We start from the raw sequence: 57671 nt of genomic DNA, 5'->3' as shown, positions 1-57671 counted from the left end.
CCATTATTAATGACCTCCCTTCTCCAAATCCACTATTAATAAAATTGCTTATCTCAAATTTCGAGAAGCTAACTTGAGTTCTAAATCCTCACTATTCAAGAATGTCGAAATATTTGAATATTAATTCCTTTAAGAAAGCAGAGAAGCGTGGGTACGGTTCTCAATTGAGTCAAGTTTTTCAAAATACCTGTTACCCAAACTTTCAGGTATTAATTTCGACATACAATCCCTTCCTACAACGTATTTCTACATAATGGAAGGATTTCCTTCCAACAACACAAAAAGAAATCCAAGTATACACGGTTCTCTAAATTACTTCTTGATATTAAGTCAATAACTTATCCAATACCTATTGTTGTTTTTTTATCTTTTAGAGGATACCGTTCCTTCATATTGCAGTCCAGACTGAATGAGGTTTAGGCATGAATACTTAAAGGAATTACCGTAAATACCTTTAAAAAAAAACGTAACTATACGTTATTAAGTTCACGCCAGGTTTTTTATAGCGCAATCAATAATATGTACGATTACTTATATTCAGGAGGCACAAGATGAGGTTTGCAGGTGTAGGATTGGTTATGTTGGCTGCTATATGCTGGGGCATTAGTGGTGGTATTGGCGATATTTTAATGAACAAGGGCTGGGACCCTATTGTGATCTCCTTTTACCGAGGGGCTGTTGCTTTTATCTTCTTTATTGCATGGTTTCTCTTTCGCTATAAACAAAATTGGATCTTCTCTACTCGTTTTTATATATGGTCTCTATTGGCAGGTATTGGAGTTGCCGGGAATTTCACGTTTTATTTTCTCAGTATCGAAGCTTCAAGCATTGCGGTTGCCGCTACTTTAATGTACACCGCACCTGTCTTCGTCCTTTTAATCTCTTTTTTATTTCGAATCGAGCGTTCAACTCTGTTTAAATGGGGCTGCATCGCCGGTGTCATTATGGGGATTATCCTCCTTACAGGAGCCTACAATCCCGATTCGGTTTCAGTGAGTTTTCTGGGAGCGGCAATGGGGCTTGGTGCCGGTCTTTCCTATGCACTGTTTATCTTCGGGTTTAAAAATGCCTCTGCTATCGGAAAGCCGCAAACCATCTTAACCATCGCTTTTTTTTCATTTTGCGTTATCCTTTTTCTTATTGCAGATTTTGAAGAAACCGTAAGTGTGGTGACGTCAAGCGACATAGGATGGTTTGTTCTATTAGGAATCGTGGGTGCTGGAATTTCATTTATCTTTTATGTAATCGGCATTCGCCGGACGACCCCGACAAATGCTTCGATGGTCGCGATGGTAGAACCGGTGACAGCCTCATTATTTGGCGTTCTGCTTCTCGGAGATCATCTGACCCTTATACAAGTTCTTGGAATGGTCATTATTCTGCTTACAATTACCGTACTTAGTGTGAAGCAGGCTGACTGAGGAAGTACTGAAAAACGGGAATGAATCTCCTGATTTTCCGCCAAATCAACAAAACGGTGCCAACGATCGAAAAGCGATCATTGGCACCGTTTTTTACTTCATGAGAGACTGTTTTCTCCAAGCCTCTATTCCGATATCTCCATCGTCTCCTGGATAGCCGGGTTAATTTCAGTGTGAGGGTAGTTGATTCGTTCCTCGAACTCTACCCAATCGAGATTAGCCATCATAAGCAGGTAACGTTTCCCGCTGGCCGGATCGCTGATGATAATATGATCACGGCCTGCCGTTTCCACGCGCCCCTGGTAAACCATCGCATTCCATCTGCTGTTCCCTTGGTAAGTAAAATAGAAGGTACCAACCTTACCTTTATTGTAGCGAAGGATATTTTCGATAAATGATTCTTCCATCACACCGAATTGTAATTGCTGTCCTGTCCCTAATGGAACCACCGGGGTGAGAAAAGACGGTCCGGAAGGCGGGAAGCCACCTTGTTGTTGTTGTGCGGTCTGCCCCTGCATTCTGGAAGTGGGATAATAACTTTGAGAACAATTCGCCGGATAATAATTTGCGTTTCCAAATGTCATGTGAAGCTCAGCTCCTATCTTTATTTAACCGTAAAACTCTGTGCAATAGCCCGGTACACCGACATAGTAGCAATGATTTCTATATGCAAACTCGAACTGTGTCATGGGTGATCTTGGCATTGTGGGAGTACAAGGGTCCCGGTAGGATTGCCCGGGACTTGGGTTAAAAAACCACAAGCTCATTCTGGCCTGGGGGTCCCGGTATCCTTGCAGCAGATCCCTCGCCCTCTGGAGATCACCTTCATCGGGTCGCTGTGTATACAAAGACCCGTTTAAGACGGGCTCGAAATGAGGAATTCCGGTACCAGGGATTACCTGATAAATCGCATGCCTGATATTGCGTAGATTTTTAAAGTCAGGTTCACAGTCGGCCTCCACCCGATTGGCCACAACCGTCCCTACCATGCTCATTCCTGTAGATCCTTCCCCGCGCGCTTCCGACAGCATGATCCTCGCCAACGACTCTACGTCACGGTCTGTATGCTTTATTCGCCTGCCCATCTTCACACCACCTTCAACCTATACAACTAACGTATTGCCCGAAGATCCTTTTCGAAACTTGCCCATGAGCCCAAACTGGGTGGATTCATCAAAGAAAAAATTCTTTTTCTTTTCCTTGGAATTTTTAAGTGTGGGGACGGTTCTGGTGCTTCCTGTTATTTTGCCTCGTCGTTTCCCTCTGCTTTATTTTTCAGATAACGGTGCCAGGGAAGGAAGAATGCTGAACTGGACGACAACACCAACTTGTGGCTGACTGACCCACGGGCAATCCGCTTTAGTGCCCGATTTGTAATAAGAAAATTAACGGTTGACAGACGATTAACTATACGAGTAGAATAGTCGTTAAATTCATAAAATTCTTATCGAGAGCGGTGGAGGAACCTGGTCCTTTGATCCCGCGGCAACCTGTTAAAAACAAGGTGCTCATTCCAGCAGACACTTTCTGTCTGAAAGATAAGAGTCGGGACGTTTAAATCAACCCTTCTATTTTTCTTACAGAAAAGTAGAAGGGTTTATTTATGTTTTAAAAGGGAGGAAAATTAAATGGCAGATCAGCAGACACAGAATAAGCCGGAATTACGTTCCATCGACACACAAAGCAAGCGTACTAACCCGTATCAGAATGAGCACGCGATTCGGGATTTCACGTTTACGATTGATGAACCAGAGAAGCTTGGCGGATTAAATGAAGCATTAACACCTATGGAATATATCATTGGCTCGTTAAACGGCTGTTTCATGATCGTTGTTGAAATGGTGGCGAAGGAAAAAGGGTTAACGATTGTAAAGCTCGATGCTTCTTCGAGCGGAGGCATCGATCGCAGAGGATTGTTTGGGACAGCTGATGTGAACCCGCACTTTCAAACGGTGACGCTTCAGCTAGACGTTACATTTGCAGCGGAAGATGTAGACGAAGAAGAATTTATTCAACGCGTTCAAAAACGCTGTCCCGCATACAACCTGTTTAAGGATGCAGGTGTAGAAATTGAAGTGATCTGGAACATCATCAAGGAGGAACAAACATGAGTTCATATGGATTCTGGGTCATTTCACTTGCCGTATTATACACCCTCGCCCTCATCATCGTCGGTAACGTGGCGAAACGGAAAGCCAACCGTGGTGAGCAGTATTTTGTGGGAGGCCGGACATTCAGATGGTGGACGGTTGCCTTTTGTATTACCGGACTCTTCTCCGGATCGACGTACATATCGATAGTCGAGCTTTCCTACCTGACAGGAATTTCAGCGATTTGGTACGGCGTCGCAGAAACAGTACAAGTCTTACTGATTGCCTTATTATTAATTAAATCATTCCGGGAAAAGTTAATCGTCACGATCACAGGATTAATCGGCGATCAATTCGGCAGACGTGCTAAAGCTTTATCAGGCACGATCACGGCGTTTGCCTTTCCGATGTGGTCCGTAGCTACAGCGATTGCTTTTGCTTCTGCCTTCCATGTGTTTACTGGCGTTTCGTTATCCTTATCCGTGGCTTTTACAGCTCTCTTACTATTTGTTTATTTACAGGCAGGCGGTATGTGGGCTGTAGCATTTACACAAACGATGAACACGTTTGTTTTTGCCATCATGTTTATCATTGGGACCGTGGCATTCTTTATCAACCCAGGCATTTCCGGCTTGCAGCAGCTTGCAGCCGATCAGCCGAACATGTTTGATTGGGGAGGCGCTGGCCTTCAAGTGATCCTTGTATGGTTTGCCACTTTCCTGGTAAACGTGATTTTAGCGCAAGCTGCATTTCAGATGGCCTTATCTTGTAAAACGCCTGAAGAAGGACGCAAAGGCTTAATCGTTGCAGAAGTGATGAGTGTTCCTTTCATTCTATTAGGTATTCTATTTGGCTTGTCTGCCGCTGCGGTCGTTCCAGACGCCAGCCTGGGTCTCGTTGCTCTTCCACAATATTTAATGGAAGTACTGCCCGCTCCATTCGTCGGCCTGTTCTTCTTAGGTATCTGGGCTTGTGCTCTCGGATGGGGAGCGCCTTGTCAGTTCTCTGGGGCCACCAGTCTTGGTAAAGACGTCGGAAGCGCCATTTTCCCTGGCGCTTCTCTAGAACAGCTTGTTAAATATACAAAATGGTCGCTGCTGTTGCTGACAGGACTCATGATCATCTTCGGCTTCCTGCGCACAGAACAAGCCGCCTGGTGGAACGTACTCGCCTGGACAATGAGAAACTCTGCTACCTTCGCACCAGTAGTCGCTGCTCTATTCTGGCCGCTTGTCACAAAGCGAGCCGTCCTCGGCGCATTATTTGGCGGATTCTCAGCAGGCTTAATCTGGTACCACTTAAGCAATTGGCACCCATCTGATTTCTTCCTGAACATCCACCCGGTTTGGGTAGGGATGAGCGTCAACATTCTCACCATGGTGCTGTTTACCGTTGCTTTCAACTATGGAAATTGGAAGATTACCAACAAGCGCTCTGTAAAAGGAGCAGTAGTGTTGACTACCCTTGCAGCGCTGCTTGTCGTTAACGGATTGTTCTATGAATCTCTCCACGCCGCTGGTGTGGTAGGAATGACAATCTTCCTTACTATACTAGCCTTATTTATCGGAAGTATTATTTATATCAAACCGAAAGTGACCAAAGCATCTGCTCAGGAGCAGATGGTTTCTTAAAAGAGGCAGGAACTCCTTTACATGTGAAATGGTTCAGATTTGGGAAAGAAAGTCATAAAAAACGCAACTAAATAGAACGCAAAAAAGCTTAGGGATTATATTGCCCTAAGTTTTTTTGTATTGCGAATCACGCCTATATGAGCTGGCTATTACTCTCTCCTCTATGTCATTAAGAAAAAACTCACTTCTCATTATTGGGTTGAGAATGAACTGGTTTCAACGCTTCTTGAATTCAGTATCCAATTAATACTTTGATATAATTAAGGTATTAAGCCAAGTGAGGTGAATTAAATGAAAGCAACGGAAACTAATCTCTTACAATTTCTTAAAGGGCCAAAGCAATTTGTTATTCCTATTTATCAACGTACATATAGCTGGACTAAGAAACAGTGGGAAAAATCTATACCAAATCGATTTAATTTGTTTTCTTTACTTTTTATATACATATCTAGCCCTGCTCTCTTAAAAGAATATATCGTAATAAAAGGGGGGAAATATTTACTTTTATTATACTCAACTTTCGCACATGATAACCTTGATATAATAGCGGAATCCTGCAATAAAAAAACCGGTACTTTCTGTCCCGTCTCTTCAAGAAGCCTTATGAATTGCTGTATAGAAGTGCCGGGACGGTTTCGACGCTTCTATCTCTATAATTAAAGGTAGCCCTAATAATCCCTGGACACTACCGACCTGGATATTTATTTGAATAAACTAAAAGAACAACATAGAAAATTAGTAAATAGACTATGAAGAACTAAGAAGAACTAAGAAGAAGCACCGAAATCGTGATCTCGGCGCTTCTCAACATTTAAAGAGTTGAAGAAACGCCGGAAAGAATTAAGGTTGTGAATTTAACAGGAAGGCGTTCTCTTGGGATATGGGGGAAAGATTGTATGTAGAAACTCCTTAACCGACCTCTGAGGAGAGATTGGTTAAGGAGCCTTGATAAATCATCACTTAATCCACTTTCACTTTCTTTTTCACTTGGACATCTTCATCTAAAAGCAGCTTTCTCAGCATGCCTCTAATCTTTTCATCTCTCTTTTCCAAAAATGCTTCAAAATTGTCTAAAGAAAGATCCCCTTGTGGAATTAAATTTTTAGTTTTATACTCTCTTTTTTCGTCTTCGGTTTCATAGGTTTCATCTAACCATTCCTCAAACATTTTGTTCGACTTCTCTTGATTAGGGACGCCTTCTAATAATTGAAGGTTGGAAAGGTAATCATAGTTCTCTACACAAAACGCAGCTTGGTCCTCACTTAACCCTCGCTTTAACAGCTTTTTATGAGATCTCAAGATGCTTCTAGGATAGATGTGATCTTGATGGAAGAGGTTTGAATAATCCAGGTTCGGATAAAGCAAGGCCAACACCGAGAAGGTATACCTGTTTCCATACTTACTCCAGAGCAAGTTCTCGATCTCTTCTTCTGAAAATCGAAGACTTTTATTTGTCACCCGTAGGTTATTCCTGATTTCATTAATCGGAAACTCATCATTGTATTGCTTAATCACTTCTCGAATTGGTTTTAACACGTTATCGGGCTGCCCGCCGAAGATCCTTTTCAGTAATGCAATCGTGGTAAATTGCTGTATCTTTTTTCGATCCTCTCTGTAACGAGTAGACTCCACGAAGTTGTGTGGGTTTTCTCTTTTATAAAGGTAATAAGCAATTGGAATAATCACGTAATTTGCCGTTAACGTCTTGTAATTAAACCCAAAGCTCGAGACCAATTGAACAGACAGTCGAATCGCTTGGGAGATTTGATCCCACTCTTCTTCTATTTTCCCCATAGCAACCGTATCGAAATTATCCACTTTAAAGGCGATATCGTTGAAATCACTAAGAACCAAACATGTTTTCAACACTAAATCTTTATTAAAGTCAAAGCCTTCTCCCACGTTATTAATTTCATCCACCAAGGAAGTAATGGCTTTCCTTGCATCTTTTCTTTCCCATTGAGCCGTAGCAATCGATAAAAGCAAGTCGGAATAACTAAGCACAGTACCGCCGCTATTGACCCTTATGAAAATATTCAAGACCTTATCCAGTGTTTGAGACCGCTCAAGATAATAATTTATACTGGGCGTGTCGTGAATCGCTTTATACAGTTCATGAAGCGTTTTATTAGCATACTTCGCCTTTTCTTTTTCAACAACATTCAACTCATTTTCAAAGATGTATTCGTTAATCTCATAAGGCTCACTAAAGTTTAGGACCTCTCCTACCTCGAACCAATAAGAGTCTTCACTACGTTCCGCAGCCTCATTCTCTGTTAAAAACTTAAAATGATACGTCATGTCGTAGGACTCATCATATTTCTTCAAGAGGTTAAGGTACAGCCTTCGGTTAGGGTAAGCCAGGTCATTATCCATCCGTTTCCTAGGAAGCTTATACGAATAACTCCCCTTAAGGCCAATGTATAAGGATGTGAGCCTCTGCTGGCCATCAAGGATGGCGTTAATATCTTCCTCTCCGCGAACATCAGCCTCTACATTATGTGTATTGTCTCTCTCATGATAATCTCTTAAGAACTCATAGAACTTGAATTTATCAATGTTCTCTTTATTCACATACCAAAAAAGAAATGCCCCTACCGGGTACCTGCGAAGCAAAGAATCAAACAGCTTTTCAATCTGTTCTGTGTCCCATACAAACTCCCTTTGAATGGAAGGTAAAAGGTATTTTTTCCTATGTATATCATCGATAACTTCCTTTATTGTTAGTGGTCTTTCAAATGCCATGGTTGTGCCTCCTGTTTTCGTTTGTTGAACCTACTTAATAACTTATTTCGACATCTCTATGACACTTCCTTCAATAAACGATCTAAGAGGTGGGATCGTCCTTAACTTTAAATACGTAAAAAGCACATCCTTATTAACCTCACAAGGATGTGCTTTTTATTTGGGTACAAACAAATTGTCTACATCTACTTCTTTCATTCGGTTCGCTACATATGTGTTACGTGCCGGATTGACTTCTTTTTTACTGAGGAGATGATTGGCTACGGTCACAAAGTATTTTTCCATCTCTTTTGCTTCATAGTACTTTTTCGAGAATTTCATCTAATGTACCATGACGACTTTTCCTTAATGATTATTATATAATCTGAATCGGTAGATTTCAGGGAGTATTAGGAGTATCTCAAATTAAATGAGTTCCTAGATATAGAAGCGTCGGAACCGTCCCGGCGCTTCTCTGGGGCAATGTCTCTTACTTAACAACCACAACCGAGCAGGTCCTTGTCACCTATAATTCTGCATCCCTGGATGGCCCTGTCACCCAGAGATCCAATATTACAATACAGGTTTACTATCCCCTAAGCCCATTAGGCCATCAAGGCTTCATATATGATCCACTTTCCTACAAGTTTATTTTTGATGCACTTGATCATGACAGGCCGGCAAATCCGGTTCGGACAGTAGTAGGCTACTAATGAAAAATTGTAAAAATCAGATCCCACTACTTAAGGAATTATTTAGCATGAGTCATTATTAATATATTTACACTCAATACTCTTTAAAAGAGACTAGTAAGGAGGTTTTTGTAATACGCTTCATTCAAATCTCTGTTTTCCAAACCGCATACCTACCTGATCCAATATATGGCTACCTTGATTATATCCATGTATTCTGTCATCAGAGCCTCCTTTTATCATACTTTCAATAATTTTAATTGTTTATATTGTGTAATCAATAAATATGTGCTAAATTAAGATACGTATCTAACACAAGAACTTACGTTCTATTCTTTTATATTGGAGTTGAAAATATGGAGCGAGTTTTAGAAGTAAACAATAGTTATCAATTATTTTATAGTACTTTATCAAATCTAAGGGAAGAATTTCATCGCAATGGAAGACTTGACGACTCAAATGCAAAGTTAGATGAAATAATAAAGTTAATAGTTTTAAATTATTATGAATCTAAAAACTCTAATAACAGATTTAATTTAGAATATATTATGGAATTAGCAAAGAAACACTTTGATTCTAAACACGAGGTTGCTAAAGCATTGAGGTTTTTGTTTGAAGAAGTAGTACAGAATAAGATGTTCTTTAATAATGACGGAACTAATATCTTTGGCTCTAATCCCACGCTTAGTATACAACCTTCTGAAAACGAGTTTGCTTCCAACTTGATTAATGAAATAAGCAAAATTGATTTTAACCAATTATTAATCAATGGCGAAAGCCAAGACTTTGATATAATAAATGAATTTTTTGGACACTTTGTACGAGACAACTTTAGAAATAACAAAGAAGACGGCCAGTACATGACACCTCAGGAAATTATATACCCCGTTTTAGATATGGTTTTTCATGATATTCTTAAAGATGATGAATTTGAGACAACCATTCTAAATGGAGACTTCAAAATTTTAGACCCTACATGTGGGGTAGGTACGTTAATTATTGAGCCACTGCGCCATATTCAAAATTACGTAAATAAACTCGCTATATCTCATGATGAAAAAGAAATCATCATTCAAAAAATTAAGCAGAATGGATTGATCGGTCAAGATAAAGTAGATAGAATGGTTAGACTTTCCAAAATTAATATGCTGTTATTTGGCGGTAATATAGCAAATATTTTTCACGGAAATAGTATTACAAATGGCTCAGAATTAGATAACTATAATAGTCAAATAGATTTAATTATTACTAACCCTCCATTTGGAGCAGTTCATAAAATTGAGGAATTAGTAGACCAAGAAAGATATTCAATTATAAACAAATTAAATGAGAACTATAATAATATTGATTCAGAATTAATCATGTTGGATAGATGTATTTCACTATTGAAGCCAAATGGAAAATTAGTAATTGTTGTACCTGATAGCGTTGTTTCAGCAAAAGGAATATACGGTGCTTTTAGAGAAGAACTGCTAAGAACTTGTGATATAAAAGCTGTTATTGATATGCCAAGTGTAACATTTGCCCAGGCTGGCACACGTACAAAATGTGTTATTCTGTATTTGGAAAAAAAGAATACAACAGATAATAATATCTTTATTTCAATTTGCAACGATATCGGCTACGATGTTAAAGAGCGCAAGGGCGTACCTGTTAAAATACAAAAGGGCATTAACGCAATGAAAGAAATCTCTCAAACTTATATACAGTCCTCTATGGAGTTAAAAGATTCTAACTCAAAAATAGAATTACTTAAACCATCTTGTGCAGTGATTAACCAAGACAAAGGATTAACTGATAACTTTTTAACTCCTAATTTTTATAAAGCAGATAGAATAAACACTTTAAAAATTCTTGAATCTTTAGATAAGGATAAATTCGAAGTAAAGGAATTAAGGGAAATAGTTGATTTTGATGTTATTAAAAGAAAGCGACTTAACACAACCGAAGACATTAAACACGTTAGTGTATTACACGTGAATCCTGACAGCACAATTAATTTTGAGGATGTTGAAGAATTTGAACCCGTTTCAAAAGGGAAAGAATGTTTTAAAGGAGAAATTTTATTTTCAAAAATTAATCCAAGGATATCAAGGATTGCAGTTGTTCCTGCATACGAAAAGAAGTTAGTATGTTCAAATGAATTTGAAGTACTAGCTCCAAAGCAAAATGTAAATCCACATTTAATAATGCTAATGCTCAATATGGATATTGTAAAAAAACAAATTATTAATTTAACTTCAGGGACCTCTTCTTCTCATAATCGAATTAAAGCTGAACAACTTGGTAGTATCTTACTTCCATTTCCAAAACCAACTGGAGAGATGTTTGAACAGTTTAAAAAACTTGGGGATACAATTGAAGCTACAATAAATAAAAAATATGCGGCAGAGTTCGCCCTCAATATTCATAAAAATGATTTGGACAACCTAATTAAATAGGTTAGCTAAAAGACAACCAATTCTCGGTTGTCTTTTTTTCACTTTTGTAAACTCAAAAAAATATACATTGAAAAATAAGTATTTTACATTTACTATTATTGTATACATTTTTTGCTAATAATTTATTAGAAGTGGTAGGTGACGTTGCGAATTGAATGATATGACGAAAGTACTTACAGCATTAAAATTACATCATGAATCTTTTTTTGGAGCGCATGAATTTGCAGAACAAACTGCACAACCAACACCAGAAGATTCTCGTGCATGGTCTCAGATAATAGTTAGCTTATTAACAGATATTAATGGTCTTGGAAGAAAAAAAGGACCTGATTTAAGAGATGGTTCAGATGTTAAATCTGCTAACATCTGGCAATCTATTGATACACCAAGGTTTAACGGGGTTATTAAATCCGGCACAAAAAGTGTTACCTCTGATAAACTTGAGTCTTTAGACTCTATGCCTTTTTTATTTTTTGTATTGTGGGACAACGAGCCTAATTCCAAAAAAGAACGTGTAAGAATATGGGTAGTTAGAACACAAGAAGATAAGTTATTTAGAGAGACTTGCAAGAAGTGGTATGACTTAAGAATGACTGGAGATATTATCAGTAATAATTTCCAGTTACACCCCCCTAGAAATAAAAACTTAAATGTATTTAGAAACACTTGTGGTAATTTAAACTACCCTCTTCTTTTCAATGCTGTATGGGAACAAGACCACTACGAAATAATTACTTATGATCCGGATGTTCTTACTAATGGCGAATGCTCAACTATTTAAGAAAAAACCACTAAAGCACACCATGCTTTGTTGGTTTTAAAGTATATTGCTATAAAACGGTGACTACCAAATCCTCCCAGTTCAAATCCATTTGGAGGTATTCAAAGGTCACAAAATGCTAGAATTAAAGATTGGTTATGGTATGTAATAAAAAACATCCCACGAATTAATTTAAAGAACGAATGAAAAACTACTTTATACAAAGTTTCATAAAGTAGTTTATTGCTGTGATCGTCTAATTTTAGCTATGAAATTTTACTTGTTTTACAAAAGCCTTTTAACTAATAACATAATAAAAGAAAGCACGAAGAGTCTTTTTTTCGTGCTTTCACAAAAAAATTAATTCAGTTGATTTATCACTTCCTCACTACATTCTTTCAATAAACTATACTCCTCTTTTGTTATTGGCTTCACATGAGCTATTTTGTTTCTCACTTCTGACAATTCATAGAACTTCATAATATAAAACCTTGTAAAACAATTGATTAAAGGAGGATGTTTAACATAAAGATCAATAATTTCATAGTAGGTGAGCCTTTCAATTCCTCTTATTTCTTTAGTTTTTATAGTCCAATCCTTTCCATAGTATTCACATAGGGTTTTCATTGCATGATCTTTAAGGTTACTTTCCATTATATATAGTGCCTCGTATGCTAAAACCATTCTTTTAATTTCCTTTTTGTTTCTACTCATTCAAATCTCCTGCAATACGTTTTAATAACACTATAAGCTTAGAGACAACATCATTAATAAACCTTAATGAAACTTAATGGTGCCTTTTATCCAATTCACTTTTCATTTTTTCAATAAAGACCTCAAGCCAAAAATTTATTGTGTAGAGTTGTTTATACATTTCAACATCCTCTTCATCTACAGTTTCCTTATTAATACCTTCGTTATTGATCTTGTATGGACCAAATAATTGTAATAGTTTTTGTTGATCACTTTTTTGAGAATGCGCAAAATTATTTCTAATTCTAATTAGGTTAATTATTGAGTCACGAAATGAAATTTCTACTCTAGAGTTACTTGTTGGGTCAGGTATGTTGTTATCAATAACTCCATAATCCTCGGAAAATCTAATCAAGTGCATTAGTGACATATCTTTTGTATAATCGGAATTTTCTTTCAATTTAACATTAGAACCATCAATTTCTAATTTATTTTCTGTTATCTTTAATACTTCTAATTTTCTTCGACTAATTAATCCAGCAATAAAGTTCCATCGTTCACGGTAATTTGAAACTTCACTATCGATTCTTTGAAATATATATGCTTTGCACAGTTCCTCAAATTCAATATATATCCCCCAATAATCAAAAAACAATTCCCCGAGAGTATTAGGTACTTTTTCAAGAGTTCGGTACGTGGTCATAGACTACCTTCAACCTTTCATTTACTCTCGAAGTAGTAGATGGAGATTTTTCAAAAGTTTTTAAAAATCTATAATTATTGTACAAATAATCCAGTATTGTTTCAATTTCACCAACCGTATATTTATTATAAACAGCAATCATGCTGTCAATCGTATATTCGGAAGTATTTGGAAGCTCATTGTTTTGTTCAATGTCTCGATATTTCTTTTTATTTAATTCTACTTTCAAAGCATATGTCATATTGCAAATTTCATCAATTTCGTCAATTTTTACAAATGTACTCTTATCATCGTTTTGGAATTTTTGCATCACATTATTAATCATATCTCTAGGTCTTGATTTATAATCTTTAAAGAACTTATTTTCTTCACTTATTTCTTGAGCAGCTCTTAATTGTTCGATATATGCAATACTTTGATACATCCTATTTAAGTCTTTGTTTCTTTTTTTATCATTGCTTGTAAAAGCACTTCCAAAATTTCCTTTTTCCTCAATATTTCTTACTGCTTTAAAAACTTCAGTGGTCATTTCAGATGAAAAAATAGCTTTCCGCAGTTCAGCTTGTGTTAGCTTAATATTTCCTTGATTTAGCCTAGCAAACACATCGTATCTAATCTCGGGATCAGCATTTTGTGCAATTACATACATGTCAATAACCGAAGACAGCACTGGCTCTAATTCCATTCTATAATCTTCTTCAATTTCAGAAAAAGTTTTTCCCGCGAAAATATCACCGTAATATTGAAGGTCATTATCTAGCTTTAAATTATTTGTGAAAAATTTGTAAATGGAGGTCAACCTTTGCTTTCCATCAACCACTTCATATGTGATTGAACCCAGTGATTTTTTTGGCTTTATTTCAGCTAAATAAATTGGAGGTATCATTATTCCAATGAACAAAGACTCAATAAACTGAGATTGAGTTTTTTTGGTCCAGACTTCTTCTCTTTGATAATCAGGTCCTAAATCAATAGTGTTGTTTTTTATTTTTTGATAAATTTCTATTAAGCTCCATGAATGTTTAACTATCTTTAAATCTTTTAATTTTTCTCTTTTTATTTTAAACTCCTCTGTTACTTCACTATCATCAAAATCTACTCCTTGATTTTCTCCCATAAGCAATTCTAGCTTTTCTTGCTCAAAGTTATCAGTTTCACCTCTAGTATCATATTGCCTACTTGACATAAAAAAACCTCATTTCTATAGTTGTTTTAAACAAACCTTATATTTAAATAGGATTCCTCAGTTTATTTCTGAGTCAATGAATGGCCTTAACATACTTTAAGAGGTCTCCCACAGTTCTATTTAATAAAACTTTGACCTATCCACTTCGTATAGTTTGAACAGTAATAGGGATATACATGGCATTTAAATTAATCCTGGTTAAACTCATGCTCATCATAACGAAGAGCCAGTCTTCAATTTTATAATTTGACTTGGTACGCATTTTATTGTAATAAAGGCAAACATATATATTTGTTTTCTTTAAGAATAAAAGGTTTGTTGTTTTTAAAAAATAAATCCCGAAATAACCAAATCCAGGGTTAATTGTAGCCCTACTTTTCTTTTGGATAATTTTGTAAATGCTATATCTCTTGGAAGAATTTATATAGAGAATGAATAACCTTTAGTTATTAAATTGTAGCTTGCATTAAATCGAAATGTGCTAATCAAACCTTCATTTACTCTCACCATCTCTTTCGAAATAATCTCAACCTTCTTTTTTAAACCAAGTATAAGCAACTCCAAACCCCAACCACATTATTACATCTTTGTTCATTTCATGCAAAAAAATCAATACTTCCATTCACCTCATCTAACAGAGCAGCTGTTAAAAACGAGTTACAAACCTCCTCACTAATCTATATAAAGAAAACATTAAGGACATCCTCACTGTCTACAGCCGAAGAATAGTAAAACTCAAGGCTATCCCCATATCATCAACGGACTTTTATGAAAAATGTCTATCATTAGGTTCTCAAGAAATGAAAAAAGAAGCTTCCCATTAGTTTTGTCAACTAACGAGAAGCCTCTGTTAAAATCCTCAATTTGAGTTAAGTGATAGTATTCCACTCTCACCTTACCAACAAACCTTGTCATATCAAGGGTTCAAGGGGTAGGCTACATCATGCCGCCCATATTTCCTCAAGTCTGTAACATCTTTAACGTGAATTAACGGAGTAACACAGGGTTATGTTACCCTTTTGTTACTCCTTTTCTATCTAGTGGTCTAATAAGCTATTTGAACAGGTTGAATTTATTCATCCCTTTCTAATGTTGGTAAGCTGTTGACTAAATCAACTGTTTGAACAGCTACATTAATCACACGAAGTAATAGATTAAATATATACTTTTCGTCGTTTGAGAAATCGTTCGGATCATCTGTAATACCTGATTTTTTATCTGTTTTCACTTGATATTGATCAATTATCCATCCTATTGCCGGACGGCCGTTAACTAAATATTCGTATGCTTTTTCCGGGATATTCTTAATGGTTATATCTCTGTTAAAAATGATTGTATCTAATTGATTTCGTTTAGGATGCCTCATTTTCTGAACACGATATGAAGGATTTTGCGTTCTATATTCGACTTCTACATAAGGATATATCGGAAGTGTTTCATAATTTAGATGTAAATCAGCTAATTTTTGTCCACATTCTATATATTCTTTCTTATGTTCCACAATAGGTACTTTGGGAAGATCCTTACTTAAGTCGTTAGCATATTTTGTTTTATAGTCAGGACTATTTAGTACAGCATAAACATAATAGAATGCATCTTCTGGACTTATGTTCAATTCACTAATAAAAGAATCAGTAAGATTGTATTTAGAATTGGTTGAAATTAATGTAGTATCTTCTCCATCCTTTATTTCAAGTAAAAAGCCTGTTCCACTAGATCCTAATGCCACTTCTGCGGGAATCGAATCAGTGACTAATGCTGAAAAATTTCCTATTGAGGCTCCTTTAGTAATATAAATTAATTTATTTTCACTCCCGAAATTATTTATATATTTACCAGGCATATCCACTATATCCCGTTGATAATATAAATATTTTTTAGTAAAGGGCCGGTATAAACTATTTATTACGTTTTCATCTTTGAGGATAATTTTTTTGTTTGATTTAAATTTATTAAGCAATGCTCTCGACCATTTAATATATTTCGGATCATTATTAACTGCCTCTACTCTGTCATTAGGATCTAGAATATTAGAAAGTCTATTCAGTTCATAATTGTAATGATTTGCTAAGGTATGGCTATTCTTGATGACGCTTTCTCTTGCAAAACCGTAAACCCAAACGTCTCTCTTTGTTCCAACACCAATTGCTCTTTCACTAAATACTTCCCCATCAACATTACGGAAGGATAAGTATTTTTCATCACGTTGATTTACCCAATCATTGTTCGAGTCAGGAATAATATTAACCCAATCTATATTTAAAATAGATTTTTTATCTTTAATGATATTAAGTTTTTGTTCTCTTGTTAGATAATCTCCTATATCTTTATAGTAGATTTCATGCTCATTACTTCCATCCTTAATAAGCAACGTAATTGATATTGGAGTTCTACTTCCTGACCCAAAAATCTTGCCTCCTTCTTGTCTAGATTTTTCTCCAACGGTTCGCTGATCGCCTCTAAGATTAAAAATATAAATGTAATTAAATTCTTCATACCAACATTTACGTAAACCGTCTGTACCTCGACTATCAATAAACGAACCATTTGTTACAAAAGCAATAATACCCTTGGAGTTGATTCTATCACTTGCCCATCTAAAGGATTTAATATAGCTATCGTACAAAGTGTTTTTTGCTACAGCTGAAGAATATTTCGCATAGGTTTTTGAAATTGCTTCTTCAAGTTTAGGGTATCTCTGATTTTTATTATTGTCATTTGCATCGTTCTGCCCAGAAGAATATGGTGGGTTCCCTATAATTGCAAAAATAGGATTTTCTTGTTGTTTTATCAATCTCTTATTATTTTCATTGAATAGCTCACTCACAAACGAATCTTTGTTTTCTGTACTTTCAAAGGTATCAGTTAATACATTACCTTCAAATGGTACATATTCCCCCCTGTTTAGGGCATGGAAAGTCTCTTCAATATTAACTGCTGCAATGTAATAACTTAATAAAACAATTTCGTTGGCATGAATTTCCTGTGTATACTTTCTTAATAAATCTTCTTTTGGAATTAGTCCACTTTGTAAAAGACGAACAATAAATGTCCCGGTTCCTGTAAAGGGATCTAAAATATGAACACCTTTGTCTTTTAATGATTTATTAAAGTGTCTTTTCATAATGTCTTCAGTAGACTGTATAATGAAATCTACAACTTCAACTGGAGTAAAGACAATACCCAAACGTTCAGTAGTTTCTTTGAAACCAACTTTGAAAAATTTATCATAAAGCTGAATAATTATTTTTTGCTTAGCATCTAAATTATCTACACCTTCAGCTCTCACCCGTACACTTTCATAAAATCCTTCCAGTTTTCCTTGTTCTTTCATTAATCCTGTTTTATCTAACACCTCTAAAATAGATTCCATCGCTAATGAAACGGGGTTGTTTTTTACAAAGCTATACGAAGAGAAAAGAGCTTCAAATATTGGTTTTGTGATTAAATGTTGCGAAAGCATTTCAATTGCTTGCTGCTCTGAAATAGAATCATTAATGTTATATCTTAAACTAGTTACAAACTTCTCAAATTCACTATATATTGAACTGTCTTTATCTTCCAACATTACGTTTATTCTCATAATATGCTTTCTGGCTATTTCTGCAACGTCCTTTGACCAATCTTCCCAATACCGAACGTTTCCAACTTTTTTAACAATTTTTCCATAAATAGCTTGTTCAAGGTCCGTTAAATCCTCATCAGAGAACAAAGTGAGTTGATCACTTCCATGTTCTACATTTAAGCCATTTTCTGGTACATCACCTACACCAATGACTTCAATTTGATCTGGTTTTTTCTTATTTAATTCCAGCTTATTTATGGTAGCATCGAATCGTTCATCGAGAGAGCGCAGAGCGTTTAATACCTCCCAAACAACACGATATTTATCATTATTATCGAGTATTGAATGAGCTTCTAAACCGGCAGGTATTCCTATTGGAAGAATAATGTATCCATAGTCTTTTCCTGAGCTCTTTCTCATTACACGACCAACTGCCTGTGCAATATCAATCTTGGATTTTCTTGGTTTCAAGAACATGATAGCATCGAGATCCGGGACGTCTACACCTTCTGTTAGGAAACGTGCATTTGACAAAATACGACACGTGTTTTCTGGTACTTCTTCTTTTAACCAAGAAATTTTCTTGTTCTTTTCAAGAGCATTCATTGAACCATCTGCGTGGTCCACTTCAACTTCAAAAGTACCACTTAAACGATAGTGATTACCAGTATATTGATCAACAACGTTCGTGAACATATCAGCAATCAATTTCGATTCCTTGATGGTTCCTGCGAATGCAATGGCTCGTTTCATCGGATCGCCCAAAGTTTCGTTTGAATCATGCTTTCTCTTAACAAGTCCATTCCAGCACCCGATGATTTTTGTCACATCATCAAACTCTAGCTCCCTTTCCCTTGCAAGCATCTGCTGGAAGCGTCTGGCGATCATTTCCTCATCAACGCCCAATACCATGACTTTATAATCCGTCAAAATACCTTGACGAATCGCATCCCCAAAACCGATTCGATAAAACTCATCACCGTAAATTACTGAATCGTTCATGTCGGCTAAGAGAACAGATTTCTCATCCGCTTTCTTACGTACATCTTCTCCGTAAATGCGGGGAGTTGCAGTTTGATACAGCCTTTTACTGGCTTTGATGTTTTCGTTGCTATGAACTTTTGTAAACATGCTGACATCTCCGTTGTCATCATCAGCAATTCCTGTAGTACGGTGTGCTTCATCACATACCACAAGATCAAACTCATAAAAATCATGCTTTTGTGCTTCAGTGATAACATCAATCGACTGGTAAGTAGAAAACACGGTTAAAAACTCTATTTTTTCTTCTTTTTCATCAATCTCCTGTTGATAAGTAAGCAATTTTTCATAATTCGTTGTGGCCGGGAAACCAATATCAGCAGTGGAAATATCACCAATTCCGGTTTCTTTATTTTCTTTTGTTACTTTTCGGTCAGAACATACAGCAATAGAATCCATAAGTAAGTTGGAATCAGCTGACCAGCTTCTAAGCGTTTGAGATAGCAGCTGAATACTCGGCACTAAATAAAGGACTCGAAATGTTCCCTCTTTTTCTTTGGCGAGTTCTTCAGCAATTGCCATTGAGGTGTATGTTTTACCTGTTCCCGGAGCCATAATTAATTTCCCTCGATCATGTTCTTTTAGCCCGTTAACCACAGCTTCTATAGCAGGAAGTTGGTGTGGTCTCGGCTTTTTCTTTTCCATTAGCCTTACCGGGGCTGAATCATGAAACGAAAAGGACGACCAGTCGATTTTACTTTCTTTCAAGTCTTCTAGTCCGATTCTTGATATGCTTTTACTTCGCTCTGTTAGTGCACTTTCCGCATTTCGGTTCCATTTGTCTGTAGAAGAAACAACCAATCCTTCTGCATAATAAGTCTTTCCCACTTCATTCAGAAACGAATCAACGTGCTCTTTGCGGATTGTCGTGGATTCTGAGTAAAATTTACACTGAACAGCGACCAAATCACCATTAGAGCGCTTTCTAGCAACCAGATCAACGCCTGTATCATATTTGGGGATATTATACTCTTCTGGCACTTCATTCAGAGTCCATATTGCATCAAATAAACGCGAATACATTGGTTCATGTGTTAAATAAGTTACAGTTAACAATTCAAAGAGTGTACCTCGATCCCTTTGTTCCCGTTCTATTTTATCAATTTCTTGGAGAAGTTCTATAAAGCTTTTACGCTGTTTTGTTTCCATTTAGAGTCACCTCTCTAATAATTAGATACCGTTTATTATTATATCAAATACGTCTCTGCTTATAATTTCATAGATTTTTTTATGGCACCAATATCCCATAACTTAATACTGCTTTCCCAATTTGTAACCAAGTAACTTAACATACCATGAGAATAAAATGATAACCCTAATTATACAAGTTTTGGGTATATTTTTATATACCATTTCTTCTACCTAATCTTCAGTGGCGTATCGCTACTTTTTTTACACAAAAAATTTAGTAGGGGACACATTTAAAATCATGTGCCCTCTAAACTTTGGTCGTTTTTTAGACTGGTTTTAGTTCGCCTTCCACCGTTCAACTGTTGTCAGTGTATTTTTTATCATGTCTTCTACATCATCCTCTTTCTGTCTTTGAAAAACGGGTTCCACTTCTTCATGCTTTAACCATTGCATGTACTTAAGGAAAAGATCATACAGCTTTTCTGTGGGGACATCTACAAGATCGCGTTGCATAAGTTCCTCTTTTAGCTTTTTTGTTTGTTCTCCAATGATTTCAATGCGGGCCTTTTTGGCAATATAATATTGCTCTTGCAAAGTTTCCAGTTCGATGGCTTTTAAATTGGCCACCTCATATTCAAACTTCTTGGACCAGTCAATTAAAGTCGATTTTGCGACTTTTAACTGCTTTGCGATATTGTCAAAGCTATATCCGGCCGCTCTTAATTCGATAAACCTTTTTTTGGTTTTATTGTCTTTCATAATTTTCACCTCGTTTTTAATCTCCCTCATGAACATTTTTTAAGCGGAAGTACAATTCCCTTGACAATTAATTATTTTCTACGTTGCGCTTCCTTTCTTACTAGCAATATAGTCAAGGTATCGTTTCACCTTTGGTAAAACATCCTCAAGCTTGCTACCAGTGCCTATTGTTTTTCTGCTGATCGCTTCACTCTGTCCCGGATAATGTGTTTCCCTCCACACCTCCCACCTGCCGTTTATGCGCTCTATATAGAGGCTACTTATATTACTTATAGTGGCTGTGTACAGCTCGCCAGGGATGCCAATCATAAGTCCGGCTCCCTTGGCTTGCTCGTCCAACTGTTCCACCTGAGCTTTAGTAACTAGTTCAATTACATTTCCCTCACTCCGCTTTTCACGCTTAATTTTGGGTAGGAGTGCCTGCCTTTCTTCCGCTTTCATATTATCGTAATTCCGCATCGCAATGTCCAGAAAGCCCATAAAAGAGCACAGGGGAAGATTTGGTTCACTGGCTGAAGATAGAACTACGATGGATCAGTATTTTGTCCATTGGAGGGAAGGTGAGTCAATTGTTATGCTACCGGAAGATATGGAGGAAAAATCAATGTTAGAAATCGGCCAATACACCTTATCTAAGGTATTGGCTTCCCACATAGCAGGTGGAGTTAATTTAGGGGTGAAAGATTTAATACGTAATCCTTCTACCAAAGGTTTTAAGATTCTTGAACAAAGATATACACGCTTTTTATTGGCAGCAATCTATTACGATTTGTGGCAGAAAATTAACGATGATAAGAATATATTTATTTTATTTGCGGGAACAAAAACTGCGGCTTACCCTTTATCAAATCCAGGCGTAAAAAGTATTGTTCGGATGCTTGTAAGCAAGAAGCGTACAGAGAGCGTTTAAAAGAAAAAGGAAGTGATACACTATGACTCATTATTATAAGCCACGTTGTAAATGTAAGGGTAAGAAATGCAAGTGTGGAGCAAGCTGGGCATACATCGAAGATATAGGCATCGACCCAAAAACCGGAAAAAGAAAGCAAAAGAAAAAAAGTGGTTTTCGTACCAAAAAAGAGGCAGAAGCGGCTGCTGCGATTCTGAAGAATGAACTAAATCATGGGACTTATGTTGAAGAATCCAACGTGACATTTGAGGATTTTGCATATGAGTGGCTTTCTATCTATGAGGGAAGCGGAAACGTAAAAGAGAGTACCGTCCGAATACGTAAACATGAAATAAAGCGTCTCTTAGATTACTTTGCCAAATTAAAATTAAAGGGCATTACCAGAAGGCAATACCAAAACGCTGTAAATGACTTAAAGAAAAGAGGATATGCCCAAAACACCCTAGACGGAGCACATCGTACAGGAAGAATGATTTTTAGAAAAGCTGTAGAATTGGGGGTATTGAAAAAAGACCCTACAGAATTCACCCATGTGCCAAGATATCAAAGGACGGTTGAAGAATTGGAAGGGAAAAAGGATTTACCGAAATATCTAGAAAAACAGGAGCTCAAGCATTTTCTTCATTTTGCAAAGAAAATGGGATTGGATCAAGACTATCCTATTTTTTTTTATTACTGGCTTATACTGGTTTGCGAACTGGTGAATTGTGCGCCTTAAAATGGCGAGATATTGATATGAATGAACAAACCATCAGTATCTCAAAAACCTATTACAATCCTACGAACAACAGAAAGGAATACAAGCTGTTACCTCCTAAGACTACTACAGCAGTACGGATAATTGATGTAGATGATACTGTGATTAACGAATTAAAAAAACATCAATCAAACCAAAAAGAAACAATGATGAAACACCGTGATATATATCATGATCAAGGATTTGTTTTCGCGAGTGCTGATGATAAATTGCCAGGTTATCCACATTACATTAAGAAAGTGGAAAATCGTATGGCAAGATTATTAAAACTAGCTGAATTAAATACCGAACTTACTCCACACTCGTTACGACATACTCATACATCTCTTCTAGCCGAGGCAGAAGTAAGTCTCCCTCAAATCATGGAGCGATTAGGGCATAAAGACGAGTCCACCACAAAAAATGTTTACCTGCATGTAACAAAAGAGATGAAAAAAGAGGCTTCCCAAAAGTTCAAAGAACTCATGGAAAACCTCTGATTTCAGGCCCAATCACAAGAAAATGTTACTCGTTTGTTACCCCTGAATGAACTTCAAGGGGTACAAGGACCTCCAAACCCTATAATCAAGGGATTTTTGAGCGGATGCTTACATCATTCCACCCATGCCACCCATGCCGCCCATGTCAGGCATTCCGCCGCCGGATCCTTCTTCTTCTGGAAGGTCTGCGACTACAGCTTCTGTTGTTAGGAACATCGCTGCAACGGATGCTGCGTTTTGAAGTGCGGAACGTGTAACTTTTGTTGGGTCAACGATTCCTGCTTCAACCATGTTTACGTATTGGCCGTTGGCTGCGTTGAAGCCAATGCCGACTTCTTCGTTTTTCAGGCGCTCAACGATGATGGAGCCTTCAAGGCCTGCGTTGTGCGCGATCTGGCGTACCGGCTCTTCAAGTGCGCGAAGAACGATGTTCACACCAGTTGCTTCGTCGCCGTCTGTTTCAACAGCTTTAACAGCGTTGATCACGTTCACAAGGGCTGTACCACCACCGGAAACGATGCCTTCTTCTACTGCTGCGCGAGTAGAGTTGAGGGCGTCTTCGATGCGAAGTTTGCGCTCTTTAAGCTCAGTTTCAGTAGCTGCGCCGACTTTAACGACCGCAACACCGCCGGCAAGCTTAGCAAGGCGCTCCTGAAGTTTTTCTTTGTCAAACTCGGAAGTTGTTTCTTCAAGCTGAGATCTGATCTGGTTTACGCGGTTTGCGATTTCAGCTGTGTCACCGGAACCGTCAACGATTGTTGTGTTGTCTTTGGATACAACAACTTTCGCTGCTCGGCCAAGCTGCGTGATGTTCGCAGATTTAAGATCAAGACCGAGGTCTTCTGTAATAACTTCCCCGCCTGATAGTGTCGCGATATCTTCAAGCATCGCTTTACGACGGTCACCGAATCCTGGTGCTTTAACAGCAACAGCATTGAATGTTCCGCGAAGTTTGTTTACAACAAGTGTTGCAAGAGCTTCCCCTTCAACATCTTCAGCGATGATGAGGATTGGCTTGCCCTGCTGGACAACCTGCTCAAGAACAGGAAGAACTTCCTGGATGTTTCCGATCTTTTTATCAGTGATAAGGATGTACGGATCTTCAAGAACCGCTTCCATTTTATCAGAGTCAGTCACCATGTAAGGAGATGCGTATCCTCGGTCGAACTGCATACCTTCTACCACTTCAAGCTCTGTCGTGAAGCCTTTTGATTCTTCCACTGTGATAACGCCGTCGTTTCCAACGCGCTCCATAGCTTCAGCGATCAACTGGCCGACTTCATCGTCAGCAGCAGAAATAGAAGCTACCTGAGCGATCGAGTCTTTGCCTTCGATTGGCTTGGAGATGGACTTAAGCTCTTCAACAGCAACCTTTGTCGCTTTTTCAATACCCTTACGGATGACCATTGGGTTCGCTCCGGAAGTAACGTTCTTAAGACCTTCCGCGATCATAGCCTGGGCAAGAACAGTCGCCGTCGTCGTACCGTCACCGGCGATGTCGTTTGTTTTGCTTGCTACTTCGGATACAAGCTTCGCACCCATGTTTTCGAAGTTGTCTTCAAGCTCGATTTCCTTCGCGATTGTAACACCGTCGTTAGTGATTAATGGAGAACCGAATTTTTTCTCAAGAACAACGTTACGTCCTTTAGGTCCAAGCGTTACTTTTACCGCATCTGCAAGTGCATCAACCCCGCGCTTCATCGCGCGGCGAGCGTCTTCGCTGAATTTAATCTCTTTAGCCATGGTAAAAAACCTCCTGTAATTTTTGTTTTATATGTAGGCGCCAAATCCGCCTCTTGTAGGTATCGTTCTATGCGCCTACGAAATTGCGTTTTTTATAAACCGCAAATCCTTAGCCGATTACTGCCAGAACGTCGCTTTCACGAAGGACTAAATATTCTTTACCTTCATACTTCACTTCAGTACCAGAATACTTAGAGAAGATGATGTTGTCGCCTTCTTTCACTTCAAGTGCAACGCGCTCACCGTTATCCGTTACGCGGCCCATCCCTGCAGCTACAACTTTACCTTCTTGTGGCTTTTCCTTTGCAGAATCCGGAAGTACGATCCCGCTAGCCGTTTTTTCTTCTTGCTCTACCAATTCAATAACAAGACGATCTCCTAATGGTTTTAACAAGGAAAACACCCTCCTTAATGTATTTGCGACAGTCCGAGCCTTGCTGGCCGACCTGCGCTGATTTGATTTGTCTGTTTATTAGCACTCGGTTCGGATGAGTGCTAACACAATTCCTATAATAATCGCCTCACCATTTTTTTGCAAGTGTTTTCCTTTATTTTTTCCGCAAAAAAGTCACCGGAAACGTCACGTTCCCCCGGCACCTGCTTCATCCATTGGTTCCGCATACAAAATCAGCCCAAACCGTTCTTTTTCAGCTTGAAGCACGTACTATGGTACAATATGAAGCGATACATAATTGCAAAGGAAGAGCGCATCCGGCTCCCTCCCCTTGCCAAACTTCAAAAATACACAGCACAAACATAAAGGAGACTTCATCGTGACAAAAAGATACTGGATTATTCTCGTTACCTTCATTCTCGTGCAGTTATCACCGCTCGTGACGATTCCGCTGCTCAGCGGCACCGGGCTTGCCGACTCCCCTGAAGCCCTTCAGGGATATGCGATTCTCATCGGATTTTCCATCGGGACGCTCATTATTGCCCTCTTAAGCTACTCGAGTCTGAAGCGTGACGGGGACTTTGATCTTCGCAGCAAGTCCACCATCGGCACAACCATCACCTGGTCCGTCCTCGGGATCATGCTCGCCTTCGTGGCCCAGATGGTCGCCAACCTGATTCAGATCAACCTGTTCGGCGTCGAACCGGGCTCCGAAAACACCGAGCACATCGTGAACATCGCCACCGCCGTGCCGCTAATGGCCATAGCCGTTGCGATCTTCGCCCCTATTATGGAAGAAATCGTCTTCCGTCAGGTCATTTTCGGCGCCCTGTACCGCCGCTTCGGCTTCTGGATCGGCGCCCTCGGAAGCGGTCTTCTGTTCGCCGTTGTCCACGTGGACTTCGAGAACCTTCTCGTCTACCTGATCATGGGAATCGTGTTCTCGTACCTGTACGTCAAAACAAAACGAATCATCGTACCGATTATTGCACACGCTGGTATCAACGGCTTCGTCATGCTTGTACAGGTTGTCTACCGCGAGGAAATCGAGCGGATCATCGAACTTCAGGAGCAGCAGGCCCTTAACCTGCAGGCAGTCATCATGTTTATTGGAGGATTAATCTAATGCGCAAGTCACCCATGTTCTGGGCGGTGCTGTATTTTTCCATTGCCACCATGTTCGTCTTCCTGGCAACACAGCAAAACGCCCGCACCGACGGATGGGATTTTCTCACCATCATTCTCATCGTCGTCGCCACCATCGACTACGTCATCGCCTTCCGCTTCTTCGGAATGGCCAGACGGGTAAAGAAAAACGAAAAAAAATAAAAAAGAGCGCAGCTCCGGACTAGGAGCAGCGCTCTTTTTATGTTGATTCTCCCCAAGCCGGGATTAATACTTTCGAAAATGAAATTAATACTATCAAAAACGCCAATAATACTATCAGAAATCCAAATAATACTATCAAAGATCAGATTAATACTATTAAAGACACAATTAATTCTTCCTGCAACAACTTTTATTTTACCCCGGCAGCCTCAAGCTGCTTCAAATGATGCTGATCGTGCTTCACAAACATCTTCACAAAGCTCTCCGGTGAAAACTGACGCTTCCCGGTCCCAATGGTAAAGCGCATATCCGGATTCAACACCTCAAACTCCGCCGCCAGCTCTTTTCGCATCTCCACAAAAAGATCAATCACTTCTTCCGGTTTTTCACACGACTTCAAATACTTAAGCCCCTCCGCATTATGCGCATCGTGATCCGGAAACGCCGGCAGCCTCGCCCCGTCCGCCATGTGCGGCACCATCTGCTCTTTATTAAACTTATCCCAGTAATACATATGACAAATCACTTCCCGCGGTGACCACTTCCCCACGCCAATCGGCTCCACTAAAGCCTCCCCCGGCACCTCTTTTAACCCCGCAAACTCGTCTGCCGCTTTTTCAAATTGAACCAGTGTTTTGTTTTTCATCCTAAATGCTCCTTCCTATGTAAAGTAAGTGAGAGGAAGCACCGAGCAGATACGGGTCCGCCGCCAATTCCGTAAGAACCTGCATCAGCTCTTCTTCCTCCCGCCAATTCCCCCATGTGGTATCTCTTAAAAGTGCACCGGGATTGGATCCGATTAGTTCCAGCGTTTCAAAACCCTGCGCCTCCATAAACGGCTTGATGTCTTTTACCTCAAAATAGTAAGCACCTGTAAACCGTCCTTTGTCCTGGTGGTCAAAGCACCCTGTTGCGGAAAAATTCATGATCGCTTCGAGCGTATTGTTCGGTTGCAATTGTTCAGGATTCTCCAATGACGTGAGGACATGCTTCGATCTCGGCATAAACGCCACAAACACAATGCCGTCTTTTTTCGTTACCCTCTTTAACTCACTGATTGCCTTAAAACGATCCTCTTCTTCCTGCAAATGGTACATCGGCCCCATCATTAGCGCAGCGTTAAATCTGCCTGGTTCAAAGACATTCAAATCTCTTGCGTCAGCAACATGAAACCCGTTAAACGCTTCTGTTAAGCCCAGCTCCTCTGCTTTCTTTTCCGCAACCTCCACAAGCCTCGGGGTAAAATCCGTCAGCGTCATTTGAACCCCGGCCTCCGCAAGCGCCATCGCATACTTCCCAGGCCCGGCACCGTTATCAAGCACCTGACCGGACGGAGGGAGGTACTTCCTTATGTAATGCATGTTCACCTGAAATTCTATCGGCTCCCGCTCAAGACGCCCCCATTCATCAAACTGCGTATAATAATCAATGACGTTGTCCACCAGACTTCACCTCCCCAAGGTATTCTGTTGTGAGGGGCGTTTCTCCTCCGCCGACTGACAATGAATATGCTCTGGCGTTACGCCTTGAGCTAACCACTCTGTGCAGATCTTTTCCTATAAAATGAAGGGCAACACCATCGTCCGCGGCGTACCCACCTGTTATTTGTTCCGAATCAACGAAGTGCCGGTAAGCAGGTCGCCGTTCAGCCTCCCCGTCGTAATGAGGGCAATTGCTTCCCTTTAAAAAGCCGAGGCACTTTAAACTTGCAAGGCCATTACCGAACGAATCGGTTACACCTTCTTCAAACCAACAAATCGAACCAGCACTGAGACCCACCAGGATAACACCTTTCTCCCATGCCTCATGTAATATCTGTTCCAAACCCCACTCTTTCCAGAGAGCAAGCAGGTTCTTCGTGTTTCCCCCACCCACATAAATAATATCTTTATCCAAAATAAAAGCCTTTAAATCTTCAGCAGGCGGTTTAAATAAAGACAAATGTGAAGGCTCGCAATTAAGTTTCATGAAGCTTTTATAGAACCGCTCAATATAGCCATCCGCGTCTCCACTTGCAGTAGGAACAAAGCAGACCTTTGGTTTATCTGATAAAGCCTGCTTTAAAATATAATTATCGAGGAGAGGGTTATCGGGCTCCATGGAAAATCCTCCCCCTCCCATAGCGATGATTTGCTTCATGCCTCGTCCCCCTGGATCAGTTTCGCAGCCTCCCGCGGAATCCACCCGTCTTCCCCGGTCCTCACATTCTTTACCCAGAACCAGCCATTCAGTTCTTTCACCATTTCAACTAGTTCGCCGGCATCGATATTCAGCTCTTTCGCACAATAATCTTCCGTTATGACATGATCATTAATAATCTCCGCCGGCACCCATCCTTCAGATTCGCCGTCCTCCGTTCTGCAGTAAACCCAGTTCTCCCAGCCCTCGGGACCTTCATAGGTTCTGCCTGTCCGAACCCTTTCTCCCTTACTGAGGGTAATAGGATCCGGGTAGTTGCTCGCGTGTGGTTTTATCATTATGTACTTCATGCTTCGCACCTCCTGCGCAAGCCGCACCATATCCCGGCACCGTATGCCGTTTTCATAGATTTCCTCATCATAATGCTTCACAAAGAAATCCCGCTCCACACCGACAATCCGAAACCCGCATTTCTGGTAAAGAGCGAGCTGCCCGATACTAGAGTTCCCCGTTCCGACTTCAATCGTATGAAGACCAGCTTCCCTCGCCCGATCAATCGCATCCAGGATCAGCTTTTTCCCAATACCCTTGCCGTGCTCCGACTCCTTCACCGCTACGTTCATCAGTTCCACACGCCCCGCACCTGTTTTGACGAGCACATAAACCCCAATGACTTCACCTGACACCTCAGTGACCCAGCATTCCCCTTCTCGCAGGTAACTCTTCACTTTCTCCTGTGACGGATCCGCCAGCAACAGCAAGTCCATCGGGGGATGTTCGTTTTCTCTTAGTTTTCGGATCTTCATTTAAAACTCCCCTTGCTTAGTAAAGTGTCCGGTGCCAGTACTCAACCCGCTCTTCAATCTGTTTTCGCACTTGTCGCAAATTGATCCTGAAATAAACCGTTTTGAAAAAGTTCACCACATTCGTCTTTGTCCGGTAAAAATCCAGCGAATGCCCTTCTTCTCGAAGATACTCTTCCAGCTTTTCAGAGGTTTTTCCAATCCACTGCTCTAACTGAGCAGCAGCGATCCTTTTATCCAAAAGAGCCTCAATCACGAACGTCAGCCGCTCATCTTCGTCATCGACATACGTGACTTTTTTAAATAAACAGTCCTGCACGGCCTGCAGAATGTCTTCGTGACACTCCATGCTGACAGAAGGATGCAGGGTCACAGATGTGAGCAAATCAGCCCCGTGAGCAATGCTGTGAGCCCACCCCTTTCCTTTCACAAAGCCCCTGACATCCTTTTCCCGCGCCAAATAGAGCAGCGTTTTCTCCAAGGTTTCTTTCACCACTTCCGCCGGCAATGCCCTCCGCTCGCGATCCTTCTGCATAATCGCCGCAATGACAAGAGCAGAGAACGAGCGCGTAAACACCGAATCGTCCCCGCACTTCCCAATATGGTAAAAGAGATGCGACTCCCCGACACAAGTGGTCAGCAAAAATTGAAGCTGCTCGTCCGTCAGGCAATCGTCTTTTGCCCACTTCGCAAACGTACTGTATATAAGCCCGTCTCTAAGCTCCGGATCAGGAGAGCCAATGTGCCGCAGCATAGGCTCAAGCAATCGGGAGATTCGTTCTTCGCTTCTATGTATCTTGTATTCCCGCAAACTCTTTAATTCTTCCTTTAATGTCATCAGCTGACTCCATTCTTCGCAAAGTTGGAGGAATTTTCTGTAATTATTATATCATCCATAGATGCCATCCGGGTCACTTCCTCCTAAGAAAGCGTAATTTCCCCCTAAAACCAAATAATTAAGGCATTTTTTTCTCCCTAAATACTGATAATTTCCCCTTAAGATCGAATTCACCCCTAAGGGAGAAAAATTCTCCCCTAAGACGAATTAATTCACCCCTAAGCTCTGTTTATTCCCCCCTAACTCCAATTAATTCACCCCTAAGAGCTGAGCACAACAAAAAAACAGCCTCCCTCTCCAAAAGGGAAACCGCTCTCCAATAATCATCACCATTTTTCCCATCACCGCATCCATCCCGCGTGACAATTCTTCCGAAAACAACGATAATTCTTCCGAATACGTCTTTTATTCTGCCGATAATCCTCTTTTTTCTGCCGCAAATCTCATTAATTCTGCCACTCACACAAAAAAAGACCTCCTCTATTAAAAGGAAGCCGCTCTCCAATTACCAACACCTTTTTTATCATCATCGCATCCATCCCCCCGTAACAATTCTTCCAAGAACAACGATAATTCTTCCGAATACGTCTTTTATTCTGCCGATAATCCTCTTTTTTCTGCCGCAAATCTCATTAATTCTGCCAATCACACAAAAAAAAACGGCCTCCCTCTCTAAAAAGGAAACCGCTCTCCAACAATCATCACGCAGACTTCTGCCGCGCGTCATGCTTCTTCACTTCACGTCCCAGCACCCATCCCGCCGGAATCGACACGAGTAGCAGCACGGAAATAACAATAAACCCTTCCGTGATGGCTTGAAGACTCGCTTCCTCCAGCGACATGCCGTTCGCGCCCATCACCTGGGCCCGCCGCACTTCGAAATACACACTCATAAACACGATCCCGAGTGCTGAGCTCATCTGCCTGAGGACGTTGTTCATCGCCGATCCCCGCGATATCATCTGCTCGGGAATGGCGTTCATTCCTGTCGTCGTGGACGGCATCATGCTGAAGCCCATGCCCATCCCGCGAAGTGCGTTCAATGCAAACAGTACCCAAAGGGCCGTTTCCATGGAGATGAATCCGAACATGATCGTCCCCGTAAACGAAAGGGCAAGCCCCGTTGTCACCACGCCCGACGGTCCCCGTTTGTCCAGGATCCGTCCGCCGATCGTCATGCAGAGACCCATCAACAGCGCCGACGGTAAAAACACAAGTCCCGTCATTATCGCGCCGTATCCGTAAACGTTTTGTACGAGCAGCGGAATCAAAAAGATTCCCCCGAACAAGCTGATGGAACTTACAATCCCGATCCAGATGCTGATTGTATACGGCTTGATTTTAAAGATCGACAAATCGAGGAGTGGCTGTTCTTTGCCGTTCTCGATTTTTACGAACAGGGCCAGCGCCGCGAATCCGATCACGATCAACGAGATATTCACCGGATTGGTCAGGTGGGCGAGCTCACTGATCCGCCCGAGGGCAAAGAGCACCGAGCCCACCCCGATCGTCACCGTCACAAAGCCGCTGCCGTCAAAGGTGATGTTTTTGTTCGGCTTGCTTTTCTTCAAATAAATCGATGAAAAAATCAGTCCGAGAACACCAGTTGGTACGTTACAGAGAAACAGCCACTGCCAGGTGCCGAGCTCGATGATCACGCCGCCCAGCGTCGGTCCGATTGTGGGCGCCATCATGGCGGCGATGCCCCAGATGCCCATGGCCATACCCCGCTCACGTTTCTCAAACACTTCAAATAGAAATACGAGAGACAGGGGCATAATAAATCCGCCGCCGATTCCCTGGAGCCCGCGGAACAAAATGAGCGACGACAGGTTCCAGCTCATTGACCCGAGAATCGAGCCGAGGACAAAGAGCAGTAGCCCGAAGAGATACAGATTCTTTTTCCCGAACTTGTCACCGAGGTAGCCGGTGAGGGGCATGGTGATTCCCATCGTGACCATGAAGATGGTGATTACCCAGCCCGTCGCCACGGCGTCGGCATCAAACACGTCCATCAGGTGAGGGACGCCGGGGTTTAACATGCTGTTGTTTAGAATTATCGTAAACGTTCCGAGTAGTATCGCGAATAACACGATCCATTTATGTGGAATTTTAGTCACGTGAGAGTCACCTGCTTTGTTTTTCGCTACACGAAATACCTCTTTCTATCATACCATGGATCTGTTAATCCTGCTCGTCATCACGAAGCTCTTTGATCATCGTGACCGTATCCATCTCAAACCCGAGGCCCTTATAAAATGCGATGGCCCGCTCATTTGCGGCAAAGGCACCGAGGACAAGCTCCCCGTAGCCTTCCGCCCGGGCCCAAATCTCCGCCTTCTTGATCAGGCGCTTTCCGACTCCGGTCCCTTCCCCGTCACGGGATACAGCAATGGCCGCGATATACCCCTGCTTTTTTTGGGTAAAAAAATCAGTATGTACGTCTACTTCAAGATAGCCGAGCAGACGCCCGTCGTCCTTCTCCGCCACAAAAAGGTGATCTTTATTTGTATCGATTGACTCGACCGAAAGTCGGAGCTGGGCTTCCGACATCTCCCGGGGGTCGCGCCAGCCCACGTGGTCGAACTCACCGAAGCGGGCGGCGAGTCCGAAAATAAACGCCTTATCTTTTTCTTCAAAAGGTCTGATGGTAATCATGTCTTTCTCCTCTCCCATTCTCAAAGATTAGCGGTGGATAAAAACTTGTTTCCTGAGCCGGAAGCAGTGCCCCATGTGAAAAACCGTCGTCTGCTTTGGCTTTCAAAGCAGACGACGGTTCTTTTTACAATGGATAGTGTTTGAGGAAGTAAATGAGTGACTGGAGCTCCACGGACAGGTCGATGTGGTGGACGCGGACATCGTCCGGTACACTCAGCCGTGCCGGGGTAAAGTTCAGAATGCCTTTGATTCCGGCTTCTACGATATCGTCGGCAATACCCTGGGCGGCATGGGCGGGAACGGTGAGGATCGCCACTTCCACCTGAGAGTCGATTTTTTCCTTAAAGTCATTCAAATGATAGATGGGAACGTTTCCAATATTCTGGCCTACTTTACTTTCGTCAACGTCAAACGCCATTTCAATAATGGTGTTGTTTGATTTCGTAAAGTTGTAGTTTAGGAATGCGGTTCCGAGATTCCCCACCCCTACAAGTGTCACACGGGTGACTTCGTCCTGGTCGAGGGTCTTTCTGAAAAAGGTAAGCAGGTAGTTTACATTGTAGCCGTAGCCCTTTTTGCCGAGTGCGCCGAAATAGGAAAAATCACGGCGGATCGTCGCGCTGTCCACCTTCACCGCTTCGCTCAGTTCGGATGAGGAAACCCGGTGCTTTCCTGACACCTGCAGGCTTTCTAAAAATCGGTAGTACAACGGCAAACGTTTGGCCGTTGCCTGTGGTATTTTGGTTTGATCAAAGTTATCCATATGTTCGCCTCCAACCTCGCAACTTCTCTCCCTTTCCCTCAAAGGCAGGCCTGCCTTTTATACGAAATAGCTGCGGTATTATTTATATAGGGCTCGTGACCCGGGTAATGCCAGAGCCTGCCGAGCAAAAGAACGTTATTCTTCTCTCTTGAAGTCGCCGTTTTTACCGCCTGTTTTTTCAAGAAGGTATGTAGGCATAATGACCATGTCTTTTCCGAGGGCTTTGCACATGTCATAAACGGTGAGGGCGGTGGCAGATGCGGATGTTAACGCTTCCATTTCTACTCCTGTACTCCCCTTCGTTTTTACGTGCACCTCGATCAGAAGCTTGTACGCTTCTTCTGTGTCCCAGTCAAAACGAATGTCTACGCCTGAAAGCGACAGCGGATGGCACATCGGGATCCACTGGGATGTGTTTTTGGCAGCCATGACGCCTGCGACCTGGGCAACGGCAAGAACGTCCCCTTTTTTCATCGTGCCTTCCCGGATTCCCTCGTAAATCTCCTTGTTTACGATGACACCCGAGCGGGCGGCCGCCGTGCGGACCGTTTCCTTCTTTTCGGAGATGTCGACCATTTTCGCTCTGCCCTGTTCATTAAAGTGTGTAAATGACCCCATGAAAAGTCTCCTTTCAATCTCTCCCTGTCCATTGTACACCATCATTTCACAATCTGCACCCGAAGACCGCAAAAGATAGTCTCAAAGACCGGGGACCCGGGTCGGAACCGGGGGTCTCTTTCATGGGTTCTTTCAGGGGTCTGTCCCCCGAACAATTGTGTTAATCCGTGTAAAACCCGCTCCTTCACACTTTCCTGTGGTATTACTCCACCTCCCTGCCATATGTCAATCGGTTCAGAGTAATGTTCGGGGGACAGACCCCCGAACTTTTCAAAAAATGCCGCAGCGGGGTGAAGGTGTCCTCCCCGCTGCGGCATTCCCTGGAACATCTATTCTTCCAAAAGCTGCAGAAACTCTCTCGTTCTCTTTTCTTTCGGTGCCGTGAGCACCTCTTCCGGCGTGCCGCTTTCCACGATGTAGCCGCCATCCATAAAGAGCACTTTATCCGACACTCGCCGGGCGAAGTTCATTTCGTGGGTCACTACCACCATCGTCTGTCCTTCCCTGGCCAGATCTTCCATCACTCTGAGGACTTCTCCCACCGTCTGGGGATCAAGAGCTGACGTCGGTTCATCGAAAAGCATCACTTCCGGCTTCATCATCAGCGCCCGGGCAATCGCCCCCCGTTGCTGCTGTCCGCCGGATAGGGCATCGGGATATTTGTCTTTGTGCTCAAACATCCCCACCTTTTTCAGGAGCTCCTCCCCTTCTTTCACAAGAGTGTCCTTATCCCGCCCCTGTACAATGAGCGGCGCTTCTATAATGTTTTCAATCACGGTTTGATGAGGAAACAGGTGAAACCCTTGAAAAACCATGCCTGAGTACGCCCGAAGTTCGTTCGTATCTTTGCGGGACAGCTTCTTTCCGCCAAAATCAACGGTCTTTTTCCCAATCGTAACTGTCCCTTCCTCCGGTACTTCAAGGAGGTTCAGACATCGCAGCAACGTGGTTTTCCCGGAACCGGACGGACCCACAAGACAAACCACTTCCCCTTTTCCCACCGAAAAATCAATAGATTTTAGCACCGTCGTGCCGTCAAACACTTTTTTCAGTTTCGCTACAGAAATCATCACGCATTTCCCCCCTTTACCGTTTCGTTAAATAGCGGTTGTACCGTTTCTCCAACCTTTCCTGGAAATAGCCGATCACAATACAGACGGCCCAGTAAATCAGAGCGGCCGTAATGTACATGGTCATGGAATCAAACGTCTGCCCCGCCACAAGCCGGGCGCTGTAAAGTAATTCATGCACCGTAATAACAGACGCAAGAGACGTCCCTTTTACAATATCCAAAAAGATGTTCGTCGTTGGCGGCAGGGCAATCCTGGTGGCCTGAGGAATGACGACGCGGCGCATCGTCTGCCAGTAGGTCATTTGAAGAGAAGCCGCAGATTCCCACTGACCCCTCGGTACACTCATGATGGCCGACCGGATCACCTCGGCGTTGTATGCCGCAAAATTCAGGCTGATCCCTACGATGGCAGCCACAATCGCACTGCTGAACTGCACCCCGAGCACCGGAATCCCGTAATAAAGAATAAATAAAAACACCAGCAGCGGCGTGCCCCGCATAAACGAGATATACACTCTCGCCGGCCACCGTAAAAACCAGCGCTTTGACATGCGTGCAACGGCTAATAATAAGCCCAGTACAAGAGATATTACCATACTCGACAGAGCAATGATCAGCGTAATCTGCAGGCCCTTAAACAACAGCGGAAGTGAGTTCCAGGCCAGTTCAGGGTCATAGAGATGTTCCCATCGAATCTGAGTAAACCAGTCAATCATCCAATCCCTTCTTTCTTCACAAAAAGATACAAGAGTATAAAACCCTTGTATCTTGTTTTATCCTTTTATTATTCCCCGTCCAGACCGACGATCTCGTCAGTATCTGCAGGCTCCGATACGTCCGCTCCGAGGAACTCCTCAGACAATGCTGCAATTGTTCCATCTTCATGCAATTCAGCGATTGCTTCGTCAATCGCTTCTTTAAGGTCCGTGTTCCCTTTTTCCATCATCATGACACTTTCAGTCGCGTGGTACTTCACCTGATCCGCCACAACAAGACGATCATCGCCAAACTCCTCAACTGTACGTTGAAGAACAAGGACGTCATTCAAGTATGCATCGCGGTTTCCATTGATCACATCACGAAGAATCGCTTCTGTTCCCCCGTCATAGGCAGAACCGTCAGCACCGATGTTCTCGGCAAACTGGGCATAGTTACTCGTTAATGAGCCAAGAGCGACCGGTACCCCTTCCAAATCGCGGGCTGTTTCAAAACGATCCGCATCCTCCGCGCGGACAATGACAGATCCGTAGGAAAACTTGTAAGGTTCTGTGAGTTCAAACGCTTCCTCTCGATCTTCTGTAATCGCAAAGTCGTTGGCCGCCAGGTGAATCTGACCGTTACGAAGAGCCGGCTGGATGCCGTCAAAGTCCATTGTTGTAAATTCTGCTTCAACTCCGAGACGGTCCGCAATTTCACGGACAAGCTCTACATCAAAGCCAGTTAATTCATTGTCTTCATGATACGTGACAGGTGCATACGTTCCGGATGTTCCCACAACAAGCGTACCCGTTTCCTGAATTTCTTCCCACACACTGTCCGCCGCTTCTGCGTCATCATCAGACGTATCCGCGCCTTCGTTTGTATCTTCATCAACCGTGCTGCACGCAGCCAGGCCCAGTAGAAATGATAAGCTGAGGAGAGAAACTATTTTTTTCATGATCATTCATCCACCCTTTTCGTTCCCGATAATTCACAGCTGTTAAATCGGGATTAAATTCACTTACAAAAATATATCACCATTCCATGTAGCCGTCAATACAAAAATCTGCCTGTTTTTCGGGAGACTTGTTCAAGGGTCTGTCCCCCGAACAATTGTGTTAAATGGTGGAAAACCGGCTCCTTCACACTCTCCTGTGGTATTACTCCACTTCCCTGTCACATGTCAACCGGTTCAGCGCAAAATTCGGGGGACAGACCCCCGAACTTTCTCCAACAGTTGTTCAACTTCTCCCCTTCCTGTAAACTTAAAACCAGACACAGAGCGCTTACAGTGAGGATGAATACACATGATTTTATTGCAGTGCGTACAACTTTCAAAATCATTCGGCGCAGAGCCGATTTTAGAAAATGTAAAACTCGAAGTACAAAGCAGACAGCGCGTGGCCCTCGTCGGAAGAAACGGCGCAGGCAAATCCACGCTGTTAAAAATCATCGCAGGTGAAATGACCTGCGACACAGGAGATCTGATCATTCCAAAAGACGTAAACGTCGGCTACCTCGCCCAGAGCAGCGGCCTCGAGTCGGACCGCTCCATCTGGGACGAGATGCTCACCGTTTTTTCCCACCTGCAGAAGATGGAAAAACGCCTCCGGGATATGGAAGCAGCCATGAGCGACCCCGCCGTCACCGGTCAGGCAACGCAATACGAAAAGCTGCTCAAAGACTACGACCAGCTCCAGCAGGACTTCAAGGACAAAGGCGGCTATCAGTATGAGGCGGACATCAGAAGCATCCTGTCCGGCCTCCAGTTCGCCGACTTTGACTACGCCACACCCATCAGCTCACTGAGCGGCGGGCAAAAAACAAGACTCGCTCTCGGAAAGCTTCTCTTAACAAAACCGGAGCTTCTCATTCTGGACGAGCCCACCAACCACCTGGACATCGATACGATGACGTGGCTTGAAAACTATCTAAGCGGCTATGACGGGGCGATTCTAATCGTTTCCCACGACCGCTATTTCCTCGACCGCATCGTCGATCACGTCTACGAGCTGTCGTTTCAGCAAACAACCAAATATGTCGGAAACTACAGCCACTACCTGGATGAAAAAGCCAAGCGTCTAGAGCTTGAATTGAAGCAGTTCGAAAAACAGCAGGGCGAAGTAAAGCGCCTTGAGGAATTCGTCCAGAAAAACCTGGCACGGGCGTCTACAAGCAAGCGTGCCCAGAGCCGGCGCAAACAGCTCGAACGGATGACGATGATGGACCGGCCAAAAGATGACGACAAATCAGCCCAGTTCTCCTTTCAAATCCAGCGCCAAAGCGGCAACGACGTTCTCATGACCGATAACCTCGCTGTCGGCTACGACGGGGAAGCCCTCACAAGAAACATCAGCCTGAAGCTGGACCGGGGTGAAAGCGTCGCCCTCCTCGGCCCGAACGGAATCGGAAAATCGACCCTGTTAAAGACGATTCACCGGACGCTTGAGCCTCTCGAAGGGTCGATCCGGTTTGGAAGCAACGTAACGATGGGCTACTACGACCAGGAACAGACCCGGCTCACCACGAACAAAACCGTCCTTCAGGAGCTGTGGGACGAGTACCCGACCACACCGGAAAAAGACATCCGCACCGTGCTCGGGAACTTCCTTTTCAGCGGCGAAGACGTCCTCAAGCACGTGCGGGACTTGAGCGGCGGGGAAAAAGCCCGGCTCGTTCTCGCCAAGCTGATGATGCAGAAAGCCAACTTCCTGATTCTCGATGAGCCGACCAACCATCTGGATCTCGACAGCAAGGAAGTGCTGGAGAACGCCCTGATCGACTATCCCGGCACCATCCTTTTCGTGTCCCACGACCGGTACTTTGTGAACCGGATGGCAACACGGGTGGTTGAGCTCGCCCCTGACGGCCTCACCAACTACCTCGGGGACTACGATTACTATGCGGCGAAAAAAGCAGAGCAGCTCGAATGGGACGCTCTAAAGGAAGAAAAAACGCAGGCCGCCAACGCAACAGCCGATGACTCCGACAAACAGACGAAGCAGGACTACGAGCGGGAGAAAGAAATGAAGAAGCTCGAGCGCCAGCGCCAGAGACGAATAGAAGCAGCGGAAGCGAAAATTGAAGAAAACGAAGAGGAAATCGCGGCCATCGAAGAACAGATGGCCGATCCCGATATATACCAGGATCACGAAAAATCCATGGATCTGAACGCAAAACTCGAACAGCTAAAGGCGGAAAATGACGCCCTCATGGAAGAATGGGAATCCCTGCAGGAATAAGAGGTTGACCCACAAGGATGGTCTTTACCTTTTGGGCAGCCTTAAAGCAATGAGCGAAGCCGCTACCCTCTTTTGAAAGCCATGCACGAGTGGGTTTCTCGTGTTGGACGGGTAGCGAACGGAGCCATTGCCCATCTGTTTTCGGCCATTCCGTATTTTACCGTTAGTGCCTTGGATTTTACGTTTAGCCTCCTCCTTTTTACACTTCACACCTCCATTTCTACACTTAGCTCCCCTCTTTCTACACTTAACCCCGCCTTTTCTACATTTAGCCCCATTTCCCGCTTCAACCCGCCCCCAATAGGGTAAAGGAACCCCAGTACGGGCGGCCCGCTCCCCTCCCTGCATGAACACTTACATAACCCGGCCGTTCCACAACTGCCACCCTCTTCCATTGACTTTATTTTCAGTTTTCTTTACCATTGCAAACTAAGAAAGCGCATTCATTCATTTATCACAAGGAGGTATGTTCATGAGCACACTCACAAAAACGTGGAATCAGATGTGGAAATGGCACCACCAGGCCATCGAATTACTTACCTTTAACCCCGGAGGCCGCACAGGATCAGGCGGCACCGGCGGAGGCAGCACTGCCGAACAGCCTGATACGGGAACGGATCCGGAAAAAGAACCCCGGTCCTACGACCGCCGGCAGCTGATCGGACTTGTCCTTGGCCCTCTTCTTTTTATCGCAACCCTTCTCTTTTTCAGCCCAGAAGGATTGTCCTGGGAAGCACGGGCCGTTCTTGCGTCCACGCTCTGGATCGCCACCTGGTGGATCACCGAAGCCATCCCGATCCCGGCCACGTCCATCATGCCGATTATTCTCTTTCCCCTCACCGGCTCCCTTGAGAGCGGCACCGTTGTTTCCGCCTACGGGGACAACACAGTCTTTCTCTTTATGGGCGGTTTCGTACTCGCCCTGGCTCTTGAAAAATGGGGCGTCCACAAACGGATCGCCATCGCCATTATCAGCGTCATCGGAACGAGCACCCCGAAGATCGTTCTCGGGTTCATGGTCGCCACGGGCTTTTTATCCATGTGGATTTCAAACACCGCCACAGCGATGATGATGGTGCCGATCGGTACTGCGATCATCCTGCAGGTGTCGAAGTCCCTTAAGGAAAACAAAAAAGGAGACACCGAAGTCGAACGGGTAAACTTTAGCCGCGCCCTTCTTCTCGGTATCGCCTACTCTGCCTCAATCGGCGGACTCGGAACACTCATCGGAACACCGCCAAACACGATTTTTGCAGGGGTCGTCAACCAGCTCTACGGCATCGACATTTCCTTTGCCATCTGGATGCTGTTCGGCGTACCGCTCTCCATCCTTTTGCTCGGCCTTGTCTGGTTTTACCTGGTGAAAATCCAGTTTAAAATGAAAATCACCCAGATCCCCGGCGGACATGAAGTGATCCAGAGCGAAAAACGTGCCCTTGGGAAAGTCAATCCCGAGGAAAAAATCGTATTCGCTGTGTTCGTCGTCACCGCGTTTTTCTGGATCAGCCGTACGTTCATCTTTGACGGTGTCGAAGCCTTTGAAATTAACGATACAACGATTGCGATTGCCGCAGCTGTCTCCCTGTTTCTCATTCCGTCAATCCGCATGCCGGGCCGCATCATGGACTGGGATACGGCGAAAAAGCTTCCATGGGGTATTCTTCTCCTCTTCGGGGGCGGACTTGCCATCGCCGCAGGATTTACGGAAACGGGCCTTGCGGAATACATCGGTAACCAGCTTACGGTGCTCGCAGCCGTTAACTTCTTCGTGATTCTGCTCGCCGTAACGGCGCTCGTTATTTTCCTGACGGAGATTACGTCAAATACGGCTACAGCGACGATGATGTTTCCGATCATGGCCTCACTTGCTTTTGCCATCGACGTGCATCCGTACGCGCTTATGGTCGCTGCTGCACTTGCCGCGTCCTGTGCGTTCATGCTCCCTGTTGCCACACCGCCAAACGCCGTCGTCTTTGCCAGCACCGACCTCCGCATCGGCGACATGGCCAAAGCCGGATTCTGGATTAACCTCTTTTCCATCTTTCTTATCGCTGTGTTTGTCTACTTCTACCTTCCCCTCGCATGGGGCATCGATCTTCAGTCGTATCCGTTTTAAACAAACAGGTGGCCGGACCAATGTCCGCCACCTGTTTTCTTTACGCGTCTAAAATTCATCGTTACCGCGTAATGATTTTCCTTTGGGGAAGAGTTATCCCTTTTCAGGAAAAACCACTCCACTTTCAGGAAGAGCCACCCCACAACTTACTTTAAAAAGCAGAAATCAACCCCTGTTCACTTCCTCCGCTACCCGGAGGCCCGACTCGACGGCGCCTTCAATCCATGCATGGAGACGCGACGTGTGCTCCCCGGCAAAGTGAATCCGCCCTTCCCGCTGACGGATTACACCTGGCAAATCATCATGCTGGTAAGGCTTAAACATGGAAAAACAACCGGCGGAAAAAGGATTGCTCCCCCAGCTTACAGACACTCCGGCTGTAGCAAGATTCCTTACTTTATCCCCGTGGATATGGGCCACATACGATAACGCCCGTTCCACGCGCTCCTCTTCTTCCATGGCGTCCCACAGATTTGCGTTTTCTCCCCACGCATAACAGGCTTTTAAAACCCCCGGCCCCGACTCGTTCATGTTATGGCTCGGATAATACATAAACTGAAGAGGCAGGTCCGTAACGAGACTTCCGCCGTATAAAGCATCGTTCTCCCAGAATTTCCGCTTAAACTCAATCCCGACCTTTGTCGCCTGCACATAGACAAGCTCCCGGATCGCCCGCTGTTTGTCAAAAGAAAGGGAATCATAGGGCAAGATCTCCACAAGCCGCAGCACAGAAAAGGGAAGTGTGCATACAACCACGTCACCGGAATAGACGTGCTGCTTGTTATTCCCATCTTCTGCCGTCACCTGGACTCCCGATTCGTCCTGAACGATGCGCCTGACAGTCCGGCTCACATGCAATTGATCTCTGATAAGAGGCAGAAACGCTCCAGGAAGCCGGTCATTTCCCCCTTCAATCTGGAAAAAGTCCACGTCCTCCCCAAAAATCGTACTTGTAATATTTAATAAAATATCAGTAAAGGAAAGATGGTGAAAGCCGCCGAGCCCGAGCATCGTATTGACTTTGTAGGAAGCGGTGTCTGATAAGGACGTCCCCGCAGGATTATCCCGCAAAAAACCATCCTTTGAGTAGCGGGCAAAACGGGCAAGGAGCTGCCGCCGCTCCCTGTCCGTCCCAGCAACATACCGCTCGGCAAATTCCGATACTCCCCGCCTCAGGAGGTTTACTGCAGTCAATCCCCGCTCTTTTTCATCCACAGGAAAGCCGAGCAGGTCCGGATCGTCTTCGTACATATACTTGCGCACAAGCTTCCCGTTCATATAAATCAGGTCATTGTCCGTTGCATTCACAAACGGAATTACCGGAAGCTGAAACTTGTTCACATAAGCCATCGTCAGCTGGTGATGACTCGGAATCCTCATGGCCCCTCCCTCAAAGTGACCGTCGTTCTGGAACGGCTCTCGCAGCGTATGAACCCTTCCGCCCACCCGGGAGTTCGCTTCAAGAAGTGTGACCGAGTGACCCGCCTGCTTTAAAAGAGATGCTGACACAAGCCCTGCCATGCCGGCTCCGAGAACAATGACCCGCTTTCTTTTCGCCGGCCGCGGCAGCCCCTTCTTTATCATTTCCACGTGTTCCCCGGCCGGTTCGGCATGGACTTTTGTTAAAACTGATAACCCTCTCACTGGCTTCATCCCTTTTTACTTTCATAGTAATAAAGGGTATTCCAATATATGTTAGTTCGAATCAGCCAGTTTGTTTTTTCTTTCCATCATCCAAAAGCCACGCATAGCTTGCGCACAGGGTCACGAACATGCTCGTAGCCGCTGCCACAATGCCCGAATCGTTCAGAAAAAGCAGCGCCAGTGACGCGATGATACATCCCTGCACAATGACGTTCCGTTCATGGGACCACACCGCTTTTTTTCCCCGCCACATATAAATCCCGATCAGCAGGTACGTGGTCACAAACAGTTGGGTCCAGTGGGAAATCCGGAAGATCTTCCAGTTCATCTCAAGCTTGCGGAGCACGATCCGCCCGATTGCCTCCACATCCCCCTGAAACAGGAGGGAAAACGCCGAGTGAATGTGGCTGGCCGGCTGATTCAGCTGCAAGACGTAGAGGACCCCGAGTAACGCCACCGCGCCTGCAGGTAAAAAAACAGCGAGGCGCTTCCAGCTGACGAAGGCGAAAAACAGCTTGTACACAATAAACCCGATCATCACACCTGCCGCAAGGGATGCCCCCGCGTTTGCCCCGAGAGACGACGTGGCGAGAAAAAGAAGCATTCCTGTGAGCACAGCAATAAGTGCGGTATGACGAACCACCGGTCTTTTTTTCCCGCCTGTAAAAAACGGTGTCAGCATGAGCCAGCCGCTCACGATGTACACACCGGCAAATTCATTCCCGATCCCGTAATACCTGGCTCCGATAATTGGATCGTAGCCGAGGAACGACTGCTTAATCAGCGATGCACCGTTCAGTAAATCCCACGTGGCCGCAAGAAAAAACAGCCCGCAGATCACACTCACTGAGTGCCGCGTCATTTTATCCACAACAACGGCCCCGGCAGCGGTTGCGATCACCATCAGTAGCACGTACCCGGCTGTGGATACATGAGGTACAAGGGGTCCGGTGAGTAAAAACCACAGGGGTGAACTTACCGCGCTTGTGAGCACAATCCTTGCTGCCCGCCGCCACACAACGGAGAAGGGCTTTATCCACAGCACCAGGCTCACACCGACAAGTACCGTCACCAAAGCCGTGATGTACCCGGAAAGAACGGGACCCCGTTTTGCAAAAACAGCGGTCATCGCTTCGTGCCGCTCAAGAAAGTCCGCCGGCTTCCCGGGAATCGACTGTTCAAACGAGAGCGGATAGCCTGTCCACTCCGGTCCCGCTTCCAGACCAAGAGCTGTAAGCCACGTTGGCACAAGATCCACGCTCCCCATTAGCTGCTCACGCCTTGTTGTGTCCGATTTCCATGTCCACACAGCAGAACGATCCGTTTTCCACACCCACAGAGGCGCGAGCTGATCCTGCTTTTCCAGCGCCCGGTCATTTACCCCGGGCGACAACAGCCACACTTCCTTTTTCGTATCGCCCACCACAGTGTGGATAAATGCCTCCAGCTCCAGCATCGTTTTTTCATAACGCGCAGTAAAATGACGGTCTGTCATCGCCGTCCGTTCTTTAAAAAGACGGTGCACATCCCCCCACTCCACAACGGTGAAGCTTTTTTTGCCACTGTTTTTCTTAATCTCTTCCATCAGCTCATCCCGGTTGTGCCTCATGCCGGACGGACTCTCGGTATCGGCTTGAATGCCCCCGGGGCTGTACGTCCCCGCTCCACCTTCTTCATCAATGAGCAGAAGTGACCCGTAGCGCTGTTTCTCTGTCCGTGTGTCACTATGACCCGCCACGTGCCGCTTTACACCGGTGTCAGCGAGCATCGTCCCGAACCTGCCCACATGGCCCTGCCTCAGGCCCGCCTCATTCTTTTTCACGAGCTGGGAAAAAAACGGATGATACAGGGGCCGTTCCCGGCTTTCCCCTGTCCACTGAAGCACAAGTTCCTCCACCGGAGTTTGATCCACAAGCTCTGCATGGAGAAATCCATTCCATCCTGCGATTCCCGCAGCACGCTCCCCGGCTCCCATCGTCACCGCATGGTTTAAATAAGAATAATTCCCTTCCCCTTTCACGTTAACAGCACCAAGACCGCCCGTTTCCCACAGGCGGGTCTTTTCCCCATGGTCAATCAGCCACCGGACTTCGTCAAAGGAAAGCCCAGGAACGAGAACCACAAGGAGTTCATGTTCGTCCCCGGGGTCACCACCGGCCTCTGCGATTGCGATTGTGGGTAAAATAAGAAGAAAGACGAATACAATAATGGCAAACCTGCTCTTTTTCACAGACTTCTCTCCTGAATACAGATAATTTTCTGAACTATCCACACTATCCACACACTTTTCCACAGACTAAGTCCAGTTATTCCGCTACTCCGATAGGTTATTCACAAAACTGCAAGTTTATCCCCAAAAAAGTTGTGAACAGAAACACTGTTATCATTAGTGGTTTGAGAGGACTTTTCCACATTATCCACAGGTTGTACACAGATTGTTATTAACACGAACATTCATTCGTTTTATCCACACCCCCCTGTGGGAATTGTGCATAACCCCAAAAAGTCAATAGGAAATTGTCCTATTTGTACCCCGGTTCACAGAGGGTCAGGCACTGTGTGAATGAACTCACACAGTGCCTGACCCCACGTGAAACTCTGAACACAGTGCCTGGGACCAAAACAAACGAAAACACAAAAATCCCCGCTCCTGGGAGCGGGGGTGTGATTTTACCAGAGTGGATCTCTGTGGTTTTCTTCCAGTGACCAGCCTTCGTACAAGCCGATATCATCAAAGGCACCGAGGAACGCATCATATTCTTCACTGTCTTCACCGTAAAGGTCGGTGGCCGATTGAAGAATGGCTTCCCGGAACTCAGCAAACGTCGCATCAAAGTGCAGGTAGTCATACGCTCTGTACCAAGTATCAGCTACAACTTCACGGCCCATACCGTACTCTTCCGAAACAAGGTAGGCAGAGTGCTGAAGAATGGTACAGTTAATGTGGACACCGCCATTATCCATGTTGCCCGGAAGGAAATAGTACTCCTCCATGTGAGCAGGATATCGGCCTTCTCCGTCCACACTGTAAGCCCAGTAAGCTTGGTTTACCGGGAATTTCCCCGGATCTTCACTGCTTCGAAGAGCCGTACGCCCATCAGCAAGCCACGCTTCACCCATAATGTCTTCCCCCACATCCCAGCTCCGGTCGTCAATAATGCTGCCAAAGGTATCAGAATATGCTTCGTTAATGGCCCCTGTCTCAAAGCGGTAACGAAGACCACCGTTATAGTGGGTGATGCCGTGAACCATTTCGTGAGCTGTTACATCAAGGGCTGCAAGAGGAATAAACTGCTGTCCGTCACCATCCCCATAGGTCATCATGGCAAGACCGTTGCTCCAAAACGCGTTGTTGTACTCTCTCCAATAGTGAACACGCGATTCAATGGCCATTCCCTGGTCGTCCAGCGAGTTACGACCGTGATTTTCAAGGAAGTAATCATATACTATACGGGAGTTGCTGTGAGCATCAACTGCCGGCCCCTGTCCAACCACTTCCCAGGAACTGCTGTCCCCTGAGTACTCCACGTCTTTCCACGACGCACTGTCGTTTTCATACAGCCACATTTGATTGGAGGTGTTTTGCATATTGTATGTGAAAATACCGTCCATATCACTGGTGGAGTGGTCTGCCAGATAAAACGTTCTTCCCCCGTCTTCATCCGGTCCGTGGGAAATATCCATCAATTTTTGTACCCCGGTCGTACCAATGCCTTTTCCTCTTGCTCCTCTGAGCTCATTTCTCTTTTCCTGTGCTTTTTCGTTCTTTGCCTTCACTTGAGCGGCACTCGCCTGCGGCTGTTCCGTAATTTCCTCCAGATCGAGGATGTCACTGAAGTTACCAAGCCCAGTCATGGCATCAAAACGGTCAATCACTTCACCTGTGTGAGCATCCACATATACATACCAATTCCCAGGAGTCGCACTGTGAAATTCAAGGTTAATGCGGTACGCAAGATGATAGTCGGCTTCAAACGGATAAATAATCAACTCCGAAGTTTGAAAATCGACGTACTCCGGTGCAATCACATCCCTTTTAGCCGTCTCCAGTGCCGTATTCCGGTTTACTGCGGGCGTGGTATTGATGTCGAGCTCCTCCAGCTCCGGATCAAAGTTTCCGTTGACTGCGGTAATGCTGTTGTCTTCGTTAAAATGAACATTGAGTTCATTCCGGTCAACCGGTATCCCTTTCTTCGTCTGCTGAAGACGAACGTGGGTCATACCCAGTTCATCTTCTGTAACCCTCACTTCTGTCAAACTTTCCTCGGCATTTTTAACGTGAAACAACTCTTCATGTTCACTAAGAAACGCCTTAGCGTTCTTAGCGTTTCCTTTTGAAAAATTTTCGGAAAGAATGCCCGATACAAACGTAGGCGGCCCTTTTTGACCCTTCCCTTGGACGACCTTCACGTCTCCTTTGCCGAGAGATTCGAATTTCTTCAATGAATCACCTTCTGCAAACCCGGAACCTCCGGCCCCAAGAAAGCCGCTTCCAAAGATCAACGCAGACAATGTTAAAGCAGCAAACTTCTTCACATAAACCCCTTCTTTCCCCTAAGTATAATTTTCCACAACACTCTCGGTTATCGAAATACTCGGTACCCGAATGACTTAAGGTTATAGAAGAAGCTTTGCTCTTACAACAGAATGTACGCTATTTTCGTTTTACATAAACCGCGTGGTTAACGCATTCGCGCCTGATTCGACACCATTTTGTCAGACTAACGGCTCTAAGTCCAATGTCCTTTACTTCGCTAATGAAGTAAGGCAATTCAACATTTCCAGACTTTTCCTTCTCTGTCGAAAAAAGAATAACGGTTCATGTCGAAATAACGACCTTTGTCGAACGAATAAGACATTTTTATCTCTTTTTGCTGCTCCAACTTGATTTAACAGCGTTTCTGAAAAATTTACTCTACCTGCTTTTGGATGAACAAACGGTAAATGCGTCACTTCCTGTCATATCCACAACGTATTGCGCAGGTATATGGGAGCATGCTCGCGTCTGTTGTTTCGGGGCGTGAATTTTCTCCTTTTTATCATGAATCCGCCAATTCTCACCGACCACCCTGTAACAACACAAAAAACCAGCAAGACGCTCCCACGCCCTCCTGGTCCTAACCAATATCCTCTTCAACGGTGCCAGGCACTGTGCTCAGCACCTCACGCAGTGCCTGACCCCCGCAACACCCTCTACCTCTCCAGCTCCAGCCCCGGCTGTCCGTTCAGCCGGTCATCGGCAAACTGGCCTTTTTCATACATCACAGCTCCCGCGGCCGAGATCATCGCCGCGTTATCGGTACAAAGAGACAGAGGCGGAATCGTCAACGTAATGCCACGTTCCTCACAAACCTCCGTGATCCGCGCACGCAGTCCTTTGTTCGCCGCCACACCGCCGGCCAGAACGAGACGGTCCACGCCCCGCTTTTCAACTGCACGCATCGTCTTCGTCACGAGCACATCGATCACGCTCGCCTGAAAACTCGCCGCAATCGTCTCCACCGGCACATCTTCTCCACGCTGCTTTGCATTATGAAGCGTGTTGATCACCGCACTTTTCAACCCGCTGAAGCTGAAATCAAAAGAATCTGCTTCAAGCCATGCACGCGGCAGCTCAATCGTCGCCTCACCTTCATGAGCGAGACGGTCAATGTGCGGTCCTCCCGGATACGGAAGCCCCACTGTACGCGCGACTTTATCATATGCCTCGCCGACCGCATCATCCCGGGTCTCCCCAAGAATCTCATACTTCCCGTGCTCGTCCATATACACAAGCTCCGTATGCCCGCCGGACACCACCAGCGACAGCAGCGGAAACGTAAGCTCCTCCACAAGATGATTCGCATAAATGTGACCGGCGATATGATGAACGCCAATCAGCGGCTTGCCTTTCGCAAAAGCCAGCGCTTTCGCCGCGTTAACCCCCACCAGCAGTGCACCTACAAGTCCCGGACCTTCCGTCACCGCAACCGCGTCCACATCGTCCATCGTCACCTCAGCCTCACGAAGGGCCTCTTCAATAATATACGTCACCTGTTCCACATGGTGGCGCGACGCAATCTCCGGCACCACACCGCCGAACCGCTTGTGACTTTCAATCTGCGACGACACGACATTACTCAAAATTTCCCTGCCCCCGCGCACAACAGACGCACTCGTCTCATCACAGCTCGTCTCAATTCCCAATATCATCAATTCTTCACTGATCTTCATTTATCATCACCCACATAATCTGTGCATCTTCCTGGTTATCTGTATAGTAGTTCTTCCGGATGCCGCCGCGCTGAAACCCGAACTTCTCGTACATATTCTGCGCTGCCTCGTTGCTCACGCGCACCTCAAGGGTCAGCTTCTCCGCACCAAACGTCCGGGCCAGCTCCAGACCGCCTGTCAAAAGCGCTTCCCCGATCCCTTTTCGCCTGTACATAGGATCCACGGCAATGTTTGTAATGTGAGCTTCATCAATAATGACCCACACCCCGCAGTAGCCGATCACACGCTCGCCCGCCTCAGCCACCAGATAGTACGCAAACTGATTCGCATTCAGCTCGTTCACAAAGGCCGTCCGGCTCCACGGCGTCGGAAAACACGCCTCCTCCACCGCCAGCACTCCGTTGATATCATCCATTTCCATCAACCGTATCTGAACCTGAATCTCCTCACTCATCCCGGCCACCTAGTCGCTTTCTTTCTGTTTTTGTGCCTCAAGCCACTTCGACTCCGCTTCGGCCAGACGCAGATAATTCGGCGCAAACACATGAACCGCCTCATCCGCCTCTTTTTCCAACGCCCGAAACGCAATCGCCGACGGCCGCGGCAAATGGTCTGCGGGATTCACAGCCACTTTTTCACCAAGCAGCGCCTCGTGCTTCCCGTAATCAGGACTCAGAAACAGTACAGCTTCCTCTTGGTCCCGAAGGCGTGAAACCCACTCTTCGTGTAAAACAAGACGATCGTCTTCCACCCTCTCGACCTCTCCCCCGCGACTCCGGTAGAGCCCGGTGAACACCTGCCCTCTTCGCGCATCAAAAAACGGGCTGATCAATCCGTCAAAGTAGCGTCCATTAGCCGCCAGCGCTTCTAAACTGGAAACGCCGACAACGGGAATTCCCAGGGCCCAAGCCATCGTTTTCGCCGTCGTAACCCCGATCCGGACTCCCGTATACGATCCCGGCCCCTGGGCCACTGCAATCCGGTCAAGCTCCTCCGGCTTCATATCCGCTTCTTCCATCACCATGCGAATCGCCGGCATGAGACGGATCGAATGATTCTTTTTCACATGGGTCACCATTTCCCCGGCCACCTGTCCATTCCGGAGAACGGCCACCCCCATCACATAAGTAGACGTATCAATTGCCAACACGTTCATCTCTTAAAAACTCCTTGCAAAGTGTAATATACCGCTCGCCCACGGGTTCCAGACGGATCTGCCGGGCCGTTTCCCCAACGTGGTACAAATTCAGAGCCAGCCGCTCCTCGGGAAGCTCGTCCTCAATCATGCTTGCCCACTCCACGACACACACGCCGTCCCCGTCAAAGTATTCTTCAAGGCCCATGTCTTCGCCGCCCTCTTCCAGCCGGTACACGTCCATATGATAGAGAGGCAGCGCTCTGCCCTGGTATTCTTTTATTATCGTAAACGTCGGACTGTTCACCGTCCGCTTTACCCCAAGCCCTTTTGCAAGACCTTTCGTAAAGCTCGTCTTCCCGGCACCCAGGTCGCCTTCCAGCGTAATTACATCCCCGGCCTGAAGCTGTTCTGCCAGTGCTTCAGCAAGCTCCGCCGTCCGCTCGGGAGAATCTGACGTTAATTCATAGTATTCACTCATCATCAATCACCTTTAACAAAATGGTTATAGCCGCCCTTTTTCAAAACAGTTCGTTCCCCGTTCTTCAAAAGAAAGACTTCTGGTTTTCCTTCAACAACACGGCCAATCCGGGTAAGCCGCTGTCCGTTCTTTTCAAACGTTTCCCCTAAACGCTCCCACGTTTGTTCCCCGGTACAGCCGATCAGCTGAAAGTCTTCGCCGCCAAACAGCGTCCACTTCTCCACATCCTCGTCTGTCTCTCCGTGGAGGTCGTGAGGCACGCGGCTCCAGTCAATCTCCACAGTCACGCCGCTCGCTTCGGCAATTTCGTTCGCCTCGCTCGCCAGCCCGTCGCTGATATCATTGAGGGCAATCCGCCCCCCGGCCTGAGCAAGAAGCCTTCCCGCACTTACCTGCGGCTCGGGCATCTGATGCGCCTTCAGGTAGTGCTCAGGGCAGTCATCCCCTTCAAGGAGATTATGAAGCCCCGCCGCCGAGCTGCCAACAGGGCCGGTCACAAACACCACGTCATCAGGCTTCGCATTGGAACGGAGCAGCCGCACGCCTTTTTCCACACGTCCCATCACCGTCACCGACACCACTAGCTTATCGTTCGTGGCGTTCGTATCTCCGCCGATCAGATCAACACCGTACTCATCCGCCAGCACCGTCATCCCTTTGTACATCTCCTGAAGCTCAGCTTCACTCCAGGTTCCGGACTTCGGCACACTTACAGACACAAGATAATACACGGGGCGCCCGCCCATGGCCGCAATGTCACTGATGTTTACCGCAAGAGCCTTATAGCCGATGTGAAACGGCGTCATCGTTTTCTTCGTAAAATGCATGTCCTCTACAAGGGTATCCACCGCAGCAATTTCATGAAAGCCTTCTTCAGCGTCGTACAACGCCGCATCGTCGCCAATACCTGCCACCACCGTCGGCTGATGATGACGGTCCGGCTGGATCGAGCGTATAAACGAAAATTCGTCCTTCATCCGAACACCTCTTCTATTCTCTCTACTACTAGAATCCCCTTAAATACGCTTCATAAACTGTTCTTATTATAGCAAAGGTCAAGGGTTTAAGGAATCCGCCTGCCGGATTCAGGATTCAGAATCTATTTTCAGGATTTACGCTGCGGATAAAGGAATCCATGCTGCTTTAAGAAATTGACGGGTTACTTTAAGGAAAACCGCTTCAGATTCAGGAATGCATTCCACAACCAACTCTTCCGTCCCCTCAAAACACCAAAAAGACGCTACGTCCGACAAAAAACGAAGCGTCCTCTCCTTTTAAACAAACGTTTATTTGACCTGCAATCCCTGTCGCATCACGTTACTTTTTCGCCGCTGCCAGCGCCTGGTCAAACACACCGTTAATGTCTTCCGAGTCCTCAATCCCAACACTGATGCGGACCATCGTCTCCGATACACCGAGACGGTCCCGGGTTTCTTTTGGAACCGGACGGTGTGACGTCCCTACCGGATACGTCACAGACGTTTCCACGCCCGCCAGTGTCGGTACGACTTTGACCCAGTCCAGATTCTTAAAGAACGAGTGAAGATCGTAGTTTTCCCCGAGGTCGATCGTCACGATCGCCCCGTTTCCACGCTCGGACACAAACTCAGGATAGTAGACGCGGCCAAGATCGCCTTTTCCCCGGAGGTGCTCCGCAAGCTTCTTCCCGTTTGCACTCTGGCGCTCCATACGAAGACTCAGCGTCTTCAACCCCCGGCAGCCGAGCCAGCCGTCAAACGGACCGAGATTCGCACCAAGGTTAACAATCTTACTCTTCGCTTTCGCCACAAGGGCCTCGCCGCCCACTAAAACACCGGCAGATACGTCACTGTGGCCGCCAATGTACTTGGTGGCACTGTGGGCCACAAGATCCGCTCCAAGCTCATACGGACGCACAAGATACGGCGACGGGAACGTGTTGTCCACCATCGTCTTCAGCCCTAGCCGCTTCCCGAGAGCGACCACGCCTTTAATATCCTCCACACGTAAGAGCGGGTTCGTAACAGACTCTGTATATAAAAGAACGGTGTTCTCTTTTACCGCCGCTTCCACCTGATCCAGGTTTTCAAAACTTGCAAACGAGACTTCGATTCCAAAGTCTTTCAGCTCATGGGCAAAAAGCTGATATGTACCCCCGTACAAGTCTTCTGTGGCTACGACGTGATCTCCCGCTTTCGCAACAGCGAGAACTCCGCCCATAATTGCGGAAATTCCAGATGCCGAAGCCACACCCGCCGGCGCGCCTTCAAGATCGGCAACCCCTTTACCGAGGTCATCAGTATTCGGATTCCCAACACGGGTATACATGTAACCCTTCTTCCCCTGAAAGAAATCCTCCATATCCTCAAGGTCCGTAAATGAAAAAGCCGACGTCTGGTAAATCGGCTTCGTCTTGCTTACCTCTCTCGTATCCAGCTTCTCCTGAAAATGTACGTTTTTTGTATGAAATTTCATCATGGTCGCTCCTTTCAAATCTTCCTGCTTTGTATCAGTGTAACGGAACTTGCCGCCTCTCACAACGAAAGGCGCTTTACTATTTATTAATATGAAAACGAAATTATTGCTCAAATATCTTTATACAATCTCCTATGGTGCACATAGAATAGTATTATTTATGAAAGGAGGATAACAGTAATGGGCATTATACCAATAATGGGATGCTGTCCCTTTTTTTCTAATCAATCAACAGAAAATATTACACTTCCCTTGAACCCCCAGTTTCAATTTGTACCTATATTAAGTGTCGATGTTACAACAACTGAAGATGATGAAAGGGTCAGGATCGATTCAATGATTAACAGTCGTATTAGCACGTTTAATGCGGGTAGTGTGTATACATCCCGTCTTACCTTTAGGATTATCCGTACAGGCGGCGTCGAGATCGTTGAAACAGACTGGCATATGATAGACATTGCGAAACCCGTAGGTTCAGGTTCTGTATTCAGACAGAATCAAAATCTGACATGGACCGATACTCCGCCGGGCCCGGACACCTATACGTATACACTGCAAGTGCGCCGGGGGACTGGTGTATTTGAAGGAAACATAGAATCGGTGATTGTTGGAGTCAGATCCATCGACGCAATCGTGTTTCCGCCGTCTGAATAATTTATACCAAGAAACACCGTAGTCCGGTGTTTTCTACATAAACAGGTGAGGACAAATCCGCCGTAATTAATTCACAAAAAATGCGTTGTTTCCAGGCAGCCCCTAAAACTCATACACAACCAAGTGAGTGATTTAAACAGCTCCCTCCTTACTTTTTTTACTATTACAGAGGCAATGGACAACACAAATAGCCAACTCAATCTCCTAACTTACGAACGAAGCATTCCAATAAAGATATTTTTCGAATAATTTCCATCTAAGAAACTCTTATCTTCCTTAATAGTAAAACGAGCATATTTTATAAGTTCTTACCTTTCAAAAAAGGCTGCCCGGTGCACGGCACACCTGGACAGCCTTCTTTCCCAACTCTATTGCGTAAACAAAAAATACCCAAACGCATACATAAAATGAGGCAGACCGATCAGCATGCCATACACGCCGATCCGCAGCATACTCCGCTGGCTCTCACGGTCTTCAGGAGCAGCGTTATGCATCACATCACGCCTTGTGGCAATGAGGGTCGCAAACAAAAGCCCAGCCAGAACAAGGAGTCCCACACCGATGTACCCTGAAATCTCATACCCCTGCCTCGCCTCTCCCATAACAAAAGCCACGAGCTGAACCAAAACCGCACTCACGATTCCGCTCAAAAATACCTTTTTCTTCATTAATTTACACCTCAATCAGCTGCCGGGATTTACCTGCCTTCAATCCACCGGGCAATTTCCTCCGCCACGATATCCTGCTGCTCCTGAGGCGTCAACGGACTTTCAAGATCCCCCCGCTGCGCACCATACCAGCCGAAGTTCGCATGATTACCATCCGGGATTTCCACATACGTCGTCTCCTCTGGCAGACGGTCATCCCGTTCCATGATTTCCTCAGGCGTGGATACCCCGTCCAGACCGCCGTACACAGACAGCACCGGTACACCTGATCCGGTCAGATCATTCCCCGGATACGAAGCAAGAAAGATCATGCCTTCCACCGTCTCCGGATGGTTCGACGTATAATAAGCCCCCATGGCACCCCCGAGAGAGTGACCGGCCACATACCAGTTATCCACCTGTGGATATTTCTCCATCACAGCCCCGGCCCTGTTCATATTGAGCACCGGCAGATCCAGAGGCATCCTCGGCACATACACAAAATACCCTTCCTCTGACAACCGGTATGCCAAATAACTGTACGCCTTATGATCGACCCTTCCGCCCGGGTAAACAATCACACCAGTCGTTTCATCTCCCGAACCAAACGACAGACCCGTCCGCTCATCCGGATTCCCCTCATCTTCTATGTACGACCGGACCTCATACTCCGCCTCATAGCCATTACTCGCCCAGATCAGGACAACCGTGATCCCGGCAAAAATAAGGAAAATAAACCCTAACGCCAAATAAAATAAAACTTTTTTTACTGACTTCTTTTTACTGCTCATCCTTCTCAATCATCTCCGGTTCACCGCCAGGAAGCGAAATAAACGAGAAATCCCCGTTACCAAACAGCTCCCATCCTTCCTGACTGCCACTGTCATGAAACAAATCCATTACATAATTCTCACTGAACACAATTCTCAAAAGGTAACAATCATCAAGCCACTCCACACGTCTGATCGTCTTATCCCTCAGAGCCTTATCAAGAATCCCCCGGTTAAATTCCTTTTGATCCTGATGGAAAAAATCCGTCTGACCAAGTACAATCTTCCCACCGTTCATCAACCGCCACGGACATTCAACAGACAATCCTCCCGTAGACAAACTGATCAATAATGGATGCGGAATATTCTTCTTAATTTCCGTCACTTTCATACCCTCAAAAAAAGCAAGCTTCCGGCTGGCAACATTCGTCAAGTGAGACATCCTCCTTTAAAACTGGTGATCTATTGATAAGCTCTCACACTCTTTATTATTGAAAATACTTCCTTTATTATATAACTTATCACTTGATAAGTATAGATCTCCCACAAGGAAGTACCCTTATTTCTTCAGTCCGTTCAATAAAACGTCAATAATAAAGTGAGCCCTCTTTTCAGCCACCGCCTCACTGTCCTGCTCTTCTGACTTCCCCCCTGAAGGAATCGCCTGACTGATCATATTCATCAGCAGGCACACATACTTCTCAGCCGAAGCATCAAACTGTCCCGGATCCCTGATAACACCCTTACGAATCCCCTTCTCAAAAACCTCAACCATCGGCAGCCGGTAAGCCTCATGCCACCACTCATTAATCTTCTCCTGAAACGCCGCACTCATCTCCGTACGGATATCTCGAAACATCTGCCCAATATTCTCCGGCGAATTCACCAGAATATAATACGTCATATGAAACAAACACTCCGAAACATCATCATAACGAAAGGCAATCCGGTTCAAAGACTCCTTTGTGCTATTCAGTTCGGAACGAAGTACCTCAAGGTAAATCGCCTCTTTACTGGAAAAATGATGATATAGAGCAGGCTGGGTAAGCCCGCACGCATCCGCAATCCTCCGGGTCGAAACCGAACGATACCCATGCTCCATAAACAACACGTGAGCCGTGCTCACAATACGATTCTGAGTCTGACTATGATCTCCTCTGCCCATAACAAAACTCCCAATTCTCACTAAAATCTGCTGCTGAAAACAATCGTATGCCCAAACACCCCACCTGTCAACACCGACCCTTCCGGCTAAACAACACAATCCCCATTCCCACACAATTCCACGGTACGAAAAGAGAACCACTTCCCTCCATCGTAAAGTGGTATAGTTGAAAACAAACATCCTATCTGTTTTCCACACAAACTAAAGAAAGAACCAGATTAAGTCACAGAAAGGCGGTAACAATGACCCAATCCTTCTTTACATATGTACTCCTCGGTCTTGCCCTCACCCTGCCTGTCGGGCCCGTCACAGATGCTTCGTCAGGGACTCCATGGCGGCTTCTGGCATGCCTGGCTTGTCGGCATCGGCGGCATGACCGTTGACTTTATTCTCGTTTTTCTATTTTACTTCGGCCTCTCAGCCTACTTACTGGACATACCTTATATCCAGACCGTCATGTGGTTCGCAGGCTTTCTTTTTCTCCTTTATCTCGGCATCCAGAGTATCAGGGAATCTACAGAACTGCATGCAGGGGAGACCCATGTGCACGTAAAAAAACCATCGCTTTTTAAAGCATTCGGTTCCGGCTTCACTATTGCGTTAACCCCGGGCTACGTCATGTTCTGGCTCGGCATCCTGGGCACGCTGCTCGCCTCATCTCTTTCCGATGTTCAAGGATCCCGATCCTTTTTACTGGTGGCAGGAGGCATCGTCACAGGCATTCTTATTCACGACATCCTCTTCTCCTGGATCGTCAGCTACAGCCGCCGCCTCCTAAAACCAAAAGCCATACGCTGGATCTCCATTGGTGCCGGCGTTATCCTCACAGGATTCGGATTCTACTTCGGCTACGAATTCATACGCGAACTCACAGGATACTTTTATATAAAACAGCCAGATTGATAGTGCAGCCATACCATTCTCTTTAACAGCATAAAAAAACACCCGCTTTAAAAACGGGTGCTTCTTCTTATTGCCCAGCGGCGTCCTACTCTCACAGGGGGAGAGCCCCCAACTACCATCGGCGCTGAAGAGCTTAACTTCCGTGTTCGGCATGGGAACGGGTGTGACCTCTTCGCTATCGTCACTGGACAAATCATGAAATTGAGAA

General features: G+C 44.9%; 52 protein-coding genes, 1 rRNA gene, 1 pseudogene and 1 riboswitch. Of the genes and pseudogenes, 14 read left to right on the top strand and 40 right to left on the bottom strand.

All coding sequences use genetic code 11. From position 1 onward, the window contains the following. Positions 1-551 precede the first annotated feature (551 nt). Positions 552-1421, top strand: coding sequence for a DMT family transporter (locus tag JSY36_RS03435; RefSeq protein ID WP_205165254.1), 870 nt, complete (start codon positions 552-554; stop codon positions 1419-1421). Between the two features lie 125 nt (positions 1422-1546). Here the strand turns inward: JSY36_RS03435 and gerQ are convergent, their stop codons facing one another. Beyond that, complete coding sequence (gene gerQ, locus JSY36_RS03430) at positions 1547-2005, bottom strand: spore coat protein GerQ (protein WP_205165253.1); 459 nt, start codon at positions 2003-2005, stop codon at positions 1547-1549. A 24-nt stretch (positions 2006-2029) separates the two neighbouring features. Beyond that, positions 2030-2506 carry a cell wall hydrolase gene (locus tag JSY36_RS03425; RefSeq protein ID WP_122900229.1) on the bottom strand — a complete coding sequence of 159 codons (477 nt, stop codon included), beginning with the start codon at positions 2504-2506 and terminating at the stop codon, positions 2030-2032. Between the two features lie 79 nt (positions 2507-2585). On the opposite strand from JSY36_RS03425, the gene JSY36_RS03420 reads away from it, so the two are divergent. The 3 genes from JSY36_RS03420 to JSY36_RS03410 all read left to right on the top strand — a co-directional run bounded on the left by JSY36_RS03420 (position 2586) and on the right by JSY36_RS03410 (position 5142). Then, on the top strand, positions 2586-2759 hold the full coding sequence (locus JSY36_RS03420) for a hypothetical protein (protein ID WP_205165252.1): 174 nt from the start codon (positions 2586-2588) through the stop codon (positions 2757-2759). 103 nt (positions 2760-2862) lie between these two features. Further along, a riboswitch (SAM riboswitch) is annotated at positions 2863-2966 on the top strand. 83 nt (positions 2967-3049) lie between these two features. Continuing rightward, positions 3050-3532 (top strand): OsmC family protein, encoded by a 483-nt coding sequence (locus JSY36_RS03415; protein WP_205165251.1) that lies wholly within the window; start codon positions 3050-3052, stop codon positions 3530-3532. Beyond that, positions 3529-5142, top strand: coding sequence for a sodium:solute symporter family protein (locus JSY36_RS03410; RefSeq protein WP_205165250.1), 1614 nt, complete (start codon positions 3529-3531; stop codon positions 5140-5142). Before JSY36_RS03415 ends, JSY36_RS03410 begins: the two co-directional genes overlap by 4 nt. Before the next feature lie 960 nt (positions 5143-6102). Here JSY36_RS03410 and JSY36_RS03405 read toward each other — a convergent pair. After that, complete coding sequence (locus JSY36_RS03405; RefSeq protein ID WP_205165249.1) at positions 6103-7887, bottom strand: DUF262 domain-containing protein; 1785 nt, start codon at positions 7885-7887, stop codon at positions 6103-6105. Between the two features lie 156 nt (positions 7888-8043). Further along, positions 8044-8208: a hypothetical protein gene (locus tag JSY36_RS03400; RefSeq protein WP_205165248.1), complete on the bottom strand. Its 165-nt coding sequence runs from the start codon at positions 8206-8208 to the stop codon at positions 8044-8046. A gap of 706 nt (positions 8209-8914) precedes the next feature. Here JSY36_RS03400 and JSY36_RS03395 point away from each other — a divergent pair. Both JSY36_RS03395 and JSY36_RS03390 read left to right on the top strand, forming a co-directional pair. Beyond that, the gene (locus tag JSY36_RS03395; RefSeq protein ID WP_205165247.1) at positions 8915-10999 is read left to right on the top strand and encodes an N-6 DNA methylase; all 2085 of its coding nucleotides are present in this window, start codon (positions 8915-8917) and stop codon (positions 10997-10999) included. Between the two features lie 160 nt (positions 11000-11159). Next, complete coding sequence (locus JSY36_RS03390; RefSeq protein WP_236784591.1) at positions 11160-11780, top strand: MamI family restriction endonuclease; 621 nt, start codon at positions 11160-11162, stop codon at positions 11778-11780. A 339-nt stretch (positions 11781-12119) separates the two neighbouring features. On the opposite strand, the gene JSY36_RS03385 is transcribed toward JSY36_RS03390, so the two are convergent. The 6 genes from JSY36_RS03385 to JSY36_RS03360 all read right to left on the bottom strand — a co-directional run bounded on the left by JSY36_RS03385 (position 12120) and on the right by JSY36_RS03360 (position 21278). Next, the gene (locus JSY36_RS03385) at positions 12120-12473 is read right to left on the bottom strand and encodes a hypothetical protein (protein WP_205165245.1); all 354 of its coding nucleotides are present in this window, start codon (positions 12471-12473) and stop codon (positions 12120-12122) included. 73 nt (positions 12474-12546) lie between these two features. Then, complete coding sequence (locus JSY36_RS03380; protein ID WP_205165244.1) at positions 12547-13155, bottom strand: hypothetical protein; 609 nt, start codon at positions 13153-13155, stop codon at positions 12547-12549. Then, on the bottom strand, positions 13133-14341 hold the full coding sequence (locus tag JSY36_RS03375; protein ID WP_205165243.1) for a GmrSD restriction endonuclease domain-containing protein: 1209 nt from the start codon (positions 14339-14341) through the stop codon (positions 13133-13135). The genes JSY36_RS03380 and JSY36_RS03375 overlap by 23 nt, the downstream gene beginning before the upstream one ends. A 1072-nt stretch (positions 14342-15413) precedes the next feature. Continuing rightward, positions 15414-20096, bottom strand: coding sequence for a DEAD/DEAH box helicase (locus JSY36_RS03370; protein WP_205165242.1), 4683 nt, complete (start codon positions 20094-20096; stop codon positions 15414-15416). A 318-nt stretch (positions 20097-20414) separates the two neighbouring features. Next, a complete protein-coding gene (locus JSY36_RS03365; protein ID WP_205165241.1) occupies positions 20415-20846 on the bottom strand; it encodes a hypothetical protein in 432 nt (143 codons plus the stop codon). A 69-nt stretch (positions 20847-20915) separates the two neighbouring features. Further along, entirely contained in the window at positions 20916-21278 is a 363-nt protein-coding gene (locus JSY36_RS03360) for a hypothetical protein (RefSeq protein WP_236784529.1), read from the bottom strand. Between the two features lie 88 nt (positions 21279-21366). Here JSY36_RS03360 and JSY36_RS03355 point away from each other — a divergent pair, with 88 nt between their 5' ends. Both JSY36_RS03355 and JSY36_RS03350 read left to right on the top strand, forming a co-directional pair. Further along, on the top strand, positions 21367-21747 hold the full coding sequence (locus tag JSY36_RS03355; protein ID WP_205165240.1) for a hypothetical protein: 381 nt from the start codon (positions 21367-21369) through the stop codon (positions 21745-21747). A 22-nt stretch (positions 21748-21769) separates the two neighbouring features. Then, positions 21770-22983: pseudogene (locus tag JSY36_RS03350) on the top strand (tyrosine-type recombinase/integrase). A 108-nt stretch (positions 22984-23091) separates the two neighbouring features. On the opposite strand, the gene groL reads toward JSY36_RS03350, so the two are convergent. Continuing rightward, on the bottom strand, positions 23092-24726 hold the full coding sequence (gene groL, locus JSY36_RS03345; protein WP_205165239.1) for a chaperonin GroEL: 1635 nt from the start codon (positions 24724-24726) through the stop codon (positions 23092-23094). Between the two features lie 109 nt (positions 24727-24835). Next, positions 24836-25120, bottom strand: a complete 285-nt coding sequence (gene groES, locus JSY36_RS03340; RefSeq protein WP_205165238.1) for a co-chaperone GroES — start codon at positions 25118-25120, stop codon at positions 24836-24838. Positions 25121-25499: 379 nt separating this feature from the next. Here groES and JSY36_RS20790 point away from each other — a divergent pair, with 379 nt between their 5' ends. Together JSY36_RS20790 and JSY36_RS03330 are read left to right on the top strand one after the other, a co-directional pair. Then, positions 25500-26246 carry a CPBP family glutamic-type intramembrane protease gene (locus JSY36_RS20790; RefSeq protein WP_205165237.1) on the top strand — a complete coding sequence of 249 codons (747 nt, stop codon included), beginning with the start codon at positions 25500-25502 and terminating at the stop codon, positions 26244-26246. Further along, positions 26246-26449 (top strand): YdiK family protein, encoded by a 204-nt coding sequence (locus tag JSY36_RS03330; RefSeq protein ID WP_122900216.1) that lies wholly within the window; start codon positions 26246-26248, stop codon positions 26447-26449. The genes JSY36_RS20790 and JSY36_RS03330 overlap by 1 nt, the downstream gene beginning before the upstream one ends. A gap of 190 nt (positions 26450-26639) precedes the next feature. Here the strand turns inward: JSY36_RS03330 and JSY36_RS03325 are convergent, their stop codons facing one another. From JSY36_RS03325 to JSY36_RS03265, 14 genes are all read right to left on the bottom strand, one after another. Next, positions 26640-27095 carry a DinB family protein gene (locus tag JSY36_RS03325; protein WP_205165236.1) on the bottom strand — a complete coding sequence of 152 codons (456 nt, stop codon included), beginning with the start codon at positions 27093-27095 and terminating at the stop codon, positions 26640-26642. Between the two features lies 1 nt (position 27096). Beyond that, positions 27097-27891 carry a methyltransferase domain-containing protein gene (locus JSY36_RS03320; protein WP_205165235.1) on the bottom strand — a complete coding sequence of 265 codons (795 nt, stop codon included), beginning with the start codon at positions 27889-27891 and terminating at the stop codon, positions 27097-27099. Further along, positions 27875-28588, bottom strand: coding sequence for a Type 1 glutamine amidotransferase-like domain-containing protein (locus JSY36_RS03315; protein WP_205165234.1), 714 nt, complete (start codon positions 28586-28588; stop codon positions 27875-27877). Before JSY36_RS03315 ends, JSY36_RS03320 begins: the two co-directional genes overlap by 17 nt. Continuing rightward, the gene (locus tag JSY36_RS20785) at positions 28585-29394 is read right to left on the bottom strand and encodes a GNAT family N-acetyltransferase (protein WP_205165233.1); all 810 of its coding nucleotides are present in this window, start codon (positions 29392-29394) and stop codon (positions 28585-28587) included. Before JSY36_RS20785 ends, JSY36_RS03315 begins: the two co-directional genes overlap by 4 nt. Before the next feature lie 16 nt (positions 29395-29410). Next, positions 29411-30229 (bottom strand): DUF2785 domain-containing protein, encoded by an 819-nt coding sequence (locus JSY36_RS03305; RefSeq protein WP_205165232.1) that lies wholly within the window; start codon positions 30227-30229, stop codon positions 29411-29413. 229 nt (positions 30230-30458) lie between these two features. Beyond that, entirely contained in the window at positions 30459-30692 is a 234-nt protein-coding gene (locus JSY36_RS03300; RefSeq protein WP_205165231.1) for a hypothetical protein, read from the bottom strand. Positions 30693-30755: 63 nt separating this feature from the next. Further along, positions 30756-30878, bottom strand: coding sequence for a hypothetical protein (locus tag JSY36_RS20600; protein ID WP_272873249.1), 123 nt, complete (start codon positions 30876-30878; stop codon positions 30756-30758). A gap of 52 nt (positions 30879-30930) precedes the next feature. Further along, positions 30931-32349, bottom strand: a complete 1419-nt coding sequence (locus tag JSY36_RS03295) for a DHA2 family efflux MFS transporter permease subunit (protein WP_205165230.1) — start codon at positions 32347-32349, stop codon at positions 30931-30933. A gap of 64 nt (positions 32350-32413) precedes the next feature. After that, entirely contained in the window at positions 32414-32887 is a 474-nt protein-coding gene (locus JSY36_RS03290; RefSeq protein ID WP_236784527.1) for a GNAT family N-acetyltransferase, read from the bottom strand. Between the two features lie 124 nt (positions 32888-33011). Then, entirely contained in the window at positions 33012-33650 is a 639-nt protein-coding gene (locus JSY36_RS03285) for a redox-sensing transcriptional repressor Rex (protein WP_205165229.1), read from the bottom strand. A 135-nt stretch (positions 33651-33785) separates the two neighbouring features. Further along, a complete protein-coding gene (moaC, locus tag JSY36_RS03280; RefSeq protein WP_122900196.1) occupies positions 33786-34268 on the bottom strand; it encodes a cyclic pyranopterin monophosphate synthase MoaC in 483 nt (160 codons plus the stop codon). 329 nt (positions 34269-34597) lie between these two features. After that, complete coding sequence (locus JSY36_RS03275; protein ID WP_205165708.1) at positions 34598-35338, bottom strand: amino acid ABC transporter ATP-binding protein; 741 nt, start codon at positions 35336-35338, stop codon at positions 34598-34600. A gap of 16 nt (positions 35339-35354) precedes the next feature. Further along, a complete protein-coding gene (locus tag JSY36_RS03270) occupies positions 35355-36056 on the bottom strand; it encodes an amino acid ABC transporter permease (protein WP_205165228.1) in 702 nt (233 codons plus the stop codon). Between the two features lie 68 nt (positions 36057-36124). Continuing rightward, the gene (locus tag JSY36_RS03265; RefSeq protein ID WP_205165227.1) at positions 36125-36997 is read right to left on the bottom strand and encodes a transporter substrate-binding domain-containing protein; all 873 of its coding nucleotides are present in this window, start codon (positions 36995-36997) and stop codon (positions 36125-36127) included. Positions 36998-37346: 349 nt separating this feature from the next. Between JSY36_RS03265 and JSY36_RS03260 the strand changes: the two genes are divergently transcribed. Further along, a complete protein-coding gene (locus JSY36_RS03260) occupies positions 37347-39281 on the top strand; it encodes an ABC-F family ATP-binding cassette domain-containing protein (RefSeq protein WP_205165226.1) in 1935 nt (644 codons plus the stop codon). Positions 39282-39753: 472 nt separating this feature from the next. Then, entirely contained in the window at positions 39754-41397 is a 1644-nt protein-coding gene (locus JSY36_RS03255; protein WP_205165225.1) for an SLC13 family permease, read from the top strand. Between the two features lie 165 nt (positions 41398-41562). Here the strand turns inward: JSY36_RS03255 and JSY36_RS03250 are convergent, their stop codons facing one another. The 9 genes from JSY36_RS03250 to JSY36_RS03210 form a co-directional block, all read right to left on the bottom strand. Beyond that, the gene (locus JSY36_RS03250) at positions 41563-43041 is read right to left on the bottom strand and encodes a flavin monoamine oxidase family protein (protein WP_336511433.1); all 1479 of its coding nucleotides are present in this window, start codon (positions 43039-43041) and stop codon (positions 41563-41565) included. A gap of 61 nt (positions 43042-43102) precedes the next feature. Further along, positions 43103-45271: a hypothetical protein gene (locus JSY36_RS03245; protein ID WP_205165223.1), complete on the bottom strand. Its 2169-nt coding sequence runs from the start codon at positions 45269-45271 to the stop codon at positions 43103-43105. 440 nt (positions 45272-45711) lie between these two features. Then, the gene (locus JSY36_RS03240; protein ID WP_205165222.1) at positions 45712-47577 is read right to left on the bottom strand and encodes a M4 family metallopeptidase; all 1866 of its coding nucleotides are present in this window, start codon (positions 47575-47577) and stop codon (positions 45712-45714) included. Between the two features lie 657 nt (positions 47578-48234). Beyond that, the gene (gene tsaD, locus JSY36_RS03235) at positions 48235-49254 is read right to left on the bottom strand and encodes a tRNA (adenosine(37)-N6)-threonylcarbamoyltransferase complex transferase subunit TsaD (RefSeq protein WP_236784526.1); all 1020 of its coding nucleotides are present in this window, start codon (positions 49252-49254) and stop codon (positions 48235-48237) included. After that, positions 49241-49708, bottom strand: coding sequence for a ribosomal protein S18-alanine N-acetyltransferase (rimI, locus tag JSY36_RS03230; RefSeq protein ID WP_205165221.1), 468 nt, complete (start codon positions 49706-49708; stop codon positions 49241-49243). The genes tsaD and rimI overlap by 14 nt, the downstream gene beginning before the upstream one ends. A gap of 9 nt (positions 49709-49717) precedes the next feature. Then, positions 49718-50410 carry a tRNA (adenosine(37)-N6)-threonylcarbamoyltransferase complex dimerization subunit type 1 TsaB gene (tsaB, locus tag JSY36_RS03225; protein ID WP_205165220.1) on the bottom strand — a complete coding sequence of 231 codons (693 nt, stop codon included), beginning with the start codon at positions 50408-50410 and terminating at the stop codon, positions 49718-49720. Then, positions 50391-50870 (bottom strand): tRNA (adenosine(37)-N6)-threonylcarbamoyltransferase complex ATPase subunit type 1 TsaE, encoded by a 480-nt coding sequence (gene tsaE / locus JSY36_RS03220; protein ID WP_205165219.1) that lies wholly within the window; start codon positions 50868-50870, stop codon positions 50391-50393. Before tsaE ends, tsaB begins: the two co-directional genes overlap by 20 nt. Before the next feature lie 2 nt (positions 50871-50872). Continuing rightward, positions 50873-51847, bottom strand: coding sequence for a thiamine-phosphate kinase (thiL, locus tag JSY36_RS03215; protein WP_205165218.1), 975 nt, complete (start codon positions 51845-51847; stop codon positions 50873-50875). A 340-nt stretch (positions 51848-52187) separates the two neighbouring features. Next, entirely contained in the window at positions 52188-53324 is a 1137-nt protein-coding gene (locus tag JSY36_RS03210; RefSeq protein WP_205165706.1) for a trans-sulfuration enzyme family protein, read from the bottom strand. Positions 53325-53504: 180 nt separating this feature from the next. Between JSY36_RS03210 and JSY36_RS03205 the strand changes: the two genes are divergently transcribed. Continuing rightward, on the top strand, positions 53505-53978 hold the full coding sequence (locus JSY36_RS03205) for a hypothetical protein (protein ID WP_122900165.1): 474 nt from the start codon (positions 53505-53507) through the stop codon (positions 53976-53978). 368 nt (positions 53979-54346) lie between these two features. On the opposite strand, the gene JSY36_RS03200 is transcribed toward JSY36_RS03205, so the two are convergent. The 4 genes from JSY36_RS03200 to JSY36_RS03185 all read right to left on the bottom strand — a co-directional run bounded on the left by JSY36_RS03200 (position 54347) and on the right by JSY36_RS03185 (position 56560). After that, the gene (locus JSY36_RS03200) at positions 54347-54646 is read right to left on the bottom strand and encodes a DUF5316 family protein (RefSeq protein WP_205165217.1); all 300 of its coding nucleotides are present in this window, start codon (positions 54644-54646) and stop codon (positions 54347-54349) included. A 29-nt stretch (positions 54647-54675) separates the two neighbouring features. Next, positions 54676-55416, bottom strand: coding sequence for an alpha/beta fold hydrolase (locus tag JSY36_RS03195; protein WP_205165216.1), 741 nt, complete (start codon positions 55414-55416; stop codon positions 54676-54678). Continuing rightward, positions 55406-55828: a hypothetical protein gene (locus tag JSY36_RS03190; protein ID WP_205165215.1), complete on the bottom strand. Its 423-nt coding sequence runs from the start codon at positions 55826-55828 to the stop codon at positions 55406-55408. The genes JSY36_RS03195 and JSY36_RS03190 overlap by 11 nt, the downstream gene beginning before the upstream one ends. 126 nt (positions 55829-55954) lie before the next feature. Next, complete coding sequence (locus JSY36_RS03185; RefSeq protein ID WP_205165214.1) at positions 55955-56560, bottom strand: TetR/AcrR family transcriptional regulator; 606 nt, start codon at positions 56558-56560, stop codon at positions 55955-55957. Positions 56561-56872: 312 nt separating this feature from the next. Here JSY36_RS03185 and JSY36_RS03180 point away from each other — a divergent pair, with 312 nt between their 5' ends. Further along, the gene (locus tag JSY36_RS03180; protein ID WP_205165213.1) at positions 56873-57463 is read left to right on the top strand and encodes a LysE family translocator; all 591 of its coding nucleotides are present in this window, start codon (positions 56873-56875) and stop codon (positions 57461-57463) included. Positions 57464-57535: 72 nt separating this feature from the next. On the opposite strand, the gene rrf is transcribed toward JSY36_RS03180, so the two are convergent. Further along, positions 57536-57652, bottom strand: a 5S ribosomal RNA gene (gene rrf, locus JSY36_RS03175). Positions 57653-57671 lie beyond the last annotated feature (19 nt).

Origin of the sequence: Alteribacter salitolerans, assembly GCF_016901055.1 — a bacterium.
In the GTDB taxonomy this organism is placed as follows: domain Bacteria; phylum Bacillota; class Bacilli; order Bacillales; family Salisediminibacteriaceae; genus Alteribacter; species Alteribacter keqinensis.
This window is presented reverse-complemented; position numbering and strand designations above follow the sequence as displayed.

What these genes read in the sequence shown, in the direction of transcription:
- JSY36_RS03185 (WP_205165214.1), bottom strand. Translation starts at nt 56,560, where the DNA reads ATGGGCAGAGGAGATCATAGTCAGACTCAGAATCGTATTGTGAGCACG.
- tsaD (WP_236784526.1), bottom strand. Translation starts at nt 49,254, where the DNA reads ATGAAGATCAGTGAAGAATTGATGATATTGGGAATTGAGACGAGCTGT.
- JSY36_RS03195 (WP_205165216.1), bottom strand. Translation starts at nt 55,416, where the DNA reads ATGAGCAGTAAAAAGAAGTCAGTAAAAAAAGTTTTATTTTATTTGGCG.
- thiL (WP_205165218.1), bottom strand. Translation starts at nt 51,847, where the DNA reads ATGAAGGACGAATTTTCGTTTATACGCTCGATCCAGCCGGACCGTCAT.
- JSY36_RS03375 (WP_205165243.1), bottom strand. Translation starts at nt 14,341, where the DNA reads ATGTCAAGTAGGCAATATGATACTAGAGGTGAAACTGATAACTTTGAG.
- JSY36_RS03210 (WP_205165706.1), bottom strand. Translation starts at nt 53,324, where the DNA reads ATGAAATTTCATACAAAAAACGTACATTTTCAGGAGAAGCTGGATACG.
- JSY36_RS03410 (WP_205165250.1), top strand. Translation starts at nt 3,529, where the DNA reads ATGAGTTCATATGGATTCTGGGTCATTTCACTTGCCGTATTATACACC.
- JSY36_RS03205 (WP_122900165.1), top strand. Translation starts at nt 53,505, where the DNA reads ATGGGCATTATACCAATAATGGGATGCTGTCCCTTTTTTTCTAATCAA.
- JSY36_RS03390 (WP_236784591.1), top strand. Translation starts at nt 11,160, where the DNA reads ATGACGAAAGTACTTACAGCATTAAAATTACATCATGAATCTTTTTTT.
- tsaB (WP_205165220.1), bottom strand. Translation starts at nt 50,410, where the DNA reads ATGAACGTGTTGGCAATTGATACGTCTACTTATGTGATGGGGGTGGCC.
- JSY36_RS03260 (WP_205165226.1), top strand. Translation starts at nt 37,347, where the DNA reads ATGATTTTATTGCAGTGCGTACAACTTTCAAAATCATTCGGCGCAGAG.
- JSY36_RS03290 (WP_236784527.1), bottom strand. Translation starts at nt 32,887, where the DNA reads ATGATTACCATCAGACCTTTTGAAGAAAAAGATAAGGCGTTTATTTTC.
- JSY36_RS03360 (WP_236784529.1), bottom strand. Translation starts at nt 21,278, where the DNA reads ATGAAAGCGGAAGAAAGGCAGGCACTCCTACCCAAAATTAAGCGTGAA.
- JSY36_RS03415 (WP_205165251.1), top strand. Translation starts at nt 3,050, where the DNA reads ATGGCAGATCAGCAGACACAGAATAAGCCGGAATTACGTTCCATCGAC.
- JSY36_RS03425 (WP_122900229.1), bottom strand. Translation starts at nt 2,506, where the DNA reads ATGGGCAGGCGAATAAAGCATACAGACCGTGACGTAGAGTCGTTGGCG.
- JSY36_RS03180 (WP_205165213.1), top strand. Translation starts at nt 56,873, where the DNA reads ATGCTTCGTCAGGGACTCCATGGCGGCTTCTGGCATGCCTGGCTTGTC.
- JSY36_RS03255 (WP_205165225.1), top strand. Translation starts at nt 39,754, where the DNA reads ATGAGCACACTCACAAAAACGTGGAATCAGATGTGGAAATGGCACCAC.
- JSY36_RS03385 (WP_205165245.1), bottom strand. Translation starts at nt 12,473, where the DNA reads ATGAGTAGAAACAAAAAGGAAATTAAAAGAATGGTTTTAGCATACGAG.
- JSY36_RS03355 (WP_205165240.1), top strand. Translation starts at nt 21,367, where the DNA reads ATGGATCAGTATTTTGTCCATTGGAGGGAAGGTGAGTCAATTGTTATG.
- JSY36_RS03325 (WP_205165236.1), bottom strand. Translation starts at nt 27,095, where the DNA reads ATGAAAAACAAAACACTGGTTCAATTTGAAAAAGCGGCAGACGAGTTT.
- JSY36_RS03370 (WP_205165242.1), bottom strand. Translation starts at nt 20,096, where the DNA reads ATGGAAACAAAACAGCGTAAAAGCTTTATAGAACTTCTCCAAGAAATT.
- JSY36_RS03315 (WP_205165234.1), bottom strand. Translation starts at nt 28,588, where the DNA reads ATGAAGCAAATCATCGCTATGGGAGGGGGAGGATTTTCCATGGAGCCC.
- rimI (WP_205165221.1), bottom strand. Translation starts at nt 49,708, where the DNA reads ATGAGTGAGGAGATTCAGGTTCAGATACGGTTGATGGAAATGGATGAT.
- JSY36_RS03380 (WP_205165244.1), bottom strand. Translation starts at nt 13,155, where the DNA reads ATGACCACGTACCGAACTCTTGAAAAAGTACCTAATACTCTCGGGGAA.
- tsaE (WP_205165219.1), bottom strand. Translation starts at nt 50,870, where the DNA reads ATGAGTGAATACTATGAATTAACGTCAGATTCTCCCGAGCGGACGGCG.
- JSY36_RS03395 (WP_205165247.1), top strand. Translation starts at nt 8,915, where the DNA reads ATGGAGCGAGTTTTAGAAGTAAACAATAGTTATCAATTATTTTATAGT.
- JSY36_RS03265 (WP_205165227.1), bottom strand. Translation starts at nt 36,997, where the DNA reads ATGAAAAAAATAGTTTCTCTCCTCAGCTTATCATTTCTACTGGGCCTG.
- moaC (WP_122900196.1), bottom strand. Translation starts at nt 34,268, where the DNA reads ATGGGGTCATTTACACACTTTAATGAACAGGGCAGAGCGAAAATGGTC.
- gerQ (WP_205165253.1), bottom strand. Translation starts at nt 2,005, where the DNA reads ATGACATTTGGAAACGCAAATTATTATCCGGCGAATTGTTCTCAAAGT.
- JSY36_RS03400 (WP_205165248.1), bottom strand. Translation starts at nt 8,208, where the DNA reads ATGAAATTCTCGAAAAAGTACTATGAAGCAAAAGAGATGGAAAAATAC.
- JSY36_RS03275 (WP_205165708.1), bottom strand. Translation starts at nt 35,338, where the DNA reads ATGATTTCTGTAGCGAAACTGAAAAAAGTGTTTGACGGCACGACGGTG.
- JSY36_RS03435 (WP_205165254.1), top strand. Translation starts at nt 552, where the DNA reads ATGAGGTTTGCAGGTGTAGGATTGGTTATGTTGGCTGCTATATGCTGG.
- JSY36_RS03305 (WP_205165232.1), bottom strand. Translation starts at nt 30,229, where the DNA reads ATGACATTAAAGGAAGAATTAAAGAGTTTGCGGGAATACAAGATACAT.
- JSY36_RS20785 (WP_205165233.1), bottom strand. Translation starts at nt 29,394, where the DNA reads ATGAAGATCCGAAAACTAAGAGAAAACGAACATCCCCCGATGGACTTG.
- JSY36_RS03200 (WP_205165217.1), bottom strand. Translation starts at nt 54,646, where the DNA reads ATGAAGAAAAAGGTATTTTTGAGCGGAATCGTGAGTGCGGTTTTGGTT.
- JSY36_RS03405 (WP_205165249.1), bottom strand. Translation starts at nt 7,887, where the DNA reads ATGGCATTTGAAAGACCACTAACAATAAAGGAAGTTATCGATGATATA.
- groL (WP_205165239.1), bottom strand. Translation starts at nt 24,726, where the DNA reads ATGGCTAAAGAGATTAAATTCAGCGAAGACGCTCGCCGCGCGATGAAG.
- JSY36_RS03285 (WP_205165229.1), bottom strand. Translation starts at nt 33,650, where the DNA reads ATGGATAACTTTGATCAAACCAAAATACCACAGGCAACGGCCAAACGT.
- JSY36_RS03270 (WP_205165228.1), bottom strand. Translation starts at nt 36,056, where the DNA reads ATGATTGACTGGTTTACTCAGATTCGATGGGAACATCTCTATGACCCT.
- JSY36_RS03330 (WP_122900216.1), top strand. Translation starts at nt 26,246, where the DNA reads ATGCGCAAGTCACCCATGTTCTGGGCGGTGCTGTATTTTTCCATTGCC.